This window comes from Streptomyces sp. NPDC127119 (assembly GCF_042677425.1).
GTDB lineage: Bacteria > Actinomycetota > Actinomycetes > Streptomycetales > Streptomycetaceae > Streptomyces.
This window is the reverse complement of sequence record NZ_JBHXTO010000004.1, coordinates 75526-132669: the sequence shown is the minus strand read 5'-3', so window position 1 is coordinate 132669 and position 57144 is coordinate 75526. Positions and strand designations below refer to the sequence as shown.

52 protein-coding genes, 3 tRNA genes and 2 pseudogenes (2 of these 57 cut by a window edge) are annotated in these 57144 nt (G+C 69.6%); 29 read left to right on the top strand and 28 right to left on the bottom strand.

The window, feature by feature from the left end:
- The 8 genes from ACFVH5_RS03615 to ACFVH5_RS03580 form a co-directional block, all read right to left on the bottom strand.
- A protein-coding gene (locus ACFVH5_RS03615) for an MFS transporter (RefSeq protein ID WP_385831759.1) crosses the window boundary here: on the bottom strand, window positions 1–471 show its 5' portion. The gene continues 1023 nt to the left of window position 1, outside the view; the window shows 471 of its 1494 coding nt (coding positions 1–471); its start codon is at window positions 469–471; its stop codon lies beyond the left edge, outside the window.
- Between the two features lie 143 nt (window positions 472–614).
- Window positions 615–2843, bottom strand: coding sequence for an ArnT family glycosyltransferase (locus ACFVH5_RS03610; RefSeq protein WP_385831757.1), 2229 nt, complete (start codon window positions 2841–2843; stop codon window positions 615–617).
- Window positions 2840–4318: a glycosyltransferase gene (locus ACFVH5_RS03605; protein WP_385831755.1), complete on the bottom strand. Its 1479-nt coding sequence runs from the start codon at window positions 4316–4318 to the stop codon at window positions 2840–2842. The genes ACFVH5_RS03610 and ACFVH5_RS03605 overlap by 4 nt, the downstream gene beginning before the upstream one ends.
- Before the next feature lie 14 nt (window positions 4319–4332).
- The gene (locus ACFVH5_RS03600; protein WP_385831753.1) at window positions 4333–6006 is read right to left on the bottom strand and encodes a sensor histidine kinase; all 1674 of its coding nucleotides are present in this window, start codon (window positions 6004–6006) and stop codon (window positions 4333–4335) included.
- On the bottom strand, window positions 6003–6743 hold the full coding sequence (locus tag ACFVH5_RS03595) for a response regulator transcription factor (RefSeq protein WP_210881354.1): 741 nt from the start codon (window positions 6741–6743) through the stop codon (window positions 6003–6005). The genes ACFVH5_RS03600 and ACFVH5_RS03595 overlap by 4 nt, the downstream gene beginning before the upstream one ends.
- A 216-nt stretch (window positions 6744–6959) precedes the next feature.
- Window positions 6960–7877 carry an amidohydrolase family protein gene (locus ACFVH5_RS03590; protein WP_385831751.1) on the bottom strand — a complete coding sequence of 306 codons (918 nt, stop codon included), beginning with the start codon at window positions 7875–7877 and terminating at the stop codon, window positions 6960–6962.
- A gap of 129 nt (window positions 7878–8006) precedes the next feature.
- Window positions 8007–8897 carry a DUF2797 domain-containing protein gene (locus ACFVH5_RS03585; protein ID WP_385831749.1) on the bottom strand — a complete coding sequence of 297 codons (891 nt, stop codon included), beginning with the start codon at window positions 8895–8897 and terminating at the stop codon, window positions 8007–8009.
- Window positions 8897–9277 carry an HGxxPAAW family protein gene (locus ACFVH5_RS03580; RefSeq protein ID WP_385831747.1) on the bottom strand — a complete coding sequence of 127 codons (381 nt, stop codon included), beginning with the start codon at window positions 9275–9277 and terminating at the stop codon, window positions 8897–8899. The genes ACFVH5_RS03585 and ACFVH5_RS03580 overlap by 1 nt, the downstream gene beginning before the upstream one ends.
- Window positions 9278–9462: 185 nt before the next feature.
- Between ACFVH5_RS03580 and ACFVH5_RS03575 the strand changes: the two genes are divergently transcribed.
- The 5 genes from ACFVH5_RS03575 to ACFVH5_RS03555 all read left to right on the top strand — a co-directional run bounded on the left by ACFVH5_RS03575 (window position 9463) and on the right by ACFVH5_RS03555 (window position 14059).
- Window positions 9463–9894: a MarR family winged helix-turn-helix transcriptional regulator gene (locus ACFVH5_RS03575; RefSeq protein WP_385831834.1), complete on the top strand. Its 432-nt coding sequence runs from the start codon at window positions 9463–9465 to the stop codon at window positions 9892–9894.
- A 569-nt stretch (window positions 9895–10463) separates the two neighbouring features.
- Window positions 10464–10814: a hypothetical protein gene (locus ACFVH5_RS03570; RefSeq protein ID WP_385831745.1), complete on the top strand. Its 351-nt coding sequence runs from the start codon at window positions 10464–10466 to the stop codon at window positions 10812–10814.
- Window positions 10811–11404, top strand: coding sequence for a helix-turn-helix domain-containing protein (locus ACFVH5_RS03565; RefSeq protein ID WP_385831742.1), 594 nt, complete (start codon window positions 10811–10813; stop codon window positions 11402–11404). The genes ACFVH5_RS03570 and ACFVH5_RS03565 overlap by 4 nt, the downstream gene beginning before the upstream one ends.
- Window positions 11401–11859: a hypothetical protein gene (locus ACFVH5_RS03560; RefSeq protein WP_385831741.1), complete on the top strand. Its 459-nt coding sequence runs from the start codon at window positions 11401–11403 to the stop codon at window positions 11857–11859. Before ACFVH5_RS03565 ends, ACFVH5_RS03560 begins: the two co-directional genes overlap by 4 nt.
- Before the next feature lie 1135 nt (window positions 11860–12994).
- Window positions 12995–14059, top strand: coding sequence for a hypothetical protein (locus ACFVH5_RS03555; RefSeq protein WP_385831739.1), 1065 nt, complete (start codon window positions 12995–12997; stop codon window positions 14057–14059).
- Window positions 14060–14110: 51 nt separating this feature from the next.
- Here the strand turns inward: ACFVH5_RS03555 and ACFVH5_RS03550 are convergent, their stop codons facing one another.
- Window positions 14111–14602, bottom strand: coding sequence for a hypothetical protein (locus ACFVH5_RS03550; RefSeq protein ID WP_385831737.1), 492 nt, complete (start codon window positions 14600–14602; stop codon window positions 14111–14113).
- A 317-nt stretch (window positions 14603–14919) separates the two neighbouring features.
- Window positions 14920–15765 carry a sigma factor-like helix-turn-helix DNA-binding protein gene (locus tag ACFVH5_RS03545; protein WP_385831735.1) on the bottom strand — a complete coding sequence of 282 codons (846 nt, stop codon included), beginning with the start codon at window positions 15763–15765 and terminating at the stop codon, window positions 14920–14922.
- 460 nt (window positions 15766–16225) lie between these two features.
- Between ACFVH5_RS03545 and ACFVH5_RS03540 the strand changes: the two genes are divergently transcribed.
- The 14 genes from ACFVH5_RS03540 to ACFVH5_RS03475 all read left to right on the top strand — a co-directional run bounded on the left by ACFVH5_RS03540 (window position 16226) and on the right by ACFVH5_RS03475 (window position 27232).
- Window positions 16226–16492, top strand: a complete 267-nt coding sequence (locus ACFVH5_RS03540; RefSeq protein ID WP_385831733.1) for a DUF6284 family protein — start codon at window positions 16226–16228, stop codon at window positions 16490–16492.
- Window positions 16489–16932 (top strand): Pycsar system effector family protein, encoded by a 444-nt coding sequence (locus ACFVH5_RS03535; RefSeq protein WP_385831731.1) that lies wholly within the window; start codon window positions 16489–16491, stop codon window positions 16930–16932. Before ACFVH5_RS03540 ends, ACFVH5_RS03535 begins: the two co-directional genes overlap by 4 nt.
- On the top strand, window positions 16929–17225 hold the full coding sequence (locus ACFVH5_RS03530; RefSeq protein ID WP_385831729.1) for a hypothetical protein: 297 nt from the start codon (window positions 16929–16931) through the stop codon (window positions 17223–17225). Before ACFVH5_RS03535 ends, ACFVH5_RS03530 begins: the two co-directional genes overlap by 4 nt.
- Window positions 17222–18112, top strand: coding sequence for a DUF2637 domain-containing protein (locus ACFVH5_RS03525; RefSeq protein WP_385831727.1), 891 nt, complete (start codon window positions 17222–17224; stop codon window positions 18110–18112). The genes ACFVH5_RS03530 and ACFVH5_RS03525 overlap by 4 nt, the downstream gene beginning before the upstream one ends.
- The gene (locus ACFVH5_RS03520) at window positions 18109–18501 is read left to right on the top strand and encodes an RRQRL motif-containing zinc-binding protein (protein ID WP_385831724.1); all 393 of its coding nucleotides are present in this window, start codon (window positions 18109–18111) and stop codon (window positions 18499–18501) included. Before ACFVH5_RS03525 ends, ACFVH5_RS03520 begins: the two co-directional genes overlap by 4 nt.
- Window positions 18501–18818: a hypothetical protein gene (locus ACFVH5_RS03515; RefSeq protein ID WP_385831722.1), complete on the top strand. Its 318-nt coding sequence runs from the start codon at window positions 18501–18503 to the stop codon at window positions 18816–18818. Before ACFVH5_RS03520 ends, ACFVH5_RS03515 begins: the two co-directional genes overlap by 1 nt.
- A gap of 115 nt (window positions 18819–18933) precedes the next feature.
- On the top strand, window positions 18934–21054 hold the full coding sequence (locus tag ACFVH5_RS03510; protein WP_385831720.1) for an ATP-binding protein: 2121 nt from the start codon (window positions 18934–18936) through the stop codon (window positions 21052–21054).
- 204 nt (window positions 21055–21258) lie between these two features.
- Window positions 21259–21717 carry a hypothetical protein gene (locus tag ACFVH5_RS03505; RefSeq protein ID WP_385831718.1) on the top strand — a complete coding sequence of 153 codons (459 nt, stop codon included), beginning with the start codon at window positions 21259–21261 and terminating at the stop codon, window positions 21715–21717.
- A gap of 14 nt (window positions 21718–21731) precedes the next feature.
- Window positions 21732–22388, top strand: a complete 657-nt coding sequence (locus ACFVH5_RS03500) for an XF1762 family protein (RefSeq protein WP_385831716.1) — start codon at window positions 21732–21734, stop codon at window positions 22386–22388.
- Window positions 22389–22419: 31 nt separating this feature from the next.
- Window positions 22420–22845, top strand: a complete 426-nt coding sequence (locus ACFVH5_RS03495) for an NUDIX domain-containing protein (RefSeq protein ID WP_385831713.1) — start codon at window positions 22420–22422, stop codon at window positions 22843–22845.
- A gap of 87 nt (window positions 22846–22932) precedes the next feature.
- Window positions 22933–23796 carry a DNA primase gene (locus ACFVH5_RS03490; RefSeq protein ID WP_385831711.1) on the top strand — a complete coding sequence of 288 codons (864 nt, stop codon included), beginning with the start codon at window positions 22933–22935 and terminating at the stop codon, window positions 23794–23796.
- 2 nt (window positions 23797–23798) lie between these two features.
- Window positions 23799–25271 (top strand): ATP-binding protein, encoded by a 1473-nt coding sequence (locus tag ACFVH5_RS03485; RefSeq protein ID WP_385831709.1) that lies wholly within the window; start codon window positions 23799–23801, stop codon window positions 25269–25271.
- Between the two features lie 492 nt (window positions 25272–25763).
- The gene (locus ACFVH5_RS03480; protein ID WP_385831707.1) at window positions 25764–25961 is read left to right on the top strand and encodes a helix-turn-helix domain-containing protein; all 198 of its coding nucleotides are present in this window, start codon (window positions 25764–25766) and stop codon (window positions 25959–25961) included.
- Window positions 25961–27232: a tyrosine-type recombinase/integrase gene (locus ACFVH5_RS03475; RefSeq protein ID WP_385831705.1), complete on the top strand. Its 1272-nt coding sequence runs from the start codon at window positions 25961–25963 to the stop codon at window positions 27230–27232. The genes ACFVH5_RS03480 and ACFVH5_RS03475 overlap by 1 nt, the downstream gene beginning before the upstream one ends.
- A gap of 80 nt (window positions 27233–27312) precedes the next feature.
- Here the strand turns inward: ACFVH5_RS03475 and ACFVH5_RS03470 are convergent.
- Together ACFVH5_RS03470 and ACFVH5_RS03465 are read right to left on the bottom strand one after the other, a co-directional pair.
- Window positions 27313–27385, bottom strand: a tRNA-Arg gene (locus ACFVH5_RS03470).
- 240 nt (window positions 27386–27625) lie between these two features.
- Window positions 27626–27716, bottom strand: a tRNA-Ser gene (locus ACFVH5_RS03465).
- 211 nt (window positions 27717–27927) lie between these two features.
- On the opposite strand from ACFVH5_RS03465, the gene ACFVH5_RS03460 reads away from it, so the two are divergent.
- Both ACFVH5_RS03460 and ACFVH5_RS03455 read left to right on the top strand, forming a co-directional pair.
- A complete protein-coding gene (locus tag ACFVH5_RS03460; protein WP_385831703.1) occupies window positions 27928–28386 on the top strand; it encodes an SSI family serine proteinase inhibitor in 459 nt (152 codons plus the stop codon).
- 289 nt (window positions 28387–28675) lie between these two features.
- A complete protein-coding gene (locus tag ACFVH5_RS03455) occupies window positions 28676–33163 on the top strand; it encodes a PAS domain-containing protein (protein ID WP_385831701.1) in 4488 nt (1495 codons plus the stop codon).
- A gap of 129 nt (window positions 33164–33292) precedes the next feature.
- Here the strand turns inward: ACFVH5_RS03455 and ACFVH5_RS03450 are convergent, their stop codons facing one another.
- The 9 genes and pseudogenes from ACFVH5_RS03450 to ACFVH5_RS03410 form a co-directional block, all read right to left on the bottom strand.
- The gene (locus ACFVH5_RS03450) at window positions 33293–34939 is read right to left on the bottom strand and encodes a long-chain fatty acid--CoA ligase (RefSeq protein ID WP_384806671.1); all 1647 of its coding nucleotides are present in this window, start codon (window positions 34937–34939) and stop codon (window positions 33293–33295) included.
- Between the two features lie 190 nt (window positions 34940–35129).
- Complete coding sequence (locus tag ACFVH5_RS03445) at window positions 35130–35675, bottom strand: SigE family RNA polymerase sigma factor (RefSeq protein WP_107020495.1); 546 nt, start codon at window positions 35673–35675, stop codon at window positions 35130–35132.
- A 245-nt stretch (window positions 35676–35920) separates the two neighbouring features.
- Complete coding sequence (locus ACFVH5_RS03440; protein WP_385831699.1) at window positions 35921–36811, bottom strand: DUF1906 domain-containing protein; 891 nt, start codon at window positions 36809–36811, stop codon at window positions 35921–35923.
- 114 nt (window positions 36812–36925) lie between these two features.
- Entirely contained in the window at window positions 36926–38098 is a 1173-nt protein-coding gene (locus ACFVH5_RS03435; RefSeq protein WP_385831697.1) for a lipid-transfer protein, read from the bottom strand.
- 158 nt (window positions 38099–38256) lie between these two features.
- Window positions 38257–38655, bottom strand: a pseudogene (locus ACFVH5_RS03430) (MaoC/PaaZ C-terminal domain-containing protein); the annotation flags it as partial.
- Window positions 38652–39692, bottom strand: coding sequence for an acyl-CoA dehydrogenase family protein (locus ACFVH5_RS03425; RefSeq protein ID WP_385831695.1), 1041 nt, complete (start codon window positions 39690–39692; stop codon window positions 38652–38654). The gene ACFVH5_RS03425 and the pseudogene ACFVH5_RS03430, both read right to left, overlap by 4 nt.
- Window positions 39692–40774, bottom strand: a complete 1083-nt coding sequence (locus tag ACFVH5_RS03420) for a bifunctional MaoC family dehydratase N-terminal/OB-fold nucleic acid binding domain-containing protein (RefSeq protein WP_385831693.1) — start codon at window positions 40772–40774, stop codon at window positions 39692–39694. The genes ACFVH5_RS03425 and ACFVH5_RS03420 overlap by 1 nt, the downstream gene beginning before the upstream one ends.
- Before the next feature lie 83 nt (window positions 40775–40857).
- Window positions 40858–42165: an acyl-CoA dehydrogenase family protein gene (locus ACFVH5_RS03415; protein ID WP_385831691.1), complete on the bottom strand. Its 1308-nt coding sequence runs from the start codon at window positions 42163–42165 to the stop codon at window positions 40858–40860.
- 263 nt (window positions 42166–42428) lie between these two features.
- On the bottom strand, window positions 42429–42740 hold the full coding sequence (locus ACFVH5_RS03410) for a hypothetical protein (protein ID WP_107020491.1): 312 nt from the start codon (window positions 42738–42740) through the stop codon (window positions 42429–42431).
- Window positions 42741–43130: 390 nt separating this feature from the next.
- Here ACFVH5_RS03410 and ACFVH5_RS03405 point away from each other — a divergent pair, with 390 nt between their 5' ends.
- Window positions 43131–44000, top strand: a complete 870-nt coding sequence (locus tag ACFVH5_RS03405; protein WP_385831689.1) for a bifunctional DNA primase/polymerase — start codon at window positions 43131–43133, stop codon at window positions 43998–44000.
- Window positions 44001–44284: 284 nt separating this feature from the next.
- Here the strand turns inward: ACFVH5_RS03405 and ACFVH5_RS03400 are convergent, their stop codons facing one another.
- From ACFVH5_RS03400 to ACFVH5_RS03390, 3 genes are all read right to left on the bottom strand, one after another.
- Window positions 44285–44503: a hypothetical protein gene (locus ACFVH5_RS03400; protein ID WP_385831687.1), complete on the bottom strand. Its 219-nt coding sequence runs from the start codon at window positions 44501–44503 to the stop codon at window positions 44285–44287.
- A 305-nt stretch (window positions 44504–44808) separates the two neighbouring features.
- A tRNA-Ser gene (locus ACFVH5_RS03395) sits at window positions 44809–44895 on the bottom strand.
- 41 nt (window positions 44896–44936) lie between these two features.
- Window positions 44937–46556 carry a S1C family serine protease gene (locus ACFVH5_RS03390; RefSeq protein WP_385831685.1) on the bottom strand — a complete coding sequence of 540 codons (1620 nt, stop codon included), beginning with the start codon at window positions 46554–46556 and terminating at the stop codon, window positions 44937–44939.
- A gap of 332 nt (window positions 46557–46888) precedes the next feature.
- Here ACFVH5_RS03390 and ACFVH5_RS03385 point away from each other — a divergent pair, with 332 nt between their 5' ends.
- The 3 genes from ACFVH5_RS03385 to ACFVH5_RS03375 all read left to right on the top strand — a co-directional run bounded on the left by ACFVH5_RS03385 (window position 46889) and on the right by ACFVH5_RS03375 (window position 49775).
- Window positions 46889–47701, top strand: coding sequence for a glycerophosphodiester phosphodiesterase (locus ACFVH5_RS03385; protein WP_385831683.1), 813 nt, complete (start codon window positions 46889–46891; stop codon window positions 47699–47701).
- Between the two features lie 137 nt (window positions 47702–47838).
- Window positions 47839–48486 carry an ATP-binding protein gene (locus ACFVH5_RS03380; RefSeq protein WP_385831681.1) on the top strand — a complete coding sequence of 216 codons (648 nt, stop codon included), beginning with the start codon at window positions 47839–47841 and terminating at the stop codon, window positions 48484–48486.
- A 299-nt stretch (window positions 48487–48785) separates the two neighbouring features.
- Window positions 48786–49775 carry a DUF5926 family protein gene (locus ACFVH5_RS03375; protein WP_384806655.1) on the top strand — a complete coding sequence of 330 codons (990 nt, stop codon included), beginning with the start codon at window positions 48786–48788 and terminating at the stop codon, window positions 49773–49775.
- A 243-nt stretch (window positions 49776–50018) separates the two neighbouring features.
- Here ACFVH5_RS03375 and ACFVH5_RS03370 read toward each other — a convergent pair whose 3' ends face one another.
- Complete coding sequence (locus tag ACFVH5_RS03370; protein WP_385831679.1) at window positions 50019–50381, bottom strand: hypothetical protein; 363 nt, start codon at window positions 50379–50381, stop codon at window positions 50019–50021.
- Between the two features lie 536 nt (window positions 50382–50917).
- Complete coding sequence (locus ACFVH5_RS03365; protein ID WP_189771489.1) at window positions 50918–51583, bottom strand: bifunctional DNA primase/polymerase; 666 nt, start codon at window positions 51581–51583, stop codon at window positions 50918–50920.
- A 473-nt stretch (window positions 51584–52056) separates the two neighbouring features.
- Here ACFVH5_RS03365 and ACFVH5_RS03360 point away from each other — a divergent pair, with 473 nt between their 5' ends.
- The 4 genes and pseudogenes from ACFVH5_RS03360 (at window position 52057) to ACFVH5_RS03345 (ending at window position 55861) form a co-directional block, all read left to right on the top strand.
- Complete coding sequence (locus tag ACFVH5_RS03360; RefSeq protein WP_385831676.1) at window positions 52057–53568, top strand: PP2C family protein-serine/threonine phosphatase; 1512 nt, start codon at window positions 52057–52059, stop codon at window positions 53566–53568.
- A gap of 166 nt (window positions 53569–53734) precedes the next feature.
- Window positions 53735–55222: an aminopeptidase P family protein gene (locus tag ACFVH5_RS03355; protein ID WP_385831674.1), complete on the top strand. Its 1488-nt coding sequence runs from the start codon at window positions 53735–53737 to the stop codon at window positions 55220–55222.
- A 212-nt stretch (window positions 55223–55434) separates the two neighbouring features.
- A pseudogene (locus tag ACFVH5_RS03350) lies at window positions 55435–55624 on the top strand (GntR family transcriptional regulator); the annotation flags it as partial.
- A gap of 99 nt (window positions 55625–55723) precedes the next feature.
- Window positions 55724–55861, top strand: a complete 138-nt coding sequence (locus ACFVH5_RS03345; RefSeq protein WP_385831672.1) for a hypothetical protein — start codon at window positions 55724–55726, stop codon at window positions 55859–55861.
- Here the strand turns inward: ACFVH5_RS03345 and ACFVH5_RS03340 are convergent.
- On the bottom strand, window positions 55836–56675 hold the full coding sequence (locus tag ACFVH5_RS03340) for a triphosphoribosyl-dephospho-CoA synthase (RefSeq protein WP_385831670.1): 840 nt from the start codon (window positions 56673–56675) through the stop codon (window positions 55836–55838). The genes ACFVH5_RS03345 and ACFVH5_RS03340 overlap by 26 nt on opposite strands.
- A 15-nt stretch (window positions 56676–56690) precedes the next feature.
- On the bottom strand, window positions 56691–57144 hold the end of the coding sequence (locus ACFVH5_RS03335) for an intradiol ring-cleavage dioxygenase (RefSeq protein WP_385831668.1). It continues 506 nt past the right edge of the window; only the last 454 of its 960 coding nucleotides appear in the window; its start codon lies beyond the right edge, outside the window; the stop codon is at window positions 56691–56693.

Here is a 57144-nt window from a genome sequence, read left to right as displayed (position 1 = left end):
GGGTCCGGTCGCGAAGCCGAGGGCGTTGACGGCGCTCCAGATGCCGATGGCCTTCGGCTGCTCGTCGGGCGCGAAGATCTGCATCGCGACGGCGAGCGTGGTGGTGAGCAGCAGCGCGCCGCCGACGCCCATGCCCGCGCGGGCGGCGATCAACTGCCCGGTGGTGTCGGCGAGTCCGGCGACCAGGGAGCCCATGCCGAACAGGACGAGGCCCGCGACCAGCATCTTCTTGCGGCCGTAGCGGTCGGCCGCGCTGCCCGCGCTGAGCAGCAGTCCCGACTGCACCAGCGAGTACGCGTTGATCATCCACTGGATGTCGGAGGTGCCGGCGCCCAGTTCCTCGGTGAGGGTGGGGATCGCGACGTTCAGCACGGTGTTGTCGAGCAGCACGGTGAGCTGGGCGAGGCAGATCACACCGAGGATCAGCCACCGCTGGGGGTGGCCCGGCGGATGGCCTGGGGAAGTTGACATGCCATACACCGTAGAACACGCCTTATACGGCGTACAACAACTTAAAAAGCGGTGGTCCGGGCGCGTGTTAGCCCGGACCACCGCCTTCGGTCAAACCGGCTTCGGTCAAACCGTCTTCTGCGAAACCGCCTTCGGTGGGTACGTCAGCTGCTCGTGGCCTGCGTCAGGTCGTAGAAGGTGGACGACCCCACCGTCACCTCCTTGAAGTTCTTCTGCACCCACTCGCTGATCCGGGTCCCGGTGCCGGAGCTGTCGCTGCCGCCACCGCCGCCCATGGAGCCGGACGAGATGAAGTAGTGGATCTTCCCGTCCGCCACGTACTTCTTGAACTGGGCGAGCGTCGGCGACGGGTCACTGCCGTTGAAGCCGCCGATCGCCATCACCGGGTCGCCGGTGGAGAGCTGGTAGCTCGCCGCGTTCTGCGAGCCGATGGCCGCCGCCGCCCAGGTGTAGTCACCGGAATTCTTCTCCAGGAGCGCCTTGGCCTCGGAGCTGACGGTCGCGCCGTTGAGCAGACCGCCCATACCGCCGCCACCGCCGCCGCCCATCCCGCCACCGTCACCGGTGCCGCCGGCGGTACCGCCACCCGGCTGGGTCTGGCCGTTCTGGCCGTTCTGACCCGTCTGACCATTGCCGTTCTGCTGGCCCTGCTGGCCGTTGCCGCCCGGCATACCGCCGGTCGGGGGCCGGCCCATGCCGCCGCCCTGCTGGTTCTGGCCGGTGCCGCCCTGCCGGTTGCCGCCCGGCATCCCGCCACCGCCGCCACCGGGACCGCCGCCCATGCCACCGCCGGGGCCGCCGCGACCGCCCGAGACCGAGGGCCCCGCCGTGACGATCGAACCGCTGTGCCCCTCGTTCAGCGTGGTCAGCGTGTACGCCGTCGGGCCCGCGAGAGCCGCGACGAAGCTGAGCCCGACCACCGCGAGGGACAGCCTGCGCCCCAGCCGCGCGATGAAGATCAGGCCGAGTGCCGCGACCAGACCGCCGACCAGGACCAGCCACTTGAGCCAGGGCAGGTAGTCGGAGGAACGGTTCAGAAGGACGTAACCCCAGACCGCGGTGGCCGTGGCTGTGGCCGCCATGGTGAGCGAGATCCACATCCGGCCGCGCTCTTCCCACAACACGCTCGCGCCCATGCCGACCACGGCGGCGACGTACGGGGCGAGGGCCACGGTGTAGTACTCGTGGAAAATGCCCTGCATGAAGCTGAAGACCACCATGGTGATCAGCAGCGAGCCGCCCCAGGCGAGGAACGCGGCACGGGCCGTGTCGGTCCGCCGGGCCTTCCAGGTCAGGGCGATGCCCGCGGCGAGCACGATCAGCGCGGCCGGGATCAGCCAGGAGATCTGGCCGCCGATGGACGAGCTGAACATCCGGTCCCAGCCGGTCTCGCCCCAGCCGCCGCCCCCGACACTGCCGGTCTCCTCGCCGTTGATGCGGCCGAGTCCGTTGTAGCCGAAGGTTAGTTCGAGGAAGGAGTTGTTCTGCGAGCCGCCGATGTACGGGCGGGAGGACGCGGGCCACAGCTCGACCAGGGCCACCCACCAGCCGCCCGCGACGATCATCGCCAGGCCGGAGAGCAGCACCTGACCGATGCGCCTGCGCACGGTCGTGGGCGCGAAGACCGCATAGACGATCGCGAGGGGCGGCAGGATCAGGAAGGCCTGGAGGGTCTTCACCAGGAAGGCGAGCCCGACGGCGGCGCCTGCCCACAGCAGCCACTTCGTCTCGGCCTTCTCCATGGCGCGCAGGACGCAGTAGACCGTGACGGCCATCAGGAGGGCGAGGGCCGCGTCCGGGTTGTTGAAGCGGAACATCAGCGCGGCGACGGGCGTGAGCGCGAACACCGCCATGGTGAGGAAGCCGGCCGCGGGGGTGAACCGGCGGCGTACGGCCCCGTACAGCACTCCGGCCGTGGCGACGGCCATGAGGACCTGCGGGAACAGGATCGCGAAGGAGTTCAGGCCGAACAGCCGTACCGACAGGGCCATCGGCCACAGGGAGGCCGGGGGCTTGTCGACGGTGATGGCGTTGGCCGAGTCGAGCGAGCCGAAGAAGAAGGCCTTCCAGGACTGGCTGCCGGCCTGGGCCGCCGCCGAGTAGAAGGAGTTGGCGTACCCGGAGGCCGTGAGGTTCCAGGTGTAGAGCGCGCCGATCAGCAGCAGCGCGCCGAGGAACGCGGGGCGCACCCAGCGGTTGTCCTCGGGCCGCCCGCGCCACAGACGGCGTACGAAGGGCTGCTTGGGGCTGCCGTCCTCGGGGGCGGCCGGCTCCGCCGGAGTGAACGGTTCCTGTACCGCCGTCGACGCGGATGGCCTCCGACCGGGGTCGGCGGCCCCCGTATCCGGCTGCTCGTGCTGAGTCGTCGTCATCGCGGTTCCCTCGGATCGTGGTCGTTCGGGCGCACCGGCTGCAGCTGCATCGTCGGGTCCCCCCAGGTCTGGTGGTCGTACGAGGAGTCGGTCGTGCCGTACGAGGAGTTGTGCGTGCCGTACGGGGACCGCGGCGCCGTCGCGTAGACGGGCGAGGTGGGTCCGGCCGGTACGGTCGGCGGCACGTTCGGCACGGCGGGTGTGTGGGAGGCGACGACGGTCGACGGTGACTCGTCGTGCCGGTCCGGGAACACCCAGGCCCGGAAGAGCAGGAAGCGCAGCACGGTCGCCGCGAGGTTGGCGACGATCAGCACCGCGAGTTCGGTGGCGTGCGCCGGTTCGTCCGTCGCCGCGTTCAGGGCGGCGAGCGAGCCGCTGGTGAGGGCGAGTCCGATACCGAAGACGACCAGGCCCTGCGCCTGGTGCCGTACCGCGCCGCCCTTGCCGCGTACGCCGAAGGTCAGGCGCCGGTTGGCGGCGGTGTTGGCGACCGCCGAGACGAGCAGGGCGAGCGCGTTGGCGATCTGCGAACCCGAGAACGTACGGAAGCCGCTGTAGAGCACCAGGTAGAACAGCGTGGACAGGGCGCCCACGACACAGAATCCGACGAGCTGGCGGGCCAGGCCCTTCGGGACGCCGCTGATCTCACGGTCACGCGGGTCGTCCCCGAACGGCCGGGCGAGCCGGTCCAGCGCCAGTGAGCCGGTGGCGAGGGCGCGTCCCACGCGCCACACGCCCTTCAGGTCGTCGGTCGCGGTCTTCACGATGTGCACGGTCGAGTCCGGGTCGTCGACCCAGTCGACCGGCACCTCGTGGATGCGCAGCCCGGCCCGTTCGGCGAGGACCAGCATCTCGGTGTCGAAGAACCAGCCGGTGTCCTCGACGAGCGGCAGCAGCACCTGCGCGACATCGCGCCGGATGGCCTTGAAACCGCACTGCGCGTCGGAGAACCGGGCCTGCAGCGAGCCCCGCAGGATCAGGTTGTACGTACGGGAGATGAACTCCCGCTTGGCCCCCCGCACCACCCGCGAACTACGGGCGAGCCGCGAGCCGATCGCGAGGTCCGAGTGACCGGAGATCAGCGGGGCGACCAGCGGGAGCAGCGCGTTCAGGTCGGTGGAGAGGTCGACGTCCATGTAGGCGAGGACCGGGGCGTCCGAGGCGGACCAGACGGTCCGCAGCGCCCGGCCGCGGCCCTTCTGCTCCAGCCGGAACGATCTGACCTCGGGGAGCTCCGCCGCCAGCCGCGCCGCCACCAGGGGAGTGGTGTCCGTGGACGCGTTGTCCGCGACAGTGATGCGGAACGCGTACGGGAAGGTGCGGGAGAGGTGCTCGTGGAGTCTGAGCACACACGGCTGGAGGTCCTTCTCCTCGTTGTAGACGGGGATCACTACGTCCAGGACAGGCGTACCGGCATTTCCGGCCGGGAGGTGCTCCCGCGCCGGCAGGTTGCCGGGAGAAGGTTCGGTTCGCATGACAACGACTGTCGTCAAGCGCCCTGTTGCACCCATGTGGTCGCGCTGTGGTGTGCCTGTGAGTACGGTTGTGAATCTGTTTGAGAAATGAACGCCTCATGAGAATGGGGCGCTTGAGGGGCCGGCGCGGGCAGATGCACGGTAAAAACAGTGTGTCCGGGGACGCTGTCGACGGTCACCGCACCGCCGTGCGCGGCCGCGACGGCCTGCACGATGGCGAGCCCGAGCCCGGTCGACCCGGAGGCGCGTGAACGCGACGAGTCGCCGCGCGCGAACCGCTCGAAGACGTGCGGCAGGAGGTCCGGCGGGATGCCCTGTCCGTCGTCCTGGACGTCCACGCAGACCCAGGCCCCTTGGCGGCGCACGCGTGCGGTCACCGTCGTACCGGGTGGTGTGTGGGTACGCGCGTTCGCGAACAGGTTCACCATGACCTGCTGGACGCGGGCCGCGTCGGCCATCACCAGCGCGGGCTCATCGGGCAGCTCAAGACGCCAGTTGTGCTCGCGGCCGGCCGCGCGGGCGTCGCTCACGGCGTCCACGACCAGCGGAGAGAGGTCGGTGTGCTCGTAACTGAGCGGCCGTCCGGCGTCCAGGCGCGCGAGCAGCAGCAGGTCCTCGACGAGCCCCGTCATCCGCCCGGCCTCGGACTCGATCCGGCCCAGCGCGTGCCGGGTGTCGGGCCCGGTCTCCTCGCGTCCACGTCTGGTCAGCTCGGCGTACCCGCGGATGGACGCGAGGGGTGTACGCAGCTCGTGGCTGGCGTCCGCCACGAACTGCCGTACGCGGGTCTCGCTCTCCTGGCGCGCGTGCAGGGCGCCCTGGACGTGGTCGAGCATGCGGTTGAGCGCGGCCCCGACCTGCCCGACCTCGGTGTGCGGATCGGTCTCGGACTCGGCGACGCGCTCGTTGAGGGTCACCTCGCCGGTGTGCAGGGGCAGTTCGGAGACCCGGGTGGCGGTGGAGGCGACCTTGCGGAGGGGGCGGAGGGCCACGGTGACGATGGTGGCGCCGGCGATACCGGCGGCGATCAGACCGGCCGCCGTGACGCTCACCTCGACGAGGATCAGGGTGTTGATGGTGCTGGTGACGGACTCGGTGGGCAGGGCGATGTAGAAGCTGCCCTTGCCGCCGCTGACGTACATGACGCGGTACTCGCCCATGCCCGGGATGTCGACGGTGTGCTTGCCGGTCTTGGACACGGAACCGAGCGCGGCCTTCGCCGCGTCGCTGAGGTTCTTGGAGCCCATCTGGTCGAAGGCGCCGTCCGAGGACTTCTCCACGGCTACGACAGCCCTGGTGATTCCTCCGTCGCTGCCGACCTCGGCGGCGATGGTGTCCTTCTGCGTCGGCCCCTTGGTGACGAACTCCGCGAGCCTGTCGTCCGTCGAGGAGCCGCCGGAGTACCCCGGCGACGAGCCGCCGCCGTTCGGGTTCCTGGGCAACTCCCCCGGCGGTGGGCCCCCGGCACGCTCGGCGGCGTCGGTGACCTGGCTGTCCAGCTGCTTGTACAGGTGCTGCTGCAGGGCGATCGTCGTGACCGTGCCGATCACCGCGCAGACCACCGCGATCAGCGCGACCGCCGAGACGACGAGCCGCGTCCGCAGCGTCCGAGGCTGCCGGCGCCGCGGCGCGCGCGGGGCCCCGGACTGCCGGCGCCGCTGCGTACGCGGTCGTCGTCGCCCGCTCACGACGTCGCGGGCTTGATCAGGTAACCGGCGCCGCGCCGGGTGTGGATCATCGGCTCACGGCCGGCGTCTATCTTGCGGCGCAGATACGAGATGTAGAGCTCGACGACGTTGGCCTGCCCGCCGAAGTCGTACGACCACACGCGGTCGAGTATCTGCGCCTTGCTGAGCACCCGGCGCGGATTGCGCATCAGGAACCGCAGCAGCTCGAACTCGGTCGCGGTGAGGTGGATGCCGTCACCGGCGCGCGACACCTCGTGGCTGTCCTCGTCCAGGGTGAGATCGCCGACGACGAGCACCGAGTCGGAGCGGCGGTCGGCGGCACCGGAACGGCGGATGAGACCGCGCAACCGTGCCACGACCTCCTCCAGGCTGAAGGGCTTGGTGACGTAGTCGTCGCCGCCGGCCGTCAGCCCCGCGATCCGGTCCTCGACCGCGTCCTTCGCGGTCAGGAAGAGAACGGGCACGTCGGGCAGCTCACGGCGCAGCCGGCCGAGGACGGCGAGCCCGTCCATGTCGGGCAGCATCATGTCGAGAACGACGGCGTCGGGCCGGAACTCACGGGCGGTCTGCACCGCACCGGTCCCGTCCGCCGCGCTGCGGATCTGCCACCCTTCGTAGCGAAGGGCCATGGACAGCAGCTCGGTGATCGACAGCTCGTCGTCCACGACAAGCACGCGGACGGGGCTCCCGTCCGGCCTCAGCAGTTCGGTGCGCCCCTGGGGCGAGGTCGTGGTCATAGCCAACACATTGGTGGGCCGCCCTGAGAGCACCCTTTCGGGAACCTGTGAATACCCTGAGAAACACACAGCCGCCTCTCAGGGAACACGGGGGAACCTCTCGGACCCGGTACGGGACGAGCGGCTCCGGTGCTCGTGCGGGCGGGCCCGGCTTCGTACGGGCGGATCCGGCCCTCGTACAGGCGGGTCCGGCCCTCGTACGGGCGGGTCCGGCGCTCACAGCCCGAACAGCCGTGCCCCGTTGTCGTGACAGACCGCGCGCAGCCAGTCCTCCCCGAGCCCGAGCCGCTCCAGCGCCCGCAGCTGATGCTCGTACGGGTAGGGGATGTTGGGAAAGTCGGTGCCGAGCAGAATCCGGTCACCGAGACCGGCGAGGCGGGGGAGCGCGCGTCGGGGGAACGGTGCGAACTCCTCGCTGAAGTCCGTGAACGCCATCGTCGTGTCCAGCCGCACCTCCCCGAACCGCTCGGCGAGGTCGAGGAAGTCCTCGTACTCCGTCATCCCCATGTGCGCGATCACCAGCCGCAGCCGCGGATGCCGCGCGAGCACCCGCCCGACCGGCTCGGGCCCGGTGTGCTTGCCGGGCGAGGGCCCGGAACCGCAGTGGATCACGACAGGGGTGCCCGCCTCGGCGAGCACTCCCCAGGCCGGATCGAGAAGCGCGTCGGCGGGGTCGTACGCCCCCACCTGGACGTGCGCCTTGAAGACCCGCGCTCCGTCGTCGAGCGCCCTGCTCACGTACTCCGCCACGCCCGGCTCCGGGAACAGCGTCGCTGTGTGGAGGCAGTCGGGGGTACGGCGGGCGAAGTCGACCGCCCACTGGTTCAGCCACTCGGCCATGCCCGGCTTGTGCGGGTAGAGCATGGCGGTGAAGGCACGCACGCCGAACTCCCGCAGCATCCCGAGCCGTTCGTCCTCCTCGGCCCGGTAGGTGATGGGCCACTCGACACCGCCGGTGAGCGGCCCGAGCCCGTCGAAGTACGCCCAGACCTTCTTCAGCACGGACTCGGGCATGAAGTGCGTGTGGACGTCGACGAGCCCGGGAAGACCGAGGCCTTCCCAGAACCGCCGTACGCCGACGACCTCCCCCGCTGCGTCCATCCTGGCTTCCGCCCTCTCCGTGTCGTCACTCATGCCCACGCTCGGAACCGTGGCTCCGCTCGACCTTGGCGACGTGCAACGTATAGCGCCGACACCCCGTGGCACCCCTGCCCCTCAACACCTCAACACCTCAACCCCTCACCCCTTCAGCTCTTCAGCTCTTCAGAAGAGCCCGTCCTGAACTCCCCCGAACTCCCGCACGGGCACGGTGACGTCCCCGCGCTCCCCCGCCCCGGTCGCACCGGTCCCTCCGGTCACCCCGATCAGTTCCCACCCGGTCATGAGCCGCGTATCGAGCACGACGACCCCCCGCCCGGTCAGCAGATGCAGATCGGGCCCGGCGGCGGCGACCAGTTCACCCCGCACGACACCTCCCGGCACCAGCTCGCTGACGACGGCCACGGCCGGCGGCAGCCCGTCGAGCCCGAACGCGTCCGTGTGATCGACGGCCTCGAACGGCATCCGCTGCAAGGCGTCCGGCCACCCGTCCAGCCCCACGGCGAGGGCGTGCAGTTCCCGCACCTCCGCCGCCCGTACGCCCCTCTCCGGCAACGCACTCCGCACGGCCCGCTTGGCGTCGTACGCGATCCGGTCCGGCACCCCCAGCGCCGTACGCAGCAACTCCTCACTGCGCCGGGCGGACATCAGCGGCCCCCGCCCGAGCCAGGTGAAGGCGACGGCGCCCTGCTCCAGCAACCGGGCCGACCCGCGCTCGACGGCGGTGATCCCCACCTTGACCATCCCGGGTCCGAACCACGCCAGATAGACGGAGTAGGGCCGGGGGTCGTCGGCGATGGTGTCCGCCGCGACGGAGTGGGCCCGGTCCAGCCGTGCGCACTCCTCGCAGCGGGCCCCGACACTGCGCCCGGACACCGCGGCCCCCGCGAAACAGCTGTGCCCCCGCGCTCCCACACACCGCCGCTCCCCCTCGCCCACAACGGCGAACGCGACCTGCTTCCCCCACGGCAACACACTGCGACGCCCCCCGTCCCAGACCAGCGCAGGCCCCGCCCCGCCCCACCGAAGCCCGCTGCATCTCCACACCTGTGCCATCACTGACGAGCGTAGGGGCCGGCACTGACAGTGGGGGTGCGGCCGACGACCACCGGATCGAGGTCGGCCATCGGACTCCGGCGCCCTCGCCCGGCCAGCCGGCACCCGAAGCAGCCGGGATGCCCGTTCCGCGCGGCACGATCCCGTACACGCCAGCCCCGCTCCGCCGACGGCCTGATCCCGGGCGGCTTGCCCCAGCCGGCCAGATGGAGTCCCCAGGTCACCAGCGCGCTGAGCCCCACGACTCCGAGCCCCAGCCAGATTCCGGACCCGGACCCGAGACACATGCCCACCCCGGCGGCCGATGTCCCCACCACGGCTATGCCACAGCCCGTCCATCCGGCAAGGGTGTGCCCTTCGTCATGCTGATGCCCGCTCATGTGCGTACCTCCGGCCGACCGACGCCTACAATCTCTTAGCAAGTAAGAGAATTTATCTCACACGCTAAGGGAATATCCGGATGTCGGCCACCGAGAAGAGCAAGAGGGCTGGTCAGGGGCCGGAGAACAGCGCGGGTGGCGGCAGTCTCCGCCCCCCGGCAACCCCGGAGGAGACCCTGTCGGCGATGGACGGCCTCATCGCCACGAGCATGGTCGCCCAGCACGAGATGGCTCAGCGCTTGGGCCTGAACGTCTCCGACCTGACCTGCTTCGGCTACGTCCTGGGCGCCGGCGAGGAACTCCTCACGGCGGGCGACCTGGCAGGCAGGCTTCACGTGACCACGGGCGCGGTGACCGGCATCGTCAACCGCCTGGAACGCGCGGGCTACGTCACCCGCCGCCCGGACCCGGCCGACCGCCGCCGCGTACGTATCGCCGCGCTGCCCACCGCGGTCGCCCGCGTCACCGCGCTCTACGGCCCGTACTACGCCCGCCTGGCGGAGCAGTTCGACGACTACTCACCCACCGAGATCGCGGTCCTGAACGACTGGTTCACCAGAACGGCCGAACTCATGACCGCCCACCTGGACGAGACCCGCCAGAACCCAACGCTCTGACGCTCCCCGACAAAAGAAGCCCCGGACTCAACGTCCAGGGCTTCTCACCCGCGTGCGCTCGGCAAGATTCGAACCCGCGGCCTTCCGAATGTGAACTACTGAGAATGAAACTGCAGTTGAGACTGAGGTACCGGAGGTTCGTCAACATCGATCGCCGAGCACCAAGCGACCATTCGACCGCAGAGGGCGTGTGCGAAACGGTCAATGGCGAACGCAGTCATGAGCGGTACGAGCAACAGGGGATGCCGCTCAGCCAAGTTCCCGACAGAAGCAGGGACACCGCCTCACCCGATCTAGCGACGTTGGACGATCGCTCTCACAACACCCTTATCGCTCGCTACGGTTACCGTCTAGCCACACAGTGTGGCTGCACTTCCGGGTGGGTATAGGGCGCCAAAAGGTGACGTAGTGCCGACATTGATCGCCCTGGGCCAATTGGATCAAGTTAGGTAAAGCTTAGCTCCTACGTCTTGTTGACCCTTGGGGTGGAGGGTACAGTCATAACTGGACTGAATCGCGAGGAGTGCGGAGAGTGTGGGCGGATCATTTATGAAGATGGTCAGCGACACTTGATCGAGGCGGCCAGGGTATCGGACGGAACTAATCCATGCGATGAGTTCTTAAGCGGCCTGGAAGCGTCGAAGCGAAAGAAAGACCGTGAACGGCTCGCAAACACGCTCATCGTGTTGGAAGATTTCGCCCACCGTCGTGAGTTATGTTTTCCGCGCGAGACGAACAATCTCGTGGGGGGCATCAAGGAACTCAAGGCGGGCGATGTTCGACTTCCATTCTTTGACGTCGAAGGAACACGCGTGGGAGCGGTAAGAATCACGCATGGCTTCATCAAGAGAACGCCCCGGGCCCCACGCAAGGAAATCAACAGGGCGGTATGGGTTCGAGAGGAGGATTCGAAATCATGAAGTCGTTGTACGACCGATTTGCCAGTAGCGAGGACGGCGCTCAACTTCTAGCAGCAGCGAGACTGCGCCATGAGACCCTTCGAGTTCTTCAAAGAGCTCTCAGCGCCTGCGGACTGAACCAGTCTCAACTGGCGGACCGTCTCGGTATCAAGAAGTCCGCAGTGAGCCAGGTGTTCCGTGGGGACGGAAATCTCCGCATCACCACCATCGCGCAGTACCTCAACGCCATGGGGTACGAACTCGATATACGCGTAGTGGCCGCAGGAGAACCACGCAAAGCAGTCGTGGAAGGGCGTGAGGTGGTTCCCGCCCTCACGCAGGACTGGATCGAAACGGACACAGGCTGCGGTACCTCGTGCACGCCAGAAATAGAGCGCATGCGCTTCTCGACCGTGCAACACGCAGGTCCTGAACGCATAAAAGTACGGTTCACTCCCGGTGAGCTGAGCTCCACTCTGGTCGAGATGCGCTCGACAACCACCAGTTATGGCACTGGCGAAGCCCTGTACGAAGGCCCCACAGAGGTGACCAAGCCCGCGCTCTTCTCGGACCAGGATTTTCACCCGCTCCGAAGCGGGGCGAATTCGTGACGGACCGCGTGGAGAACCTGGAGGGGCTGACAAAGTTTGTAGCACAGGTTGATCTTCGCGGGGTGGTCGCGCAGGAGTGTCATGCCGTGAGGCATTCCGGTGAGGCACCTGCGCGTGCTGAGGTATCTCTGGATACGGAGCTGTCACATCGACCCAACAGTGTCGACTACCGCTTCACCCTGAAATGCCAAGCACTTACCGAGGAAGACAGCGCTGTAGCGGACATCTCCGTAGTATTGCTGACCAGTTTCACGTTCAGCGGGGACGAAGCGGAAGAATCCGTGTATCAGGATTTCGGAGCAAACGTAGCGATCATGACGGCGTATCCATACCTGCGCCAAAATGTTCATGATCTCGCAGCGCGTATCGGCCTGATCAACTTCACACTCGGTTTACTGAAACAGCCGAACAGAGCACAAGGATTCTCGATCATTGCTACCGCGACTCCGCAATAGCAATCAATAGTAATACTGCAGCAAATACTGCTGCGCCGGCATCCAGAAAAGTCGCCTGGCAGCAGCGCAACATGTGGAGCCGCGGGGGCGACCGCCACAGCACCCGAGCGGCCAAGCGGCCGATCCTCCTGCCGCCCAAGTGAGCCGCCAAGCAGCAAGCAGCGGCCCTTCTGGCACCGTTCTCCCACCGAGCACCCCGGGAGCCTCGGGTGGCCGGGCCGAGACCCACGGGTCCCAGGAGTACGGGAGCGAGAAACGGCTCGTGAGGTCGCAGCCCACGCTGGACCGCGCCGGCTCCGGACCATCCCGCTGCGGAGCACCCGGCACACGTGCAACCCGCTCCCGGGGGCGCGAAGGTGCACGCGACGAGTTGCTGCACTTCACTGCCGTACGCCCCGGAAACGTCGAAGGCCCCGGATCTCTCCGGGGCCTTCGACCTGTGTGCACTCGGCAGGATTCGAACCTGCAACCTTCTGATCCGTAGGCGGGTGCACCTCGTACCCGAAACCGAGTCGGCACACGATCTACCACTTCGCACCTAGGCCAAGCATGTCTCTGCGTCAGCCACTGTGCGCCAGCGTTGATGTCAGCCGCTGATGTCAGCCTCCCCCATTTAGCCCTTGAGAGCGGTGATCACCGCAGCTGCTGCTGCGAGTAGCCCAGTCAGCGCTGCGACCCCGGCAAGCCACAGGTCAATCCTGCTGCGCCTAGTTTCGGTAGGCTCCGCTTCTGGGGTCCCGTCTATCTTCGCCACTGCGGTACTCCATCCTTTCAGCCAGGCCGTCCTTGCCTGGCATCACGAGGTAAGCCCCGTTCCTGCCGATGAAGCGGAAGGGACGGGGCGGCGTGCACTTTGAGTGAAGCTGTCCGGGTGCCACGGCACCAACTCGGCGGACGCTTGCGGCACTTCCCGGACAGCAGCGGCCCAGTTCACCTAGGCTTCTCTTCCACCACACGGACGTTGACGGACAGCCCCGGACGCCACCGGACGCTTTCGGACGATCACGGACGCAGGCCTGGGGGGACTGTGACTAATAGCTTGGCCAGACAGCTAAGTGACTTGCGTTTGCGGGCAGGAGACCCGTCCTACAGGGAGATTGAACGCCTCCTGGAGGCACAGGGACGACGTCACCGTATGGCACGCTCAACAATCCAAGAAAAATTTTCTGGAAAGAGCCCGGCAAAGCTACAACAGGTTCTTTCATTGGTCGCAGCAATTGCCGAATACGGAAGGCTTCACGGCACCCCGCTAACCCCCCAAGAAGTAGATGAAAATTCATGGCGCGCCAAATTTGTCGCATCTAACGGCACTCATGCAAAGCCGCCACTCAAGGGGACCCTGAACCCCCCAAACCCTTCCGGGATGACAATTGCGCAAAAGTGGGATCTAGAGCCACTTGAACGTGCAGGAATGACAGATCTTGTAGATCTTATTGAGCAGTCCCAAGGCGCTCCGCCACACACTTGGATTACTCACGTTGCAAGCGAAATGCGACAGGCGGAGATGTCATGCGAGAGCCTTATGGAATGGGCAGCAAAGAGTCAACCTGCAGATGTAGTTCAATGCATCAGCGCCCTCGATCAAATTTTCCCTCTGCTAGGTAAGGACCCAACTTCTTGGACCGCATGGTCCCCAGATGGCACTGCCACTGTTTCCGTACTACTGAGACACACTGCTCGCCTACATGGAACTCGCTACGCACCAGTTATCGTTGTTGGACTACGTCGATCAAAAATCGGAGTATACGTTAGGGCATTTATTCGAAATGTCGCCTGCTGGCATCTAAAGCAAGATATCGAGGTGGCAGTAAATAATTTGAAAGCCGCGGAGCTAACTAAAGACGCCATGAACTTGCTTAGAGAATTGGGAGCGGCGCGCCAGCCAGACCGCATTATGGAAGTTGTAAGACACTTCCATGACCTTGGGAGAATGGAGGAGAGAGATGCCATATTGGGCGCCATGGCAACAGAAAGTAAACGCTTCATGGTCGGAATCCACTCCCTACACGGTGACCCGATGCTGGATAAACTGATCGGCGCAGTGCCATCTGACAAGAGAGCCGAGTATAAAGATAAACTGAATGCCAAAGGTCACGAAAGTATCGCCGCGAAAATTCCTCCCGCCCCCCAGCCACCCTCTATGCAAGGCGGCTGGGGCAACATGAATGGAGGCGGCTACAGCGACGAGCCGCCCTTTTAAGGCGCACTTCCTAAGCCGCAGAATAAAATCGTTTCCTGCGCGCAAGCCACATCACCATAGGCAGTAGGCAGCCGTCGCGTCGTCTCCAGACTTATATCGAGGCCATCGACGGCCCGTGGGATCGGTGGCCTCGATCTCTCGAACTTTCCGGATCAGATCGGCTGGCCCCTTCATATCCAGTATCGAAAACACTTCAGGCCAAGTCGCCATCTCGTACTCTGTAACAAGCCTCGATACGCCGTCAGACATGACAGCAGCAGCACGAACCTCGTTTAGTGGTGTCATGCCAGAAAAGGCATGTTCCGCCGCTTCTGAACTGGCTGCAGCAACCCAGTAACCTTCAAGGGTGTTTCGCACTTGCCTTTGAGCGAGCACGAAACGCTGAAGAGCTTCTCTATGACTTGCCGTGTTGGTTTCGTGTTGCTCGACCTCGGCTCTTAGCTCAGGAAGTACGTCATCTACCCGGAGGTCTGTGATCACCGAATAATCCCCCTCGCCGCATAGGACGATGGGGGAATCCGCGAGAACAAGATGGTCCAGCATTCCATGTCGCTGGCGAAGAATCGCGACTGTGGCCGATGGCGTACCTGGAGCACCGAGGTCGCACTCAGGATGCATTGCCGCGACTCGTTCGAGCGCCTCAGCTAGACCCTCCTTGAGGGAACACTCCGAGTCTCCCAATGCACCTACGATTTGGCCACCAAGTTGCGTGACGTACCACGGGACACCGTGACGGCATCCTGTGGTCAGGCCCGCCGTGCTCAGTCCGTCCAGCACAACTGCAAGTGCGGGTGTGCCGGCCACCCAATCCTCGTTTGGGTTGGCTCCACCAGGTTGTGTATCAAAACAGACGCGCATACTCAGCCCTCATGTCGGTACAGCGGGGTGGATCGTCGACTTTCCAGCACCTCAAGCGTGTCAGGGTCATACCTGCAGGAAATGAGGGTCGAGAAGCGACGAGTGCGCACCTCTCGATACAACTCGGCGAGGTTGTTCTCCAAGTAATGCACCACTCCGTTCGCACCGATAGCGTGGATACCAGCGACGTACAGGAACGTCCCGCGGCCATCTAGCCGTGGAAGCCGTCCGAGGTATCCGAAGTCCCCCGCTGATCCGTCCTCGTCCATCGGTGATCGGTATTCTTTTCCGGCCCTCCGATCCACTAGATGCCAGGCTCGGTCTTTCTCGAACCGTAGGTTGTCATCGCCTTCTAGCACCTGCGCAACGATGGGCGACAGCCTTGGACCGCAGATGACCACATGGTTCTCGCGGTTCAAGTTGACAATCCCGGACGGCGGGATGACCTCGTATTGCGCCTCAAGCTTCATGCCCGCCAGCAACTTGCGCAGGTGCTCAAAGTTGTCGAGGTCTTCCCTGACTACCACCGCGCTTGGTTTCTGCTCGGGGCTCTTGCCCGCCTCGTACTTGCCGCCGAGGGACACGGTAACCAAGTCCGTGCCGAAGAAGGCACGCTCGGGGGGAGGACCAGCTGATGCAAGTTGCCCGACCCGCCCGCGGCTGACTCCAAGTTTTTTCGCGATCTCAGCCTGCGTCATGCCGGACGCCTGCGCTTCCTCGATTGCTTCGCGACGGATACGCGAGAGCTCCAGGACCCATCCCTGGTAGGTCGCCATCAGGTCAATCGCTGCCTTGGCCCGGTCAACCGGGACCGCGATCTCAGAGACGCGCTGCATGTCGTTGTCCACTGTTCTCCAACCGTCGCCTAGGGGGGCTAACAGACTGTACCGCGAGAGGGGGTTGCGCGCAGCCTCGACTTTGCCTACGGTACCTAACAAGCGAGACGGCAACCCCCCCTAAGCAAGTTGGGGTGAACCCGTTGTAGCGGCCTGACCTGCCCGTTTGGGATAGCTCGCGTTCACCGGAGCCCTCTGCGGGTCGTTCCTTGAGAACTGAACAGCGTGCCTGAGGTAGTCCGTCCCACCTCTGCAAGCAAGAGGGCGGTGTGCGCGGGTTCTGTCCCGTGTGCGGTTCAGTGCGACTCGACTTTCCGCAGCTCAGTGGCTGCGGCCGGTTGCCTCCGCTGCTCGTCTCGTACGAGCAGCGCTGAGGGGAGCCGGACATCCGACTTCAACGGCGCGCGGCCCCGGTGCGGGAACACCGGGGCCGCTGTTCGGGCCGTTCCACCTGTGAGAGGAACCACGACCCATGGTGTACATCGGTGCTGTTCAGGCGGTTGTTACCGCCGACGAGTTCGACCGTGAGCCGACGGCTGCGGAGCTGGACGCGATCGAGCAGGAGATGCCCGTCATCCGGGCGGACATCGACCTGCTCGACGCGCAGATCATCACGCTGGACCGCATCCCCACCGAGCTGGACGCACGGCGTATCCGCCGGGCCCGCCGCAAGGTTCTCGCCGCTCGCCTCGCGGCGGCGAACCTGACCACGATGCGCATTCCGGGGGTGGGCGCGTGAGCACCCCGCAGACGCTCGCCGCCGCGCATGCGGAGGTGAAGGCAAAGATCGCACGGACCGACACCAAGACCGGTCTGCTGCTGGCGTTCGTCGGCGCGGTCCTCGCCGGATCGTGGACGGTCGCCAAGGATGTGCCCCTGACCGTCCCCGCGTACGTCGTGGGCGGTCTCGGCATGGGGCTGCTGGTCGTGGCGGCGGGTCTGCTGCTGCGGTCGGTCCGCCCCAACCTGCGGGGGCGCCACGGTTTTCCGCTGTGGGCCACGCTCACCGCTGAGCAAATCAGCGCCACCCTGTCCGAGGATCGGGCGGCGGACATCGCGGGGCTTTCCCGTCTCGCGGTCGCCAAGTTCACCGGCCTGCGCCGCGCGGTCGACCTCACCTGCACCGGTGGGGCCCTGCTCATCCTGGCCGCGCTGCTCGCCCTCGGGGGTGCAGCATGAGTGCCGACTCCTCCTCGCCCCGGGGTGTTGCCCTGGTGCTGATCGTGGCGGGTGCGCTGGTCATGGTGGCCGCCACCATCGCCCTGCTCATGACGCACGAGCCGCTGATGCGGTTCGTGGTCGCCGCGGGCGGGGCCGTCCAGATCCCCGGATGGCTCCTGCACCTCCTGCGCTCCCGGCCATCGGTCGGGCTGGAGATCGGTCCGGACAACGGCGATGCGGACGAGTGGATGGGCGAACGGTTCATCTGGGAGCCGGGCGACCGTGGCGAGCACGGGAGGGCCGGCCGATGAACCGCAAGGGAAAGATCCTGCTGGTGGCCGCGCTGGTCGCGGTCGTCGCCATGGCCTTTCGGGTCTCCTGGAACGCGTTGCGGGACATCGCGAGTGCGGTCGGCGCGGACGAGACGGCGGCGACGCTGTACCCGTTCGTGGTCGACGGCCTGATGGCGCTCGCCCTGATCGCAACCCTCGTGCTCACCGACGACGCGCGCAGGTTCGCGCTGCGGGTGCTGGGCACCTACACCCTCGCCTCACTCGTCCTGAACTACGTCCACGGCCTGGTGCCCGCACTGCACGCGGACGGCGTCGCGGTCGACTGGACCCGCCTCGCCGACTGGGACCCGGCGAACTGGGCTCTCGTGCTGCTCGCCACGTCGCTTCCGGTCGGCTCGATCTACTTCGGGTCCGACCTGGTCGCCAAGGTTCTCCACCACCACCCCGCCCCGATTCCGGCTCCGGTCGCGAATGCGGAGGAATCTACCGAGACCGAGAGGATTCGGTCTACGGCTGACCTGCCTGAATCGACCCCCGCGCCGATCACCGTGGCGCCGGTTCGGATGCCCGATCCGGTGACGGTTGAGTTTGTGAAGTCGACCGTCCCGCTCAAGCCGATCCCGGCCGTGGCTCCGGTGCCGGTCGCCTCGATCGCCCCGCGCCCGGTCGCCGCGGAGTCGACCCGTCCGCGTCGGGCGACCGGTCGACTCCCGCAGGCCGCCCGATCGGCCCGACCCAAGCGCACCGCCGCCGAACTGCTGGCTGAGGCGCGGAAGGTGACGGCGGGTTGGCCGGACGCGAAGGTGACGGCTGAGGGCATCCGCCGGGAGGTCCACACCTCCCCGGTCAATGCCCGGATGCTGCGCGACACCCTGCTGGCCGAACGCGCCACCCCGGCTCCGTGAGCGGCGGGGCGTTCGGCAAGTGCTACGACCCCACCGGCGCCCGCCACGGCATCCCCACCTTCCCGTGGCGTTACGCCCCGGACGGCTACGCCACCTTCCGCCAACTGAGGGCGCGCGGTCTGCGTCCCGGCGGGCAGCCGGTGGCCGCGCAGGTGCTGCGGCCCCGCTTTCGGCGGGGCCCGCTGGTCGCTCACCTCTACCGCATCGACTGCGCCAAGCCGCTGCGGCCGATGACTCCGGGCCGGTGGGCGGCGCTGGCCAAGGCCAATGCTGCGCGCCGTACCTGCCCGGCTTGTCGGTGTGATGCCGGATACGTGATCCCGCGCTCGCTCGGCGTGTGTGTGCCGTGCGCCTACCCCGACCCGCCCGCACCGGAAGGGACCACCTGATGGGCAACTCCGAACTACGCCGCCTGGAACGCGAGATCGACAAGACGAGCAAGAAGCTCGAAGCAGTCAGCCGGGGCGAGTGGTGGCCGCTCAACAGCCGCGAACGCCGCGCCATCGCCGGAGCCCTGGTCGGCGGCTCTTACCAGGTCGCCCGGGGCCGGTCCACCGGCCGCGCGGACCAGCGGTTGGAAACGGCCGGCACGGCGGCGGAGATGCGGCTGACGGCGGAGTTGACCGCGCTGCACGGCGAGCGTCAGCGCCTGATCACCGAGGCCGCCCGCGCCAAGGCCGCCAAGAAGAAATCCGGCTGGTTCTGACCAGCCACCACCCCTCTTGTGTTCCGGGGTGCCCGGGACTTTCCACGGACACGGACACCCCGGCTCTCCCGTGAACCTTCGCCCCCTGAGAGGGGCAGTCAGGAGCAGTTCCAGCATGTCTGAGAACGTCGTGCACCTCCACAAGCACACCGACCCGCCCGCCACCGACACGGCGCCGACCGTGCTCACCGTGGTCCCCGACCCGGCACCCGCGCCGCTCGTGCCGTTGTGGGTGCGCTCCGGCCGCGCGGTGAAGACCGCAGCCACCCACGAGCGGACCAAGTCCGCCGCCCGTGCGGTGGCCCGGCACAGCCTGTACACCGTCAACGGCGGACGGATCGTGGCCCGCCGTACGTGGGACGGCAAGACTGGGGCGCGGTACGAGCGGATGATCCGGGCGGCTGAGGCCGCCGGGAATTTGGAAGTGGCAGAGGAGTGGGAAGAGCGGTTGCAGCGCTTCCGGGCCGCCCGCCACCACCGCCGCATGGACCTCCTGCACTCCCCGGTCGACGCGGCCAAGGGCGTCGCCGTGGGCACGGGGATGGGGATCGGCGCTTTGGTCGCGCTCGGGGTCGTGATGGCCATCAACAACGGTGACATCGCCGACGTCATCACCCCACTCGCCGCCACCATCGAGTTCATCGCCGCCGTGATCCGGATCGTGCAGATCGTGTGGGGGCCCGCGCTCACGATCGGCCCGTTCCTCGTCCTGCTCGCGCTGTGGGCGGTCGGCAGCAAGCAGCAAGCCGCGCCCGCATGGTCGATGCCTGACCACGTTCGATCGGGCGAGGGCGAACCCATCACACCGTCGATCGTGGTCAAGGCCCTGCGCGACCTCGGGGTGCCCGCGCTGCGCAATGCGATCAAGGAGATGGGCGACGCGGGCGCGAGCATGCTGGGGCCGATCCGGATCGCCGGATGCGGTGTGGAAGTCGACGTCACGCTGCCGTCTGGGGTGTCGACGAACGAGGTGCAGAACCGGCGCCGGAAGTTGGCGGAGAACCTGACCCGCCATGAGCACGAGGTGTTCATCACCATCCCGCAGGCGGCGCGCACGGTGCGGCTGTGGGTGGCCGACTCCGGCGCGCTCGATGAGCCGATCGGGCCGTCTCCGCTGGTCACCGACGAGACGATGACCGCCGACTACGGCAAGGGCCGCGCCCCCTGGGGACAGGACCTGCGCGGCGACGCCGCGGCGCTCAGCCTCTACCAGCGCCACCTCCTCATCACCGGCCTGTCCAACCAGGGCAAGACCGTCGCCCTGCGCTCGCTCGCCCTGTGGCTCGCACTGGACCGGTCGGTGGAATTCCTGCTCGGTGACCTCAAGGGGGTTGGTGACTGGGCCATGTTCGACGGCCGCGCCCGCGTGCTGATCCAGGGTCCGACGGATGAGCACGTGATCCAGGTGACCGAGATGGTCGAAGGTGCGGTGGAGGAGATGAACCGGCGGATCCAGGCCCCGCCCGGCACCGTCTTCCCCGCGCTGATCGTGCTGGTCGATGAGGCGCAGATGGCGTTCATGTGCCCGGCCAAGGATGAGGACAAGCGGCCCTATGGCGGGTCCAAGGCCAACTCCCGGTACTTCATGGCCGTGCGCAAGATTCACAACCAGGGGCGGGCGGTCAACGTCCTGATGTGGCAGGGCACCCAGGACCCCACCGACCAGAACCTCCCCAAGCTCGTGCGCGAGGGCGCCCACACCCGCGCCTCCCTCGCCCTGGGCACCGAGTCACAGGCCCGCATGGCGCTGGGGGACAAGGCCGTGGACGGCGGGGCGGCACCGAACATGCTGCGTCCCGGTCTGGATCAGGGAACGCTGGTTGTGGCGTCGTCCGGCATCGACATCCCCGCCGGGCAGGCCGCGATCACGGTGCGCACGCACTACATCGACGACGACGCGGCCACCGCGATCATCGAGCGGTCCAAGGCCCTGCGCGACGGCGTCACCACCCTGCACGCCATCGACCGCACCGACGACGACCGTGACCCGCTCGCGGACATCGCGTCCGTGGTCGGCACCGCGGAGCGGGTCCGCACAAAGGACGTGCTGTCCCGCCTCGGCACCCTCAACGCGGACGCCTACGGCGGCTGGTCGTTCATCGACCTCAAGCGCGTCCTCGACGGCACCGGAGCCGAGCCGCACAAGTCCGACGGCGTCATGGTCGTCGGCCGTGACCGGCTCGCCCGCGCCCTCGCCAACCGCGACAGCGACGGTTCCGCTTCCGCCGCCGAGTGACAGGGAGCCGACCGGTGGCGGGTCAGGGAGACAGGGAGAACTCCCTAACCCCCTCCCTGACCCGCCTCCCTCCATCTGACCTGCGCAAATGATCGTTCAGGGAGGCAGGGAGGCACCCCAGGTCAACCCCCGAAAACCCCCTCCACAGCACGCCCCCAAGGGGGTGCCGCGCCCTCCCTGACCCACTGCCGGAAGGGATTCCGCATGTACCCCGAACACTCCGGTCACCTGCCCGCCGAACGGGCCGTGACCATCCACCAGCCCGCCCCCATCACCCACCCGCCGGCCGGTCCGCTCGTGCCCGTGCAGCCGGGCACGGTCCCGGCCGTGGCGAGCGTCGTCCTCCCGGACGGGCGGGTCGTCACCGGCTACGCGATCAGCCCCATGCAGCCCGAACCGCTCGCCGCCAAACCGGCCGTGTCCCGTACGGCGGTCAACGTCGCCCTCGGGGGCGTCGGGTTCCTCGCGGTGTGCGGCGGTCTGCTGCTCCTCACGTCGTTCATCGCCGCGCTCACCGCGTTCATCACCCAACTCATCACCCTCGCCGCCGTCATCTTCGGCGGCTGGATCGCCGTACAGATCCTCGGCACGAGCAGTCACCGCGGCGGCACCACCTTCCACATCCGCAAGGCCGTGATCAAGCGCAACCACTTCCACGGGTAAGGAGAGTGCACCTGATGAGTGCCCCTCCTGCCGCACGGCGGCTGCACATCCGGCCGATGAAGTGGAAGGCCGCATGCGACTACGTGGAAGAGCACCACCGCCACCACGAGCCGCCCCAAGGGCATCAGTTCTCCCTCGGTGTCCAAACCGACGACGGCCGCTTGGTCGGCGTGGCCATCGTGGGCCGCCCCGTCAACCGCAACCTCGACAACGGGCTGACCGTCGAAGTCACCCGCGTCGCGACGGACGGCACCACGAACGCCTGCTCCGCCCTCTACGCAACTGCGTGGCGCACCGCCCGCAGCGCGGGCTACCGCCGCGCCCTCACCTACACCCAAGACGGCGAAAGCGGCGCGAGCCTACGCGCCGCCGGATGGCGCAAGGTCGCTGACCTGCCCGCCCGCCCAGGCTGGGACGCTCCCAGTCGCCCCCGCCACAGCCGCGGCACCGACAACGTGGCCCGCGCCCTGTGGGAGATCACCACCCACAACGCGCCGCCACTGCCCACGCTGCATGACGAAACGCGTGACGAAACCCGCCCCACTCGCGGCCCGCGCAAACGGTGCCCGCAATGCAAAAACCCGATCACCGTGGCCGCGACCGGCCGACCCCCGCGCTACTGCTCACCCGCATGCCGCCAACGCGCCTACCGACACCGCACCCACAACTGACCGACCCGACCAAGAATCGAGAGCTGAACACATGACCGAGACCTTCGAGACCATCCGCTACACCGCCGACGTGGTCTGCATCCGCGACGGCGCGGTCCTGCTGATCGAGCGGGGATGGCCCCCGCACAAGGGACAGTTCGCCCTGCCGGGCGGGCATGTCGACCCCGGCGAGACCTCCCGCACCGCCGCCGCCCGCGAACTGCTGGAAGAGACCGGCGTCCACGTCGACCCCTGGGACCTGACCCTGATCGGCATCTTCGACACCCCTGACCGCGACCCGCGCGGCCGGTACGTCACCGCCGCCTACCTGATCACCGTCCCCGCCGACACCACCGCCCAGGCCGGAGACGACGCCGCCGCCGTGCGCTGGACCCCGCTCGAAAACGTCCGGGTCCTCGCCTTCGACCACACCGACATCGTCACCACCGCCCGCTACCGACTGCACGACCCCTTCTAGCTACGCCAAGGGCGGCCCCCCTCTCGCCAAAGTGCGGGGCCGCCCTTGTTCCACCTGCCCTCAACAGACCTGTGGAGGTCTCCCAGCATGACGCAACCCACCGACAACAGGCGAGCGTCCTTCGCGGACGCCGCCCTGGATCTCGCTGCGACCGGTGTGCCGGCACTCCCCCTGCGGGCGGGAAAGCTGCCGTTCGGCAACTGCCGCACCTGCGCCAACAACGCGTGCGGCGGGCGGCCGAACATGAGGGTCCCCGGCCCCTGCGTCTGCCCAGCGCCCTGCCACGCATGGGCCGCCGCCACCACCGACCCAACGGTCCTCACCTCCCCCGCATGGGCCCCGGCGTGGCAACAGGCCGCGGCCGTCGCCTACCACCCCGGCGGGGCAGGGATGACCGTGGTCGACCTGGACAACGCCGACGCCATCACGTGGGCCCGCGCCACGCTGCCCGCCACGCGCACCGTGGCAACGACGCGCGGGGAGCACTGGATCTACCGGGGCGTCATGCAGTCCGTGAACGCGGTCATGCTCGGCGTCGACATCAAGTCCCTGATGTCGTACGCCCGTTGGCTCGGACCCGGCACGGGCGCCACGGCCGCTCTCCCGGCCGTTGTCCGCGCGCTGGCAGTAAAGGGCCCGTCGACCGCCCGTAAGGCGACACAAGTCCACGTAGCATCTATTACGGGGCAAAGTGGGGTGTGTCCGCACCGCACGCCCGCCTATCTGGATCGTGGCATCGCCATGGCCGTACAGCGGATTACCGACGCCGACCGTGCCGTGCACGCGACCGTCTACCGGGCGTTCCTCGCCGTGCTGTCCCGGCATGGGCGGTGCGGTTGCCTGACCGAGGGCCATGTGACCCGGCTGTTCACCGCCGCGCAGGCCAAGGGTGAGAGTGCCCGGCACTGCGTCGACGCGTGGACCAACGCCCGTACCGCATTGGGGCTGTAGCGATGTCTGAGGACGAGAAGGACCCGGCCCGCAAGGTCATCACCGACTACGCCCAAGCGCACTTCCGCTACTTCCGCACCGCCGACGGCACCGTCTACGCGCAGAAGAACGCCCACCCCGTGGCCCGCCCGATCCGCTCCCAGGGCACCACCGGAAGCCACAGGCAGGAACTCATGGTCGGCCTCTTCCGCGACGGCATCGGCGTGTTCAACGGGACCGCACTCAAGGAGGCGTTGGACCTGATCGAAGCACTCGCGCTCACCGAGCCCGTACAGCCCGTCCACATCCGCGTGGCCCCCGGATTCGACGGGGCGACGTGGCTGGACCTGGGCCGCGACGACGGACAGTCCGTCCGCATCCACCCCTCGGGCTGGGACGTGCTCACCCCGGACCCGCGGGAAGTGTGCTGGCGGCGCACCCAGCTCACCGGGGAACTGCCCCTGCCGGTCAAGGACACCGAGGGCAAGGGCATCGACCTCCTGATGCGGTTGTGCAACTTCGCCACCGCGGAGACCGAGTGTCTGGCTATCGCGTGGCTGATCGGCTGCCTGGGTCCGTCCGTGCCGGTCCCTGCCCCGTTCCTCACCGGACCGCAGGGCGCGGGCAAGTCCACCGGCGGCCGGATGCTCGTGCGGATCATCGAGGGCATGACCGGCGACCTGCGCCGCGCACCCAAGGATGAGGAAAACCTGATCGCGGCCGTGGCTGCGGGGTGGGTGACCGCGCTGGACAACCTGTCCCACATGACCCCGGACCTGTCCGACGCAATGTGCTGCATCGTCACCGGCGCTGAGAGCGTGAAGAGGGCGCTGTTCACCGACGGGGACGTGTTCCGCGCCCGCTACCGGCGCCCCCTCCTGCTGACCGGTATCGACGTGGGAGTCATCCGGCCCGACCTAGCGGAACGGCTCTTGCCGTTGCGGTTGGAGCGGCCCCGGGTGCGGCGCACCGAGGATGAGCTGTGGAGGGAGTACGCGCAGGTACTGCCGGTCGTGCTCGGCTCGCTGCTAGACCTCACGGTAAAGGTGCGGGCCGTGGATGCAGAGACGCCCACGGATCTGCGGATGGCGGACTTCGCGCACCTGTGCGCGCAGCTCGACGCCGCCACCAGCCTCGGAGCGCTCAGCGCCTATCGGGCCAGTCTCGATGACCTGAATGACGACGTGATCGAGGGCGACCTGTTGGCGCAGACCGTCATCGAGCACGCGGCGGGCATGGCAGCGGGTGCGGAGGAGCGGATGACGTCCACACAGTGGCTGTACTGCCTCAGCCGCCTCTACGCGGGCGAGGAACTGCGACCGCTGCCCAAGGGGTGGCCGACCACCGGCAAGGTGCTGTCCGACCGTCTCAAGCGTCTACAGCCCACCCTCGCCGCCCGCGGCGTGGTCATCGACTCCGGCCGCACCAAAGAGGGCCGCTACATCGAGATCACCCGGCTCGCCCCGCCCGCACACGAGCAGGAAGCGGCCTTCTGACCGCAACCACCGGTCACGGCTCAAGCAAGAGGAGCACGCCCCCGCCGCCGGGTGCTCCTCTTGCTGTTCGCCGCTCGCGGCGCCCCAGGGACGTGCCGCGCAGCGGCCCCTCATTCACGCTCTGATCAGCACCGCCACGACCACAAACAGCCCCTCCTTTTTTCCTAAGTAGGGAAGCTCTGCGTCACCTGCGTCACCCGACCCCCAAAAACGGCGGGTGACCTGCACGAACGCGGGTGACGCAGACGGCAAATCTCTGCGTCATCGTGCGTCATCTGCGTCACCGATGACGGACGCCTGCGTCACCGATGACGCACACCCAACCCTCTGCGTCACCCCAAACCCGCAGGTCAAAGGCTCAGGTGACGCAGATGACGCGGGTGACGCAGAAATCCCCACCTCGGACACACGCGGACCACCCACGCAAGGAAAGTCCGCTCCTTCGCCGCTACGGCTCCCAAGGCCCTCTCTCGCTCCCGGAGGTTCGTCCTCGTGCCCAGCGTCGCCCCTGCTCTGCCTGAAGCACTCACCGTCCCGGAAGTCATGCACGCGCTGCGCCTCAGTCGCAGCAAGGTCTACGACCTCTTCCGCTCCAAGCAGCTCGAAAGCTTCACCGCTGGCCGCGCCCGCAGGGTGCCGGTCACCGCCGTACACCAGTACATGCAAGACCGCCTTGAGGAGGCAGCCTGATGGCCAAGCGCCGCGCGAATGGCGAAGGAACGATCACCAAGCGCAAGGATGGCCGTTACCAGGCAGCCGCTTACGTCTTCCGTCCCGACGGGACCCGGACGAGGAAGTTCGCCTACGGTAAGACCCGCGAGGAAGTCGCCTCTCAGCTCACAGAGATGCAGGAGATGACCCGGCAGGGCATCCCTGCGGCCTCGTCCACGATGGCGTTCGGCGACTACCTCACCTACTGGTTGGCCACCATCGCCCCGGAACGGTTGAAGCCCGCGACGCTGAACAGTTACGAGGGGCTGTCCCGCCTCTACATCCGTCCCGCGCTCGGCAAAAAGCGCCTCAACCGACTCTCCCCGGCAGACGTCCGGCGGTTCCTCGCCGAGTTCAAGGCTGCCTGCCTCTGCTGCCTCCGGGGTGCCGACGAGGAGCGGCCGGAGGACAAGCGCACGTGCTGCGCCGTGGGCCGCTGCTGCAAGCGCCGCCCGTCGGCCCGCACGGTCCAGTACATCCACGCAGTGCTGCGGTCCGCGCTGCAACAGGCGATGCGCGAGGAACTGATCGCACGCAACGTCGCCCGGATCGTGGAAACCCCCACGGTCGAATCAAAGGAGGTGCGTCCACTGGACGCGGCCGAGGTCCGCCTGTTGCTCAAGACCGCTCAGCCTCATCGCCTCTACGCCCTGTGGCTGCTGCTCGTGTCCACCGGGTTGCGGCGCGGGGAAGCTCTCGGGCTCACGTGGGCGGACATCAATCTCACGGCCGGCACTCTCCGGGTCCGGCGGAACGTGCAGCGCATCCGACGAGAGCTGATCTTCGGCACGCCCAAGACGATGCGCTCCGTCCGTACGATCTCCCTGCCCAAGCACTGCGTGCGGGCGCTCACCACGCACCGGGCGCAGCAAGAACGAGAGCAGAAGGTAGCCGGAGCGAAGTGGCAGCCCACTACGGGGCACCCGACCGGACTCGTCTTCACCACGGTGACCGGACGGGTGACGGACCCGCGCAGCCTGAACCGGATGCTCACCATCCTGTGCAGAGACGCGAAGGTGCGACGCGTACGCGTGCACGACCTTCGACACACCTGCGCGTCCCTGCTGCTCGCTCAGGGCGTCGACGCGCGGACCATCATGGAGACGCTCGGGCACAGCACGATCACGATGACGCTCGACACCTACGCCCACGTGATGGGGTCGACGCTGCGCGCGGCTGCCGAGCGGATGGACGACGCGCTTGGACTCGAAGATGTGGACGACGACCCGGAGGGCGAGAACGCCGCCTGAGCGGCCATTCCGGGGACGTTGATGTCACCCGCTGATGTCAAAGGCCCCGCCGGGCGAACCGACGGGGCCTTTGACCTGTGTGCACTCGGCAGGATTCGAACCTGCAACCTTCTGATCCGTAGTCAGATGCTCTATCCGTTAAGCTACGAGTGCTTGTGTGTTCTGTTGTGTTTGCTCTTCCCCCCGGACTTTTCTGCCCGGTTGGCGTTGCGGGAACAACATTACATGACTGGCGGCGTGAGGCGAAATCCGTTTGCCAGACCCAGCCTGACCTGCGAAAACGACCCCTTGGCGGCCCTCGGACGGCTCCCGGCGCGGCCCCGTGGAGCGACGGGAACGATCAAGGAACGACGAAGCCCCGGTCGAGAACGACCGGGGCTTCGTGATCTTCTGCGGAGGCGGAGGGATTTGAACCCTCGATGGGATTGAAGTCCCAAACCGCATTAGCAGTGCGGCGCCATAGACCGGACTAGGCGACGCCTCCAGCACAACCATCCTCGCCTGCGCGAAATGGTGCGTGCAGATGATGACACAGCCGAGCGGGCTGTCACCAATCGCCCCCCACGGTACTAGGCGGAAAGCCCCGAGGGCAAAGCCCTTCTCCCCGGCGCAACGTCCGGGCTCGGACGGCGTTAGAGCAGGCGTCAGAGCTGTCTCCAGGGCAGTCGATCAGAACCGTCGTCAGGGGAGCCACCATGCTGCGCCGCATCGCCCTCACCGTCGCCACCTCCGCCGCCGCCTCCTTCGCGGCGCTCTCCGGGGCGCCGGCGGTCGCGTACGCCGATTCGTTTCCCCTCGTGCCGCCGCCGGTCAGCGGCGCGGACCGGAGCGACCACCTCACCGTGACGGTGAGCGGGGCGGGCGAGGGCCGCGACGGGAAGTTCGAGCTCGACTGCCATCCGGCGGGCGGCAGCCATCCCCGGGCCCAGGCCGCCTGCGACTACCTGGACCGGAACACCTCGTGGGGCAAGAGCCCGTTCGCGCCCCCGCAGGAGCGCGGGATGTGCACGATGCAGTACGGCGGTCCGGCCACCGCCCACGTCACGGGCACCTGGGCCGGCCGCCCCGTCGACGCGCAGTACGGGCGCGGTGACGGGTGCGAGATCTCGCGGTGGGACGCGCTCGTGCCCGTCCTCCCCGATCTCGGCGCGTAGAGGGGGCGAGGAGCGGAGGGTCAGAGGGATCGGCGCATGGAGCGGGGCTTGCCGGCGGGGTCCGGCGGATGTGTGGGAGCGGGTGGCGGCCGGGGCGGCGAAACGCACGGTCACAGGTTCTCCAGGCCTTCTGCGTGCGTTCTGCGTCCCCTCTCCGTGCGACCTCCCTCTCATCCGGCGTCGCGAGCGCAACCACTGCCCGTAGACTCCCTCGCGTGACACGTCGCGGCCCCGTTGGCAAGATGGCTACCGCGGTCGGCAAGGAGCGGTAACAGGGAGGAAGCGTCTCGTGAGCAGCAGGCCATCCCGAGGCGCTGCTCGCCTCGCAGCGATACTCGACGCACTTCCCGACGCGTTGGTGCTGGTCAACGCCAACGGAACGGTCGTCAACGCCAACACCATCGCCCTGGAGGCCTTCGAGGCCCCGGGCACCGCGCTCGTGGGGCGCGGACTGCTCGATCTGCTGCCGCAGTTCGACTCCCGGCTCATCCCGGGCACGATGCGGCGGGCCGAGACCGTCGACGAGAACGGGCGCACCCGGCCCACCCGGATGATCGCCCGCCGCACCGACGGCAGCGAGTTCCCCGTCGAGGTCACCAGCGCGAACCTGGAGAACGGGCAGCAGGCGTACGACGGTTACGGCTACACCGGCGACGAGCTGCTCATGATCGTCGTACGGGACCTCTCCGGCACCGTCGACACCGAGGCGGAGCTCGCGCGCTCGCAGCGGCAGACGGAGATGATCCTGCGTGCCGCAGCCGAGGGCGTGGTGGGCACGGACACCGAGGGCCGGGTCGTCCTCGTCAATCCGGCCGCGGCGCAGATTCTCGGCTTCCGGGCCAGCGACCTCGGCGGGCAGGAACTGCACCCGCTGATGCTGCACTCGCGCGCGGACGGCGAGCCGTTCCCGTACGAGGAGTCGCCGCTCGCCGACACCCTGCGTTCCGGGCGCAAGCACCGGGTGCGCGGGCAGGTGCTGTGGTCCAAGAGCGGCGACCGCGTGCCGGTCGACCTGACCACCGCGCCGGTGCGGGACGGCGACCAGCTCGTCGGGGCCGTGATGACCTTCACGGACCGGCGGCCGTACGACGCGCTCGCCGAGGAGAAGGACGCCGAGGCCGAGCGCCATCAGCAGGAGCTCACGCGGGCCTCCGAGACGCATGCCGAGGAGCTGGCCGCCCTCCGGGAGGAACACGCCGGGCAGCTCGCCGAGCTGCGCGAGCAGCACGAGGAGGAACTGGCCGCCGGGGACGACCGGTACGCGGCCCTCGCCGAGCGCGAGAAGGACCGTTACGAGGCACTGTCCGCCCGGCACGAACAGCTCCTGGCCGTTCTGGGGCGCTCCCTGCGCGGACCCCTCGACCAGCTGCGCGGCGAACTCGCGACCCTCGCCGCGGACGACGCCGGACAGCTGTGGCCCGAGGCCAACCAGGTGCTGCACCATCTCTCGGCCGGCTACTCGCGCATCACCACACTCGTCGACAACGTGCTCGCGTACCAGCGCCTCGACTCCGGTACCGAGGGCGTCACCCGTACGAAAGTGATGCTGGACGCGGTCGTCGCCGCCGGGGTCGACGGTGCGGTCGAGCTGATCGGGCCCGGGCGGGTGCAGTTCGCCGTGCACGCGCCGCCCATCGAGGCCGAGGTCGATCCGCAGCGCCTCGCCACCGCGCTCGCGCATCTCATCGCGGATGTCGCGGGCGTCGACTCCACGGGCAACTCGCCGGCCTCGGCCGGCGGCTACATGGACAACACGGTCGTCGTGGCCGCCGCGCAGCGCGGTGAGGGCGTACGGATCGAGGTACGCGGGCCGTACGCCGGGGGAGACCCGGTGCACGAGCCCATCGTGCGCGGGATCGTGCGCGCGCACGGGGGAGTGCTGCAGACGCACGAGGTCCCTGGGATGAGCGGCAGCGCGTTCGTTCTCGAAGTACCCATCGGCGGCGGGGCCGGGTCGGTCCCGGCCGCCGTTCCGGCTGTGGGCGCCCTTCCCGCGGTGGGTCCGGGTCCAGGTCCGGACGGCCCTCCCGCCGCGGAAGCGGGTACGGGAGCGGCCTCCGGCGCGGTCGGTTCCGCGCTCGCGCTGCCCGAGCAGGCTTCCTCCCAGGGCGGTGGACGGCGGCGGGCCCGGCGCGCGTCCGTCGACGCCTTCCTGGAGAGCGAGGTGGGGCCCTCGACGGAGACGGCCGTACCCACCGGGCGGCGCAGGCGTGCTGCGGAGGCCGCGGGGCAGCCCGCGCTGCCGGCCCAGGCCGCCGCGGACGAGAGTGCTTCCGAGGGCAAGGGCGCGACCGGACGGCGGCGTGGGCGGCCGAGCCCCGTCGAGGGCGGCGGCTCCGGGGGCGGCGTCTCCGAGGGCGCGGTGGTGACCGCCGCCGAGCACGCGGCCGGTACCGCGGCCACCGGGCTGGGGGCGACCGTGCCTCCGCAGGGCGTGCCCGCGCCCGCCGACGGACGCCGTGCCCTGCAGGACGGCGGCCGGCAGGCCCTGCCGGCCGCACTTCCCGCAGCCGCGCCCTCCGGGCCGGGTTCGGGTTCGGGTTCGGGTTCGGCTGGGGACTCGGGTGAGAACTCCGACGGCGACGGCGGGCAGCCGACCGGGCGGCGTCGGCGTGCGCTGGCCGCCGCGGCGGAGCGTGCGGCGGCTCAGGAGGCCGGGCCCCGCGCAGTGTTCGCGCTGCCGCCCGCCGAGGCGGACCGCTCGCCCGAGTACGCGGCGCAGTCCGCCGAAGGCCACGGCCACGGTCAGGCAGCGGCAGCCGGTGGACGCCATGACGTCGCCCTGCGCGATCCTGCCGACGATCACACTCCGCCCCAGCCGCATCCGGTGCAGGCGCCCAGCGGACGCCGGCGGGCCCGGCAGCCCGCGGGCGAGGCAGCAGGTGCAGGCGTGGGCGAGGTGGCGCCGGACGGGGCGGCCGGGGTTCCCGGGCAGCAGCCGATGCCGGGCCATCTGCCTCCCGCGCAAGCCGTTCCCGTTCCGGAGGGCGCTCCCGCTCAGCCCGCCCTCGGACAGGCCGTCCCCGGACAGCCCGCACCCGTACCCGTACCTGGTCAGGGGCACCCGGGGCACGGCGTCCCTTCGGCCGTGCCTGCCGTGGGTCAGGCCGTGCCCGCGCAGGGCATCCCCCAGCCGGGCGCCCCCGGTCAGGCTCTCCCGCCGCAGGCAGCGCCCCTCCCAGGGCAGGCCCTGCCGCCGCAGGCCGCTCCCGGGCAGGTCGCCCCGGCCGGTCTCGCCGGACCCGTGGCACCCGCGCCGGCCGAGGGCGCACCGGGCCACGCCGGAGCCCCGGCACCCGGCGCACCTGCCCAGGGAACCCCCGCGGGTCCCGCACAGCCGCAACCGCAGCGGCAACCGCAGACGCCCGCGGCCGGGATGCCGAACGCGGACCCGACCGCGCCCCCTCAGCCCTGGCCCGGCGCGGCCGACACCTCCGGCGCCGGAGTCCCCGTACAGCCGGAGGCCGCCGCCGCGCCGCAGCCGTGGCCGGGCACGGCCGATACGTCGGCCGCGCCTGAGCCCGTGGCGGCCCAGGAACAGCCGCGCGCCGCGCAGCCCTTGCCCGCGGAGGCCGCGGCGCCTCCCGTGGACCCCAACTCGACGCAGGGGCGGGCGATCAGCGTCCGTACGCTCGGGCAGGGTGTCCCGTTCGGCCGCCGCATGATCGACGCGCAGCAGCCCAAGCCCGGCCGGACGGCGTCTCCCGCCCCCCAGGCCCACGCACAGGCGCAGGCGCAGCCCGTGGCGCCAGGAGGAGCCGCGCCGCAGCCCCAGGCGCCTACGCCTCCCCCGCACTCGACCAACGGCTCCGGGCGGCGCCGCAAGCTCGGCACGCGCCCCGATCCCGCGGCCGAGCAGACGGACACGGCGGCCCGCTCGCACCCGGGTGGCGGCCAGCAGTCCCGGCTCGCCCACACCACCGAGGGCACCGGCCGTTCGTACGCCATAGGAGCACCGGACCAGAACGCCGACGAAGGCCCCGAGCCGCTCGACGGCCCAGGTGGCGCGGTGGAGGTCGCGAACCAGCCCCACCCCCAGCCGATGGACGACGAGCTGCCTCCGGAGCCGCTGGACAATCCGCGCCGGCTGCTGGTCTGGCCCGCGCCGGACATCACCACGCAGCAGGCGCTGAGCGACCGCGGCTACCGGCCCGTCATCGTGCACTCACGCGAAGAGGTCGACGCCCAGATCGCCGCCTTCCCGGCCGCCCTGTTCGTCGACCCGCTCACCGGCCCGATCACGCGTACGGCCCTCCAGTCGCTGCGCCAGGCCGCCGTCGCCGCCGAGGTACCGGTCCTGGTGACCGCCGGCCTCGGTCAGGCGACCCGCGAGGCGGCGTACGGCGCCGACCCCGCCGTACTCCTCAAGGCGTTGTCTCCGCGCGACAGCGAGCAGCACCCGCCGCGGGTTCTCCTCATCGAGGAGCACGCGGAGATCGCGCTCGCGCTGACCTCGACGCTGGAACGGCGCGGAATGCAGGTCGCGCGGGCCTCGTCCGACGAGGACGCCGTCACGCTGGCCGGGCAGATGCGGCCGAACCTGGTGGTGATGGACCTGATGCAGGTACGCCGCCGACGCGCCGGGATCGTCGACTGGCTGCGCGCGAACGGCCAGCTCAACCGCACCCCGCTGGTCGTCTACACCGCGGCCGTCGACCAGAGCGAGCTGCCGCGGCTGGCCGCGGGGGAGACGGTGCTGTTCCTGGCCGAGCGATCGACGAGCGCCGAGGTGCAGGACCGGATCGTGGATCTGCTGGCTCGTATCGGTACGAACTGAGCGAAGAACTGAGCGAAGAACTGAGCGAAGAACTGAGGGTCGGCTCAACCAGGCGTACGCACAAACGGGTTGGGGCGTTGTTTCACGTGAAACAACGCCCCAACCCGCACTTATCGCCTGCTGTGACCGTCAGAGCTGGGTGACGTCCAGCTCGCCCGCCGCGTACTGCCTGCGCAGCACCTTCTTGTCGAACTTGCCGACGCTCGTCTTCGGCACCGACTCGATGATCGTCCAGCGCTCGGGGAGCTGCCACTTGGCGATCTTGCCCTCGTCGGCGAGGAAGGACCGCAGGGTGTCGAAGTCGGCGCCGGCGCCTTCCTTCAGCACGACGGTGGCGAGCGGGCGTTCGCCCCACTTGTCGTCCGGGACGGCGACGACCGCCGCCTCGGCGACATCGGGGTGGGCCATGAGGGCGTTCTCCAGGTCGACCGAGGAGATCCACTCGCCGCCGGACTTGATGACGTCCTTGGCACGGTCGGTGAGGGTCAGGAAGCCGTCGGGGCTGATCGTGCCGACGTCACCGGTCTTGAGCCAGCCGTCCTCGCTGAACTTGTCGTCGGGGCGCAGGGCTTCGGCACCCTGACCGCCGTAGTACGCACCCGCGATCCAGGGGCCGCGCACTTCCAGCTCGCCCGCGGACTCGCCGTCCCAGGGCAGCCGCTCGCCGCCCGGGCCGGTCAGGCGCGGCTCGACACCGGCGGGGAAACGGCCCTGGGTGAGCCGGTACGCGAACTCCTCGTCCGATCCCGCCTCCACATGGGCCGGTGGCCGCGCGATGGTGCCGAGCGGCGAGGTCTCCGTCATGCCCCAGGCATGGCAGACGCGCATGCCCAGCTCGTCGAACGCCTTCATGAGGGCGGGCGGACACGCGGAACCGCCGATGGTGACCTGGGTCAGCGAACTCACGTCACGGGGCTTGCCCTTGAGCTCCGCGAGCAGCCCCTGCCAGATGGTGGGGACGGCGGCGGCGTGCGTGGGCCGCTCCTTCTCGATCATCTCGGCGAGCGGTGCGGGCTGCAGGAAACGGTCCGGCATCAGCACGTTCACGCCGGTCATGAACATCGCGTGCGGCAGGCCCCAGGCGTTCACATGGAACTGCGGGACCACGACGAGGGAGGTGTCCCCGTCGGTGAGTCCCATGGACTGCGTCATGTTGACCTGCATCGAGTGCAGGTAGATGGAGCGGTGCGAGTAGATGACGCCCTTGGGGTCGCCGGTCGTGCCGGAGGTGTAGCACATGGCCGCGGCCTGGAGTTCGTCCAGCGCGGGCCAGTCGTAGCTGTCCGGCTTGTCCGCGATCAGCTCCTCGTACTCGTGCACCTGGACACTCGCCCCGTCGAGCAGCGAGCGGTCACCGGGGCCGGAGACGACCACGTGCTCGACCGACGCGAAGTGCGGGAGCAGCGGGGCGAGCAGCGGGAGCAGCGAACCGTTGGCCACGATGACCCGGTCGGCGGCGTGGTTGACGATCCAGACGAGCTGCTCGGGAGGCAGCCGCAGGTTCAGTGTGTGGAGGATCGCGCCCATGGCCGGGATCGCGTAGTACGCCTCGACGTGCTCGGCGTTGTTCCACATCAGCGTGGCGACCCGGTCGTCGTCCCGGACTCCGAGGTCGTCGCGCAGGGCGTGTGCCAGCCGTGCCGTCCGTGCCCCGATCTCGGCGAACGAACGCCGGTGCGGCTCGGCCTCACCGGTCCAGGTGATCACCTGGGACGACCCGTGGATCGTCGATCCGTGGGTCAGGATCCTAGAGATCAGCAGCGGTACGTCCTGCATCGTGCTCAGCACGGCGTCCTCCCGGGGGCGACATTGCCTACGCGGTAGTAAGGGTTGGGCTGATTCTGCTCACATACCGCGCGGTATGTCACTACTCCTGGGTGATCGATCACATCACGGCAAGCATTGCTTGCCCAGTCCTGCGCCCTGTGTTCCGTTCAGCGTGCCGCTCCGTGCCCACCCGCGCCGGTCAGCGCACGGGGCCCAGTTCAGGGTCCTCACGGAGCTTGCCCAGCGCCCGCGACACGGCCGACTTGACCGTTCCGATCGACACGCCCAGCACCTCCGCCGTCTGCGCCTCGCTCAGGTCCTCGTAGTACCGCAGGACGACCATCGCCCGCTGCCGCGCGGGCAGCTTCATGATCGCGCGCCACATCGCGTCGTGCAGCGCCTGCTGCTCCGCCGGGTCCCCGGCCGGCGGAACCTGCGGTTCCGGCATCTCGTCGCACGCGAACTCGTCGACCTTCCGCTTGCGCCACTGCGACGTCCGCGTGTTCAGCAGCGCCCGCCGCACGTATCCGTCGAGCGCCCGGTGGTCCTCGATCCGCTCCCAGGCGACATACGTCTTGGTGAGGGCGGTCTGCAGCAGGTCTTCGGCGTCGCACGGGTTCGCGGTCAGCGAGCGCGCGGTACGCAGCAACACAGGTTGGCGAGCCCTCACGTACGAGGAGAACGACGGGTACGCATGGGTCCGCGTCGCCACGTTCGAAGCGCTGGTGCAGACGGGTGTGGTCATGGCTCCACGCTAGGATCGCCCCTACTCCAGCGGATCGGCCGCAGGTCCCGAAGCCGTGTCCGCCTCAGGTTGTAGGAGGGGGGCAGGCCCCACCTCCTGAAGGTGGACACGAGGCTCACGACCCCTGAGGGTTCACCCCTGAGAGACGGGCCCCCGCGCACTCCCACCGCAGTAGCCCGGCCTCCCGCATGGTGCCGGAGTAGTACGACCGCGCACCAGGGCCGCCGCACGGCACCCCCGACAGCTCACTCGACGCGTGCGACGGGCGCGTGCATCAGATTGCGGTCGATCAGCAGCGTCCGGCCGCCGTGCCGCTCCCGTACGTTCCCCGCGTACTGATGGATGCGCCGCGCGGGCGCCCACGCGGTCTTCCGCAGTACGGGCTCACGGTGCAGCCCATTCTTCACGCCCCATCGCGCGAACCACACCACCGACGGAAGGTCCCGTACCCCGGCCCGCCGCGAGCGCTCCATGTGGGCGACGCCCGACGCGGCGCTGCTGTAGAACCCCGGCAGATACCCCCGGCGCGACACCTCACGGTTCCACCCCCGCACGAACAGGAGCGTGGTGCGTGCGCATTTCTTGTTCCGGTACGCATAGGCCTCCATGTCCAGGAAGAGCGGGCTGCCGGGGCTCATTCCGAGCGCCTTCGCCCTCTTCACCGCGTCGCGGGCCTCCGTCGTCCCCTGCTTCCAGGGATGCCGCCCGATCCGTACGTTCTTCTTGTGCCGCGCGAACACACAGGTCGACTGCGAGCCCACGTACAGCGGCAGCACCCGCCAGCCCTGGTCCCGCACCGTCCGCATCCAGCGGTGGCTCAGATGGGGCTGTGCCCGGCAGGCCCGCCCGCGCCCGCCGAAGTAGACCCCCACGGCCCGGTACGGGGACGCCCGCCATCGCCTCATGGTGTCCGCGGACGGCGCCCGGCAGGTGTCGAACGCACGGCCCTTGAACGTGAGCGCCTTGGGTCTCGCACCGAACTCCCGGACAGCTGACTCCCGGTCCGGGAAATCCACCGGTGCGGCGGCACCCGGCGACCGGGGCCCCGCCTGTGCCGGTGGTGCCGCCGTGAGCCCCAGCAGGAGCAGCACGAACCCGAATCCGACGATCATCTTGTGACATCGCAGCCAACGCATAGGCCGAGTCAACGGCCCCGCCCTCGCTGCAGGGCCCGGACACGCGCCACGTTCATCCGTCCGCCCCGCAATCAGCCCCGATCGTCCGAACCGGGGATCGGGCGGACCCCCGGATCAGGCCCGGTCGTCCGAACCCAGGATCAGCCCCGAGGTCGGAACACCCGTCCCCGCCGTCACCAGCACCCGGCGGGCTCCGGGTATCTGGTTCACGGCCGAACCGCGCAGTTGTCTGACCCCTTCCGCCACTCCGTTCATCCCGTGCAGATACGCCTCCCCGAGCTGTCCTCCGTGGGTGTTCAGCGGCAGCCGCTCCTCCGCCACGAAGTCCGCGGCCTCACCCGGCTTGCAGAACCCGAACTCCTCCAGCTGTGTCAGCACGAACGGCGTGAAGTGGTCGTACAGGATCCCGACGTCGATCCCGGCCGGCGTCAGCCCCGACGTACGCCACAGCTGCCGCGCCACCACACTCATCTCCGGGAGCCCCGTCAGATCGTCCCGGTAGAAGCTGGTCATCTGCTCCTGGGCCCGCCCCGCGCCCTGGGCGGCCGCGACGATCACGGCCGGCGGACGCGGAAGGTCGCGCGCCCGCTCCACCGAGGTGACGACCAGGGCCTGCCCGCCGTCGGTCTCCTGACAGCAGTCGAGCAACCGCAACGGCTCGACGATCCAACGGGACGCCGCATGATCCGCGAGCGAGATCGGTCTGCCGTGGAAGTACGCCGCCGGATTGGTCGCCGCGTACTTCCGGTCGACGACCGCGACCTGCCCGAACGCCTCGGAGGTCAGGCCGTACGTGTGCAGATAGCGCTGGGCCGCCATCGCCACCCAGGACGCGGGCGTGAGCAGTCCGAAGGGCAGCGCCCAGCCGAGCGCAGCGCCCTCGGCGGACGGCACCCGGTGCTGGACCCCGGAGCCGAATCTCCGCCCGGACCGCTCGTTGAACGCCCGGTAGCAGACCACCACGTCGGCCACCCCCGAGGCCACCGCCAGCGCCGCCTGCTGGACGGTCGCGCAGGCCGCTCCGCCGCCGTAGTGGATCCGGGAGAAGAACGACAGCTCGCCGATGCCGGCCGCCTGGGCGACGGTGATCTCGGGGCTGGTGTCCATCGTGAACGTCACCAGGCCGTCCACATCGCCCGGTGAGAGCCCCGCGTCGTCCAGCGCGGCCCGCACCGCCTCCACCGCGAGCCGCAGCTCGCTGCGCCCCGAGTCCTTGGAGAACTCGGTGGCCCCTATCCCGACGACGGCAGCCCGTCCGCCGAGGCTGTCCCTCCTCCGCACACTCATGGCCGGGCCTCCGAGCTGGTCGCGGTCGCCTCCGGCGTCGTGGCGGTCGCCTCCGGGGTGGTGCCTGTCGTCGCCGAAGTGGTGCCTGTCGTCGTCCGCGTCACCGGTTCCGGTACGAATGCCGGTTCCGGTTCCGGTTCCGGTTCCGGTTCCGGTTCCGGAACCGTGACCGTCACCGTGCCCGTGACATGGTTGCCGAGGCTGTTGGCGCCGACGACCCGAACCGTCGCCGTGTCGCCGCGGACGTCCTCCACCACGCCGGTCAGCACCATGGTGTCGCCCGGATGGTTGGGAGCGCCCAGCCTGATCGCCACGCTGCGCAGCACGGACCGGGGCCCGAAGTGGTCGGTGATGTAGCGCCCGACCAGCCCGTTGGTCGTCAGGATGTTCATGAAGATGTCCGGCGAACCCTTCTGCCGTGCCGACTCGGCGTCGTGGTGCACGTCCTGGTAGTCGCGCGACGCGATCGCCCCGGCGACGACGAGCGTGCGGGTGATCTCGATCTCCAGCGGTGCCAGCACATCGCCGATCCGCGCCGGCCCGACCTCGGTGGTCATACGTCCCCCTCGCCCTCTGCCTCGCCGTGCACGATCGACTCCCCCAGTTCCTGGAGGAGTTCGCTCCCGCACCCCAGGTACGCGTCCAGCTGCCGTCCCCACAGGAAGTGCCGGTGCACGGGATGCTCCAGGTCGGCTCCCGCACCGCCGTGCAGATGCTGCCCCGCGTGGACGACCCGCTGTCCCGCCTCCGACGCCCACCAGGCGGCGGTCAGCGCCTGCGCGGCGTAGTCCAGCCCCTCGTCCCGCCGCCAGGCCGCCTCGTACGCCGTGACCCGTATCGCCTCGGTGTCCATGTGGGCGTCGGCAGCGCGGAGTTGGACCCCTTGCTTGGCCGCGAGCGGCTGCCCGAACTGCTCGCGGGTGTTGGTGTACGCGACGGCTCTGGCGACCGAGCCCGCGCACACTCCTGCCTGCAGCCCCGCGAAGGCCGTGCGCGCGGTGGCCAGCACGTCGTCGTACGCATCGACGCCACCGAGTCGTTCGGCCGGGGCGGCGTCCAGGGTGAGGCGTCCGGCCGACCACGGAGCCGTCAACTCGACGGGCTCGCACCGGGCGTCGGCGGTCCGTACGAGCCACAATCGCTGTTCCTCGTCGGCGATCAGCACGTGCGTGGCGTCGCGGAGCCACGGCACCACGGGGGTCACCCCGCTCAACTCGCCCGGCGCGGCTGCCCGTACCGCGGTGCCGGGCAGGGCGCCCGTCATCACGACCGACCCGTCCGCGATCCCCGGCAGCAGCCGCTCCCGCTGTGTCGCCGAGCCGTGCGCCGACACCGCCAGCACCCCGTAGACACAGCTCGCGGCGAACGGCACCTGGGCCGTCGTCAGCCCCTGTTCCTCCAGGAGGAGCACCAGCCCGAGGAGCCCGATGTCCTGGACGGCGGCGGGCAGCCCCGCCTCGCACAGCGCCTTCCACAACTCCGTGTCGCTGCCCGTCCCCACGGCGGTCAGCCGTTCGTGCGTGGACAGGTCGCCGAAGATCCGCGCGGCCAGCTCGCGGGCCGCCGTCTGCTCCTCCGTCGGCGTGAAGTCCATCAGCCCCCGCTCCCCTCGACGGCGCGGAAGACCGGCAGCTCCAGCTCCTCGTCCACCCGCGCGAACTCCAGCCGTACCGGCATTCCGATCCGCACGCGGTCGTGCGGCACCCCCACCACGTTGCTGATCATCCGGACGCCCTCGACGAGTTCGACCAGGCCCACCGCGTACGGAGGGTCGAAGGCCGGGAAGGGCGGGTGATGCATCACCACGTACGAGTAGACGGTCCCCTCACCGGCCGCCTCGACCGTGTCCCACTCCAGGCAGCCGCAGGAATTGCACCCCGGCAGCCAGGGGAAGCGCAGGGTCTGGCACTTCTCGCAGCGCTGGATGAGCAGCCGGTGCCGGGACACGCCCTCCCAGAAGCCGGCGTTGTCGCGATTGACCACGGGGCGGGGTCGCTTGGGGCGGGGGGCGGGCGCGGCTTCTGCGGTCGGCGCCAGGGCCGCTCCCGACGGCGCCTGGGCCTCTCCGGTGGGCGCCACGGCCGCCCTGGTGGGTGTCTGGGCCTCCCCGGCATCCGCCACAGCCCCCTTGGCCGCCGTCTCCGCCCTGCCCGTCGCGTCGTCCGTCCTGCGCCGCCCCGCAGGTACGTACTTGAGGATGCGGAACCGATGCGTCCCCGCCGGTTCGTCCCCTGCCCGTACATCCGTCCGCGTCGTGACGAAGTACCCCGTGCCCAGCTTGGTCGTCTTGCGCTCGGAGACCGACTCGATCACCGAGTCGAAGGTGATCCGGTCCCCCGGGCGAAGTGGCCGCAGATACTCCTGCTCGCAGTCGGTGGCGACCACCGAGATGTACCCGGCGGAGTCGAGCAGGCCGAGCATCTCGACGTACGCCTCCGAGCGACCCCCGTGGCCGGAGAGCCCTCCCATCGTCCAGGCCTGGAGCATGGTGGCCGGCGCGACGGCGTCCGCACCCGCGTACGCCGGATTCGTGTCTCCCATCGCCTCGCACCAGTGCCGGATCATCGGTTCGTTGACCAGGTCCTTGCCGACGCCTCCGACGGCCGTCAGCCCCTCGTACGTCTTCAACCGCGCGTGGATGTCCTCGTATCCCCCCTCGGTCACGTCCACGGACACCGGCCTCTCCCCGGACGCGGCCTTCTCACCCGCGGCACGCCTCTCGCCCGCCGCACCCCTCTCTCCTGACATCGCCCGCTCGCTCACCGCCGCCCCCTCGTCATCCCGAGCCGCATCGTCGCCACGATCTCCCGCTGCACCTCGCTCACCCCGCCCCCGAACGTGTTGATCTGCGCCGCCCTGTTCATCCGCTCCAGCTCGCCGTCCCCGAACACCCCCGGCGAACCGGCCCGGACCAGCGCGTCCGATCCGACGATCTCCTGACACATTCGATACACCGCGACGGCCGATTCGGTTCCCACGACTTTCACGCCGCTGGCATCGCCGGGGGCCAGTCGGCCGGCCCCCACATCACCCACCAAACGCCAGTTGAGCAGGCGCGTTGCCGCCAGCCGGGCATGTACCTCAGCCAGCCTCGAACGCACCCACGGCTCGTCAACCCTGCGCCGCCCGGTCACCCGATCGGGGACGCGGGCGGCGGCCTGCGCGGCCAGGTAGAAGTCCTCGGCCTGCATACCGAGAGCGGCGAGCGCGACCCGTTCGTGGTTCAGCTGGTTGGTGATGAGCCCCCAGCCACCGTTCTCCTCGCCGACCAGGCGGGAGGCGGGGACCCGGATCCCGTCGTAGTACGTGGCCGTCGTGGTCAGCCCGCCCACCGTTTCGATCGGCGTCCACGAGAACCCGGGCGCGTCCGTGGGGACCAGCAGGATCGAGATGCCCTTGTGTTTCGGCGCGGCGGGGTCCGTACGGCAGGCGAGCCAGATCCAGTCGGCGCGCTGGGCGTTGGAGGTGAACACCTTCTGCCCGTCGACGACCCACCCACCGCCGGGCTCCTCGTCGAGCCCCGCGCGCTCCTCCTGCCCCTCACGCCCGTCTTGCCTCTCGCGCCCCTCTTGGCCCGAGCGCCCCTCAGGGCCGCCGACCCGCGCGGCCCGTGTCCGCAGCGAGGCCAGATCCGTACCGGCCGACGGCTCGCTGTATCCGATCGCGAACACGAGCTCTCCGCGCAGGATCCGCGGCAGGAAGTAGTCCTTCTGCTCTTCGGTGCCGTACTTCATGAGCGTCGGCCCGACCGTGTTCAGCGTGACCATGGAGATCGGGGCGCCCGCCCGGCAGGCCTCGTCGAAGAAGACGAACTGCTCGTCGGGGCCTCGCCCTTGGCCCCCGTAGGCCTCCGGCCAGCCGATACCGAGCCATCCGTCGGCACCGATCCGCCGCAGCAGCGCCCGTTGCCCCGCGGAACCGGAACCTGAACCTGAACCGGTATCGGCAGCGGTGCCGGGGCTGGGGCTGGGGCTGGCAGGAGCAGGCCCCTCCGGCATCAGTTCCCGGAAGTACGAACGGAGTTCGGCGCGTAGTCGTCGCTGGCGTTCGGTGGGGGCGAGATGCACGACGACGGCCCTCCCGGACCTCGTACGAACAAGGATTTCTGACTGTCCGTCAGATACATCCCACTGTCAAGGTTCAAGGTCGCCCGACGGACCGGCCTCAGGAGCACGGACCGGCCGCAGGAGCGCTGGCGCGGAGGTGCGCGCAAAAACGTCTGCGCGGCGATGCCGAAGCACCGCCGCGCAGACGTGTTACCACCCCACAAAGCACCCCACCAAGGAGGCATACGGCCGGCGGGGGTCTCCAGTCCCCGGCGGCCGCCGGCTCACCAGAGGTGGGTGAAGTTGACGGCGACGTTGTCGTTCGACTGGTCGATGGCCGTGAACGCGGACCCGTTCACCTGAGCCGTGTTGCTCTGGTTCGAGGCGCCGGAACCGACGGCCTGCTGCTGCGTCGTGGACGAGGTGCCGTAGTTGTCACCCCCGACTCCGCTGCCACCGACGGTCGCCACCGCGGCGTTCGATCCGTTGTCCGCGAAGGAGCCGTTGTCGGCCACAGCCACTCCCGAGAAGAGGGCGGCGGCGAGCGGCAGGGCTGCCGCGGCGGCGAGAACGCGGGCGGTACGGATGCTTGCCATGTCAGTTCCTCCAGAAGCGAGAAGTACGTACCGGTCGGGACCGGTTACCGGTCAGGACCGGCTGAGTACAGCTGGTTCCGGGGCAGTTGGCCGACCGCCTCGGAGTTCGATCACGACGTCGCGAGATCAGAATTGCCCACCGAATCCCCGGCGAACCACCCCGGAAGCCGCTATTCGCTCGCAAGCGTGAGTACATGTCGATAAACCCCCTTCACGCCCCCAAAACCGCAGTTCAGGATGGTGCGGGCGACTCAATCCCATACACCGCAAGGGATGAAGCGTTTCGTCACCTTTTCAGCCAATCCCCCTGGGCGGGTTTATCCACCCTTTCCGGGGCGCCCTCCGCCCCCACCTCTTCCCTTTTTCGAACACTAGTACGAACATGGATGCATGGCCACCATCGACCGGCAGGCCACGACGCTGGCCCTCGCACACGCCCTGTCAGCCGCCGAACGCGGACTGGCCGTCATCCCGCTGTCCCGGACCAAGCTCCCCGCGCTGCGCTCACCCCACCGCGACGACCCGGCGGCACCGCCCTGCCACGGCGAGTGCGACCGCTTCGGACACGGGGTGTACGACGCCTCGACCGACCCCCGCCGCATACGCGCGCTCTTCGCCGCCGCCCCCTGGGCCACCGGCTACGGGATCGCCTGCGGCCTGGAACCCCACCACCTGATCGGCATCGACCTGGACACCAAGTCGGGTACGGACTCGTCCGCGGCTCTTCGCGAACTGGCGCTGCGCCATCTGTTCACGATCCCCGAGACGGTCGTCGTCCTGACTCCCAGTGGTGGCCGCCACCTCTGGCTGAGCGGCCCGCCCGACGTCGTCGTCCCCAACTCCGCGAGCCGGCTGGCCCCGGGCATCGACATCCGCGGTGCCGGCGGCTACCTCGTCGGCCCCGGCTCCCGTACCGAACACGGCGTCTACAGCACGGCTCCGGGCACCGCTCAGCTGCCGCCCGCGCCCTGCCCGACGTCCCTGCTGCGCCTCCTGACGCCGCCTCCCCGCCCCCACAACACCCCGACGACGGCCACGCCGAGCCAGCAGGGTCAGGGCCTCGTCCAGTTCGTCCTGGCCGCGCACGAGGGTCAGCGCAACACCCGCCTCTTCTGGGCGGCCTGCCGCGCCTACGAGAACGGCTTCGGCCCTCAACTGACCGAGGCCCTGGTCGAGGCCGCCGTCCGCACGGGTCTCACGGAACGCGAGGCCCGCTCGACCGTCACGTCGGCATCCCGCATGACGAACCACCGCCCGTAGCGCACGCCTCTGAAGCCGGCCCACAAGGAGACGGGACTTGCCGAGAGCCCGGAGCAGGCAACTAACCGGCTAAGCGTCTTCTGTTTGTATCGGGCGCTGCGGGCAGTGCGGGCCGCACTCGTACACCTCGACGGACAGATCGTGTGCCCCGCTGTGCCCTTCGGCGCGGCCGGCGGACCTGGTGTCTTCCCGCAGGAGTCCGGCGCACCAGCAGCAGCGCCAGCCGAGGTACTGCCAGCTTGTGAGGTCGGCGGCGGGGGGCGGCTGTGGCCGCCAGGCTCCGGTCATGGCCGCTCGGAATACGGGATCAGGTCGTACTTCTCCCGGCAGGGGAGGCAGGCGGACTGCATGCCTCCTGGTCCGGAGCCCTGCTCGTCCACGTTGATCACGCGGATGTCGGCGCTGTAGCCGCAGTGCCAGGTGCAGTAGCCATAGATGACCGGCTCCTCGGAGGCCGCGTTCGGGCCGTTCGAGGCGGGCTGATGCTGCGTGCCCTCGTTCACGTCGACTCCATCCAGTCGTCCACGCTCCCGGGTCGGTCGCCAGGCGTTCTCGCGATTCGGGGTGATGACGGCCCGACGTGTCCTCACTGCACTTCGCGACGCAGGGCCGGCACAGATGCAGCCAGGCACCGGAACCTTCGTCACTGAATTGCCCAAGTCGTAGAGCGGCATGGGGTGTCCGTGTCCCCGCCGTGAGCCTCCCGTGCCCGACGGGCCGGTGTCCGACGGGGGAGATCGGTGATCGGCGGAGAGCGCGCACGACAACGGCCCCCGACCGATCTACCTGGTCAGGGGCCGTTCATCTGCGGTGGGTGTGGGATTTGAACCCACGGTCACATCGCTGCGACGACGGTTTTCAAGACCGTTCCCTTAGGCCGCTCGGGCAACCCACCCCGCGCCGCTGAGAGATCGGCGCGGGGACAAGACTAACCGGTCAGCTGTCGCCCTCGCGCTGGCCCAGGGTCACTTCGGCTGTGCGCTGCTTGCCGTCGCGGGTGTAGGTGAGCTTGACGGTGTCGCCGGGCTGGTGGGTCCAGATCTCGCCGATGAGGGTGGGGCCGCTGTCGATCACGCGGTCGTCGAGCTTGGTGATGACGTCGCCGGGCTTGAGACCGGCCTTCGCGGCGGGGCCGTTCGGCGTGACCGCGTCGGAGTTGGCGGCGCCCTGTTCGGTGATCTTCGCGCCCGTGCCCTCCTCCAGGGAGACGGAGGCACCGATGACCGGGTAGACGGGCTTGCCGGTCTTGATGAGCTGCTGGGCGACGTTCTTCGCCTGGTTGATCGGGATCGCGAAGCCCAGGCCGATGGAACCGGACTGGCTCGTGCCGCCCAGGCCGCCGCCGGTGGACTGGATCGCGGAGTTGATGCCGATCACCGCGCCCTTGGCGTCCAGGAGCGGACCTCCGGAGTTGCCCGGGTTGATCGAGGCGTCGGTCTGCAGGGCGCTCATGTACGAGGCCTTGCTGCTGGAACTGCCGTCGCTAGAGGCGACCGGGCGGTTCTTCGCGCTGATGATGCCCGTGGTCACCGTGTTCGACAGCCCGAACGGAGCGCCGATCGCGATGGTGGAGTCGCCGACCGCGATCTTGTCCGAGTTGCCGAGCGGCAGCGGCTTGAGGTTGTCCGGCGCGTTCTTGAGCTTGATGACCGCGACGTCGTAGCCCTGGGCGTGACCGACCACCTCGGCGTCGTACTTCTTGCCGTTCGAGAACGTGGCCGACAGCTTGCCGCTCTCGACCGCCTCGGCGACCACATGGTTGTTGGTGAGGATGTGGCCCTGCTTGTCGAAGACGAAGCCGGTGCCCGTGCCGCCCTCGCCGTTGCTGCCCTCGGCCTCGATGGTGACCGTGCTCGGCAGCGCCGTGGCGGCCACGTTCGCGACCGTGCCCGCGTCGCGCTTGAGGTCGCCGCCGCTCTCGGACGAGGAGACCGTCGTCGAGCCGGAGGAGTCGTCGTTGCGGTCGGCCGCCCAGTAGCCGATGCCGCCGCCCACGCCGCCCGCGATCAGCGCGGCCACCAGGACCGCGGCGACCAGACCGCCGCGCCCGCCGGACTTCGGCTTGGGGGCGGGCTGCTGGTACGAGGCACCCCAGACGTCCCCGGAGCTGCTCTCGCCGCCGCCTCCGTAAGGACCGGAACCGCCTTCGCCGCCGCCTCCGTAGGGGCCCGAACCGCCCGCGCCGCCACCTCCGTACGGGCCGGAGCCGCCTTCGCCGCCTGTCGCGTACGGGCCGGAGCCCGCTTCGTTCGTGTACGCGGGCGTGGCCGGCGGAGGAGGCGGCCAGGCGCCTCCCTCCGGGGCCGGAACGGCGCCCTGGGGAGCCCCGGAGGGTGTCGGGGGCAACGTGGCCGTCGGCGCGTCTCCCGGGAAGGAGCCCGGCCCCTGAGGCCGGTTCGCGCCCTCGTGGGGACCCGCGGGACCTGCGGGACCCGCGGGACCCGCTCCCGGCGATACCGCCTGCTCCGGGGGCGCGGAAGCAGCGGGAGTATCCACCGGCACGGGAGGTGCAGACGGGGCCGGGGGTACTGCAGTGCCCTCGTTCTCGGTGCTCACAGCTCTTCCTCTCGATCCACGGCTGTTCAGTAAGTTCGCATCCGGTCACGTTCGGTCGCGGGCGTTCAGGACTCCACCACGCGTGTTCGGGAACCGGCACGATTCAGCTGTGCATGTGCTTTTGTATGCCGTCAGCTTTTCCCACAGGACGTCAGGGCGCCATAAGCGGCACCTGTGACTCCGAGATCTTCATTTATATAGGACAGGTCTGACAAAACCACTGCACGGCCCGCGCCGCCGATCCCGTCGGCGATCTCGCGCCTGATCTCACCGCCGATCCCGCCACCCGTCCCACGCGTACCCATTCAAATTCGCGGTGGCACCATGACGCGGTGACCCACGCACGACAGCACCCGACCCAGGTCGTCGCTCATCGCGGGGCCTCCGAAGAGGCCCCCGAGCACACTCTGGCCGCGTACGAGAAAGCCATCGAGGACGGGGCCGACGCCCTGGAGTGCGATGTACGGCTGACCGCGGACGGGCATCTCGTCTGCGTCCACGACCGCCGCGTCAACCGCACCTCCAACGGACGCGGCGCCGTCTCCGCCCTGGAGCTCGCGGATCTCGCCGCCCTGGACTTCGGCTCCTGGAAGAACCGCGACGAGGCGCCCGACTGGGAGCAGCAACGGCCCCCTTCCTGGGAGCAGCAGTCCGTCCTCACCCTGGAGCGCCTGCTCGAACTCGTGGCGGACGCCGGCCGTCCCGTACGGCTCGCCATCGAGACGAAGCACCCCACACGCTGGGCCGGCCAGGTCGAGGAGCGGCTGCTGGTCCTCCTGAAGCGCTTCGGCCTGGACGCACCGTCCTCGCCCGCCGAGTCGCCGGTACGCGTCATGAGCTTCTCGGCGCGCTCCCTGCAGCGCGTCCGTGCCGCGTCCCCGACGATGCCGACGGTCTACCTGCTGCAGTTCGTCTCGCCCCGGCTGCGCGACGGACGGCTGCCTCCGGGGGTCCGGATCGCCGGTCCCTCGATGCGGATCGTGCGCAATCACCCGGCGTACATCGAGCGTCTGAAGCGGGCCGGTCACCAGGTGCACGTGTGGACGGTGAACGACTCCGAGGACGTCGACCTGTGCCTCGGGCTCGGCGTCGACGCCATCATCACCAACCGCCCGCGCGCGGTACTGCGCCAGCTGGGCCGCTGAAACCACTCCCCTCCCGTTCCCCACAGGCCCCACACGTTCCGCCCACGAGCTGTCACATCTCGGCCATATGGTCGATTTCAGGCCACTCGATTACAGGGAGTGCTCCGGCGCATTCGTTCCGTGTTCGATCGTTACGAGTGCGTCACTGCACGTGCATTGGCCGGTTTCCGGTCCATCCCAGAAGGGCATCCACACCGTGGCGTGGGGCAAAGGAGGTCTCGGGGGTGGCGTTGATGGTGGCACAAGAGGTGCCCACGTCGTCGAGCATGGCCGTACCCCATGGCCCTGCGGGCGTGGGAGAAGCAAGGCACCGGATGCGGGATCAACTACGCACCGGGGGTGTGGCGGAAACGGTCATCGACGACGCCGTACTGATCCTTTCCGAACTACTGAGCAACGCCTGCCGTCATGGCAGGCCACTGGGTGAAGCCTTTGCCGGGGACGGCGACGTCCGGGCGGCGTGGCGTGTCGAACCGACCGGCAGACTCACCGTCGAGGTGACGGACGGCGGTGGTCCGACGCGTCCGGTTCCGGCCACGCCCTCGGTCACCGCGCGCGGCGGCCGTGGGCTGAACATCATCACGGCGCTGGCCGTCGACTGGGGTGTCCGGGACGACGCCCGCGGTGAGGTCACGGTGTGGGTGGTCGTACACAAAGACGCCTGTGCCGTACGCCGGCGCAACGACTTCGCCACGCGGGTCGCGGCCCCGGCGGTGTCCACGGCATCCACGGCGTCCGCGATATCCGACCTGGACTTCGGGGACGTCTTCGACCGTCTGGACTGACCGCACCTGCCGGACCGGCGGAACCGACCGAACAGGGCGGGCCCGATGGACCGGCCGGGCCGGTCCGCCCGACTGGACCTACCGAACCGACCGGAACTACTGAACCGACCGGACCTACTGAACAGGGCGGGCCGAGTGGGCCCGCCGGGCCGAAGCAGACGGAAGTGCTGGTTCCGGGACGAACCGAAGCACCGCTCCGGGTGCGACCCGGCACGTTGTCCACAGGGTCCCGTCGGTCCCCGTACGAACGGCTAGGCTCGCGCCCGTACGAGTCGAGCCGTAACCGGGAGACATCCACGATGGCCAAGAAGCGACCCCAGACGAAGGCCAAGCAGCCGCAGCGGCAGGATGGGGCCCGCGCCGCCGGAGCAGACGGACACGTCCCGGTTGTCGGAGCACGCGAACCCTGCCCCTGCGGCAGCGGCCGCCGCTACAAGGCGTGTCACGGACGCGCCGCCGCGCACGCCGTGACCGAGCTGGTCCACCGGCCGTTCGAGGGCCTGCCGAGCGAGGGCGACTGGATCGCGCTGCGCGAGCTGGTGCCCGCGGCGACCGTCGAGCTGCATCTGAAGGAGGCCCTTCCGGAGGGCGTGCCGTCGGTCACGCTCGCGACGGTGCTTCCGATGGCCTGGCCGGCCCTGCGCCGCGAGGACGGCTCGGTGCTCATCGGCCTGCAGAACGACACGGCGTCCGGCGACATCAGCCGCGACCTGGCCGACACGCTCCAGCGCGCGCTCACCGCGGAACCGGGCACTCCGGTGCAGGGCCGCCGCGCCCCGGGCGACGGAGTGCGCCTGCAGGATCTCCTCGACCCCGAAGGCGCGTTCGAGCCAGTTGTGCACGAGGGCTTCGAATTCTGGGTTCCGGACGCACAGAACGCCGCCACGGAGGTCACCGCCTCCCTGGAGCGCGCCAACGCCGCCGCCATCCCGACGGTGAAGCTCGCCGGTGTCGACGCCGCGTACTGGTGCGAGACCCCCGACAAGAACCACCTGCGCTGGGTCATGCCGCACCCCGAGGAGCAGCTTCTGGACGCGCTCGCGCGGCTGCACGCGGAGGGCCGGTCGAGCCTCGGCGAAGGCACCCGGCTGGTCGGTTCCTTCCGTGCCCACGGCCTCACCGTCCCGGTCTGGGACCTGCCGACGGGCGTATCGGCCGAGGACATCGAGAAGCCCGCGTCCGAGTTCGCCGAGCGGCTCGCCGCCGCGCTGGCCACGGACGCACCGCTCACCGCGGACGAGCGCCGGGCGCGCGGCGGTCTCACCAATCGCCAGGTCACCCTCAGCTGACGCACGGCGTGCACCCCACCCCGGCTGACCGACCGGTCAGCCGGGCGACAGGTGCGCAAAGCGGGTGACTCCTGTCACAACTCCCGGTCGTGACAAGCGAATCCGTGTCTGAATAGCCGAGATCGAATTTGCGAACAGCCGATCTCTTGTTACCGTTCCAATAGCCCGGTTGCTGGTGCATCCCCCGTCGCCAGCAACCGGGTCTTTTCATGTCCGGACTCGGGACCGTCCTCGGCGAAGTCCTCAACGCGCTTTCTGCACAGGCGAGTTGCTCCCCGAGCGCAGAAGCAGCGGCCCGTCGGTCCCTTCCGCGGACCCGGCGAACTCAGCGATCGCCGAGTACTCCGAGGCGTCGCCCGCCGTCCGCTCCCGCGGTGTCTCGCACACCCCCGGTTCGTCGTCCGCGCCCACCGCGCAGTACATCCGCACGGTGCGGCCTCCGGGCGCCAGAAGAGTCAGTACGGACGTGAGGGCGTCACCGGTCGCGTTGCGGTAGTAGGTACGCGCCCAGGTCTCCCGCCCCTGCGTCAGCACGCACGTCTGCGCCTCGATGCCGTCGGGGGAGGTGAGTTCGGGTCCGCAGCGGGCGGCGGTGGCGAGCCCCACGCCGAGCGTCAGGGAGCGCTCGGAAGCCGAGGGGTGCCGGTCGGCCGCCCCACCGTCGGCGTGACCGGAGTCGGGCGCCCCGCCGGAACCGGGACCGCCGGAACCAGAACCGGTAGAACGAGAACCGTCGGATCCAGAACCGCCAAAACCGGAACCGGCGGAACCGGCGGAACCAGAGACGCCGGCTTCACGGCCGTCGGCGTTACGGCTGTCGGCGCCCCGCTCACCCGCGTCACGGCCGTCGCCGTCCGACGACTGTGCGGACGCGCGTGCGGAAGACGGTGAGGATGCAGAGGAGGACGCGGGAGCATCGCGACCCACCGGCCCCGCGGAGGCCACCGCCAGCGGCAGCGCGACCGTGAGAACGACGATGACCGCCAGCATCGCCAGGCGGACTTTTCGGGGATCCGGTCGGTCGGGGTCCGGGGAGTGCGGTGAGTACAGGGAGTCCAGGGGTCGTCCCCCGGAGTGACGCAGCATAAATGGGACGATAACGAGCGAGGGCGGGCGCGCGGTTCGCCGCGCGCCCGAGTCCCCTACAACTCGGGGGCGCTCACACCCGTACGAGTGAGAGCCTCCACCACCGCGTCCACCACGGCCTCGACATCGGGCACCCAGGGGGCGGCCGAACCCGGCAGCGGAGCCCGCTCCCAGCGGATCCCGCCCTGTCCGGTCTCGGACGGCGGCAGGGCCACGTAACCACCCTCGCCGTGGAAACGCAGCGAGCCGGGCACGAAGTCCTTGGCGTAGAGCAGCTCACCCAGCTGCTCCAGGGAGTACGGCTTCACGAGCAGCGCCCAGCGCGTCGGGGACGCGATCACGGGGCCGAGGCGCATTTCCTTGAGGTCGAGGGCGGCCAGCGCCCGGGCCGCGGCCGGAGCCGGCAGGCTCACCGCGCACGGGGCGTTTCCTCCGGTGGCGAGGATGATCGGGGCCGTCGGCCGGTTCGTCCACCACCAGCGCGCCATGCGCTCGTCCGTGGTGGCCGCGAGCAGGCCGGGGTCGAAGGGGTGGGCACCTGGCACCGTGCACTCCGGGTCCGGGCACCCGCATCGGGCCCGCCCCTGCGGGTCCGGGGCCACACCCGGGAGTACGGGCCACTGCCATTGGGTCGCGAAGGTCAGGGCCGCGCTGAGCATCTCAGGCCTCCCGTCGTTTCGCCTGGACAGGAGCCTGCGTCGCCTTCCGAGGATCTCGCGCATGTGCGCTCGTTCCTTTCCGTTGAACGCCGAGGAACCACATCACACCATGTGTCGATCACTTCACTGTGCGTACCTACTGGCGCATCACACCCTCGTCAGAGACAAGGGGAACCCCTATGGGCCGAGCGTTGGTTGCGTCCGCGTCCATACTGCGTCTGGCTAAAGCACGGGCATGGCGTGGGGTGGCGGCGCCTGGCGTTTGCTGTCCCGCGTATATCTCGCCGCCTCCGCCACGGGAGGATGGGGCACGGTCGTCGGTGGTTAAGACGCCCGGGTCCGGCGCCAGGTTCCGGGAGGGTTCCGTGAGGATCCCCACCACACCTGGCCTTCACCGAGTACGTACCCATCACGACCGCTGTGACGCTCTGTCGAGCTAGGCCAGTCGACCGCAATACACCGTGACTAGAGTCTATTTTAAGCCAACTTTACCTTTCCGTAGCGGTCCCACGGACACCAGGAATCCCAGCAGGACAATGCTGGACATCCCCTCACGAGTGCGTGTACATGTGGAGACACTGCCAGCGGCGCAGAATGACATGGGGGTTTGCGATGCTATTGAGCAATACGCACCGGTCGGAAAGCCGGACACCATGAACGCCCCTCACCTCCCGAAAGTGGCTGGAATCGATTCAACGGTTCCCTCACCCACACACACTGTCGCGCCGACACGTGCCACCTCGGGTTCCCCACCGGCCACTTCTCCACACGCCCCGGGCGCCGTCCTCCAGGACAGACTCGCAGGCTGGGTGTCCGATCTGACCACCCTGCACGAGCTGACCGAGCGACTGGCACGGACCGCCTCACTGGCGGACGCCCTCCAGGAACTGCTGCGCGCCGGAGCCGCCCTCGTGGGCGCCCGGCGCGGTCTCGTGGTGCTGGAACCGGGTGACGGCCTCGGCCCGGACACCACGATCGGCCTGGGGCTCGCCCGGGCCGATCTCGGGCACATCGAGACCGTCCCGCGCAGCTCCACGTCGTACGGGAAGATCCTCGACGGGCTTCCCGGGGGCGAGGGTGAGATCGCCCAGCCCGATCTGCTCTCCGAGGACGGGCTCGACCCGCGGCACCGCGAGGTGGCCGCCCGGCTCGGCTACGCCGCGAGCTACGCGCTTCCGCTGTCCACGGACGCGGCGGGCCGTCTCGGCGCCGCCGTGTGGCTCTACGACGAGCCGGCCGAGCCGGTCGAGCGGCAGCGCCACCTGGTCGGCCTCTACACGGCGTACGCGGCCGAGCACCTGGCCCGCCTGGTGGAACTGGAGCGCACGCGCGCGTGCATCACGACGATCTCGGAGGAGCTGCTCCCCTCCCGGCTGCCCCGGGTCTCCGGGGTCCAGCTCGCCGCCCGGCACCGCACGGGACCGCGCGGCGGCGGCGACTGGTACGACGCGCTGCCGCTGCCCGACGCCGCGCTCGGCCTCGCGGTCGGGTCCGTCACCGGGTCGGGACCCAGCGCCGTGGCCGCGATGGGCCGGCTGCGGGCCTCCCTGCGGGCGTACGCGGTGATGGAGGGCGAGGACCCGGTCGCCGTCCTGTCCGACCTCGAACTGCTGCTGCGGCTCACCGAACCGGCCCGCTCCGCCACCGCCCTGTTCGCGTACTGCGAGCCGGCGCTGCGCAAGATCACGCTGGCCGGGGCCGGACACAGCCCGCCGCTGGTGATCGGCGAGCGGCGCACCGAGTACGTGGAGACGTCGCTCTCGGCGCCCCTGGGCATGCTCGCGTGCTGGGAGGCGCCCAGTGTGGAGTTCCGGGCGGAGCCGGGAGAGACGGTTCTGCTCTACACGGACGGGCTGCTGCACCGGACCGGCGACCCCATGGACCGGGCCTTCTCGCGGCTGCACGCGGCCGCCGCGAGCGTGCCCAGGGCGCTGCGGGCGGACCCGGACGCGGTCGCCGACCACGTCCTGCGGACCATGCTGCCGGACGGCCTCGACGACGCCGACAGCGACGAGGACGTGGTGCTGCTCGCGGCCCGCTTCGAGTGAGCCGCACGACCGGCACGGGCCGGTCCGAGTGAGCCGCGGGGGCTTCCCCGGGGGCGCCGACGCGCCCCGTGTGTGAGCCGCACGTCATCGGGTCTTCCGGCCCTGGGCGCTCTTCCGTACGACCGTACGATGGGAGGCGTCCAGAGTCGTATCGAGGAGGCAGATCGTGTCGGAGGCGCTCATTCCGGAGACCCCGGAAGCCGTGCTTGAAGATGCCGCCGACCAGGCGGATGAAGAAGAGCCCATCAAGCAGCGCAAGAACGGCCTGTATCCGGGCGTGTCCGACGAACTGGCCGAGAGCATGAAGTCCGGGTGGGCCGACACGGAGCTGCACGGCCTGGCGCCGATCGCGCAGGCCGCGCACACGGCGGCCCGACGCGCCGCGCTCTCCGCGCGCTTCCCGGGCGAGCGCCTGGTCGTCCCCGCGGGGAACCTGAAGACCCGCTCGAACGACACGGAGTACCCCTTCCGTGCCTCGGTCGAGTACGCGTACCTGACCGGCAGCCTCACCGAGGACGGCGTCCTCGTGCTGGAGCCGGCCACGGACGGCCACAAGGCCACGATCTACCTGCTGCCGCGCTCCGACCGCGAGAACGGCGAGTTCTGGCTCTCCGGCCAGGGCGAGCTGTGGGTCGGCCGCCGCCACTCCCTGACCGAGGCCGAACAGCTGTACGGCATCCCCGCCTCGGACGTCCGCGAACTCCCCGACAGGCTGCGCGAGGCGACCGGGCCCGTCCGGGTCGTGCGCGGTTACGACGCCGGGATCGAGGCGGCGCTCACCGACAAGGCCACCGCCGAGCGCGACGCCGAACTGCGGGTCTTCCTCTCCGAGGCCCGGCTGGTCAAGGACGAGTTCGAGGCCGGCGAGCTGCAGAAGGCGGTCGACTCGACCGTGCGCGGCTTCGAGGACGTCGTACGGGTCCTGGACCGCGCCGAGGCGACCAGCGAGCGGTACATCGAGGGCACGTTCTTCCTGCGCGCGCGGGTCGAGGGCAACGACATCGGCTACGGCTCCATCTGCGCCGCCGGACCGCACGCGTGCACGCTGCACTGGGTGCGCAACGACGGCCCGGTGCGCTCCGGGGACCTGCTCCTGCTGGACGCGGGCGTGGAGACGCACACCCTGTACACGGCCGACGTCACGCGCACGCTGCCCGTCAACGGCACGTACTCGGAGATCCAGAAGAAGATCTACGACGCCGTGTACGAGGCCCAGGAGGCCGGCATCGCGGCCGTGCAGCCGGGTGCCAAGTACCGAGACTTCCACGACGCCGCCCAGCGCGTGCTGGCCGAGAAGCTCGTCGAGTGGGGGCTCGTCGAGGGCCCGGTCGAGCGGGTCCTGGAGCTGGGGCTGCAGCGCCGCTGGACGCTGCACGGCACCGGTCACATGCTCGGCATGGACGTCCACGACTGCGCGGCCGCGCGGACGGAGACGTACGTGGACGCGACGCTGGAGCCGGGCATGTGCCTGACCGTCGAGCCGGGGCTGTACTTCCAGGCGGACGACCTGACTGTGCCGGAGGAGTACCGGGGCATCGGCGTCCGGATCGAGGACGACATCCTCGTCACGGAGGACGGCAACCGGAACCTGTCCGCGGGGCTTCCTCGCCGGTCGGACGAGGTCGAGGCGTGGATGGCTTCGCTGACGGGCTGATGTGCGATGACATGAGTCGGCGCTGTGCTGTGGCATGAACCGACACGAATGGCCGGGTACCGATGGGGTGCCCGGCCATTTTCGTCGTCTGCGGGTGCGCTGTGGCTGGTCGCGCAGTTCCCCGCGCCCCTGAAGACAAAAGACCGCGCGGTTCCCCGCGCCCCAAAAAGGGCGCCCCATGAGACGCGCACTCAAGTGAAGGGGATCCCGACGTCTCCGACGGGCGGTCGGCCGCCGGGGCACGGCTGCCCGCGACCCGGCGGCTCGCCGTCCAACTCGGGATCTCGCGCGGCACGGCGAAGGCGGCGTACGACCAGCTCGTCGCCGAGGGCTGTCCGACCGCGCGGCAGGGGGCGGGCACCCAGGTCGCCCCGCTGCCCGCCGTGGACGCGGCGGCTCCGGAGACGTCGGCGCTCTTCCAGGTGCGGACGGCCCGCGGAATCACGGGCACGGCGTCGGCCACGCGCGCGGTACGGCGTTCGGGCTCGTGAAGCTGGGCCCGTGAAGCTGGCCTCGTACGCGATGGGTCCCGCGGTGCGGTGGGCGGTGCGGAGCCGGGGCGCGGAGGGCCGGGGCGCGGGCCCGATCGGCGGCCCGGCGGCCGGACCGACCGTCAAGCGGCCGGTACCGGTGAACTGACCCACAGCGGAAGCGAGTCCGCGAACAGGGCGCCCGCGAGCAGTCCGCTGCTTCCGCGGGGGCTCCACGCGCGCGCGTGGAGGTCCTCGTCGAAGGCCTCCAGGGCCGCGCGGCCGGGCCCGGTGGACGTGCTGCCCGCCTCGACGACCCCGCGCGCACCCGCCTGCACGTGCCGCAGACCGTGCGGCCCCGCCGTGTACAGCAACTCGGTGTCCTGGAGCGTCGACATGACGGTCAGCAGGGCGTCGAGCCGCGCGTACGGCTCGGGGACGCCCGCGGTGCGGGCCGCGGCCAGCGTGTCCAGCGCCCGGCGCACATGGGGGAAGCCGGCTTTCGCCTCGCCCCGGGCGCCCGCCGCGCCGTACTTCGCGGAGACCGAGGAGCCGCGAGAGGGCCGTCGTGGCGCCCGCCGGTCGGAGTGGGCCGCGATCCGCTTGGCGGCCGCGGTCAGGTCCCGTCCGCCGGCCCGGGGTTCCAGGGCCGCGGCGGAGACCAGCAGGCCTAGCACCCACAGCGCTCCGCGGTGCCCGCCGCCCGCCAGGGCCACGGAGTGCTCGGTGCAGCGCCCGATCGCACCCAGTTCCGCCCGGAGTTCGGGCGTCGCCGAACCGGTGCGGCGGGCGGCTGCGGCCATCGCCGCGAGGCCCGGCTCCAGCGCCTTGGCCGACCAGCGCAGCGAACAGTGGTCCTCGCCGGTCACCCGGGCACCGAGATCACGCGGGTCGGGCAGTCCTGGCTTGGGTGCCAGCGCCAGCTGCCCGGTGAGCGCGGTCACCGCGGCCCGCGCCAGCGTCTCGTCCGCACGGCTGCTCATCGCCCACGGCCCCCCTTACGAGGAGGAGGCGGAGGAGGAGGCCGACGCGCTCGGGGCGTCGCCGGGGCTCCCGCCGGGAGCGTCGCTCGGGGGCGTCCCGCCGTCACCGCCGCCGCTGCCCGCGCCGGTGTTCTCGGCGTCCGGGTCGACCCCGAGCGTGATGGAGCCCTTAAAGCCCTTGGAGGGGTCCTTCTTGTGCACGGCTTTGAGGGTGAGCAGGCCGCTGGAGGCGCCCCCTCCGTCGTAGACCATGTCGTCGTCGAGCTTGGTCCAGGTGCCCGAGTGCTTGGAGTAGGGCTCCAATTCGAAGATCTGCTCGGCGATGTCGTCGTCGAAGAAGAGCTGGCCGGTGTAGTTGACCTTGCCGCCCTCGTAGGTGCCGTCCTCCTTCTCGCCTCCGGTGTGCACCTTCACGTGGATGTGACAGGTCCGCGGCGTGTACCAGCCGGGGACGATGGTCTCGAACGTG

Coding starts and splice junctions, on each gene's coding strand:
- ACFVH5_RS03585 (WP_385831749.1), bottom strand. CDS start 8,897: ATGGCACAGGTGTGGAGATGCAGCGGGCTTCGGTGGGGCGGGGCGGGG.
- ACFVH5_RS03500 (WP_385831716.1), top strand. CDS start 21,732: ATGAGTGCCCCTCCTGCCGCACGGCGGCTGCACATCCGGCCGATGAAG.
- ACFVH5_RS03460 (WP_385831703.1), top strand. CDS start 27,928: ATGCTGCGCCGCATCGCCCTCACCGTCGCCACCTCCGCCGCCGCCTCC.
- ACFVH5_RS03485 (WP_385831709.1), top strand. CDS start 23,799: ATGTCTGAGGACGAGAAGGACCCGGCCCGCAAGGTCATCACCGACTAC.
- ACFVH5_RS03590 (WP_385831751.1), bottom strand. CDS start 7,877: ATGAGTGACGACACGGAGAGGGCGGAAGCCAGGATGGACGCAGCGGGG.
- ACFVH5_RS03540 (WP_385831733.1), top strand. CDS start 16,226: ATGGTGTACATCGGTGCTGTTCAGGCGGTTGTTACCGCCGACGAGTTC.
- ACFVH5_RS03610 (WP_385831757.1), bottom strand. CDS start 2,843: ATGACGACGACTCAGCACGAGCAGCCGGATACGGGGGCCGCCGACCCC.
- ACFVH5_RS03510 (WP_385831720.1), top strand. CDS start 18,934: ATGTCTGAGAACGTCGTGCACCTCCACAAGCACACCGACCCGCCCGCC.
- ACFVH5_RS03505 (WP_385831718.1), top strand. CDS start 21,259: ATGTACCCCGAACACTCCGGTCACCTGCCCGCCGAACGGGCCGTGACC.
- ACFVH5_RS03450 (WP_384806671.1), bottom strand. CDS start 34,939: ATGCAGGACGTACCGCTGCTGATCTCTAGGATCCTGACCCACGGATCG.
- ACFVH5_RS03495 (WP_385831713.1), top strand. CDS start 22,420: ATGACCGAGACCTTCGAGACCATCCGCTACACCGCCGACGTGGTCTGC.
- ACFVH5_RS03360 (WP_385831676.1), top strand. CDS start 52,057: ATGCTGGACATCCCCTCACGAGTGCGTGTACATGTGGAGACACTGCCA.
- ACFVH5_RS03475 (WP_385831705.1), top strand. CDS start 25,961: ATGGCCAAGCGCCGCGCGAATGGCGAAGGAACGATCACCAAGCGCAAG.
- ACFVH5_RS03440 (WP_385831699.1), bottom strand. CDS start 36,811: ATGCGTTGGCTGCGATGTCACAAGATGATCGTCGGATTCGGGTTCGTG.
- ACFVH5_RS03595 (WP_210881354.1), bottom strand. CDS start 6,743: ATGACCACGACCTCGCCCCAGGGGCGCACCGAACTGCTGAGGCCGGAC.
- ACFVH5_RS03425 (WP_385831695.1), bottom strand. CDS start 39,692: ATGGACTTCACGCCGACGGAGGAGCAGACGGCGGCCCGCGAGCTGGCC.
- ACFVH5_RS03605 (WP_385831755.1), bottom strand. CDS start 4,318: ATGCGAACCGAACCTTCTCCCGGCAACCTGCCGGCGCGGGAGCACCTC.
- ACFVH5_RS03525 (WP_385831727.1), top strand. CDS start 17,222: ATGAACCGCAAGGGAAAGATCCTGCTGGTGGCCGCGCTGGTCGCGGTC.
- ACFVH5_RS03515 (WP_385831722.1), top strand. CDS start 18,501: ATGGGCAACTCCGAACTACGCCGCCTGGAACGCGAGATCGACAAGACG.
- ACFVH5_RS03375 (WP_384806655.1), top strand. CDS start 48,786: ATGGCCAAGAAGCGACCCCAGACGAAGGCCAAGCAGCCGCAGCGGCAG.
- ACFVH5_RS03530 (WP_385831729.1), top strand. CDS start 16,929: ATGAGTGCCGACTCCTCCTCGCCCCGGGGTGTTGCCCTGGTGCTGATC.
- ACFVH5_RS03490 (WP_385831711.1), top strand. CDS start 22,933: ATGACGCAACCCACCGACAACAGGCGAGCGTCCTTCGCGGACGCCGCC.
- ACFVH5_RS03555 (WP_385831739.1), top strand. CDS start 12,995: ATGGCACGCTCAACAATCCAAGAAAAATTTTCTGGAAAGAGCCCGGCA.
- ACFVH5_RS03550 (WP_385831737.1), bottom strand. CDS start 14,602: ATGCTGGACCATCTTGTTCTCGCGGATTCCCCCATCGTCCTATGCGGC.
- ACFVH5_RS03405 (WP_385831689.1), top strand. CDS start 43,131: ATGGCCACCATCGACCGGCAGGCCACGACGCTGGCCCTCGCACACGCC.
- ACFVH5_RS03365 (WP_189771489.1), bottom strand. CDS start 51,583: ATGCGCGAGATCCTCGGAAGGCGACGCAGGCTCCTGTCCAGGCGAAAC.
- ACFVH5_RS03580 (WP_385831747.1), bottom strand. CDS start 9,277: ATGAGCGGGCATCAGCATGACGAAGGGCACACCCTTGCCGGATGGACG.
- ACFVH5_RS03340 (WP_385831670.1), bottom strand. CDS start 56,675: ATGAGCAGCCGTGCGGACGAGACGCTGGCGCGGGCCGCGGTGACCGCG.
- ACFVH5_RS03565 (WP_385831742.1), top strand. CDS start 10,811: ATGAAGTCGTTGTACGACCGATTTGCCAGTAGCGAGGACGGCGCTCAA.
- ACFVH5_RS03435 (WP_385831697.1), bottom strand. CDS start 38,098: ATGAGTGTGCGGAGGAGGGACAGCCTCGGCGGACGGGCTGCCGTCGTC.
- ACFVH5_RS03445 (WP_107020495.1), bottom strand. CDS start 35,675: ATGACCACACCCGTCTGCACCAGCGCTTCGAACGTGGCGACGCGGACC.
- ACFVH5_RS03410 (WP_107020491.1), bottom strand. CDS start 42,740: ATGGCAAGCATCCGTACCGCCCGCGTTCTCGCCGCCGCGGCAGCCCTG.
- ACFVH5_RS03575 (WP_385831834.1), top strand. CDS start 9,463: ATGGACGGCCTCATCGCCACGAGCATGGTCGCCCAGCACGAGATGGCT.